The organism is Spirosoma migulaei (assembly GCF_054776855.1).
Window position 1 is genome coordinate 514161 of record NZ_BAAHBG010000002.1, and the last position, 55832, is coordinate 569992.

Genomic DNA, 55832 nt, shown 5'->3' on the forward strand with positions numbered 1-55832 from the left:
ACATGCCTGGACAGAACGGGTTAGCTTTGCTTCATTCACAAACGCAGATTTAGGCAAAGTGGATCAAATTATTGCCCGTTGGGCTCAACTGCGCGAGCATACTAACCTGCAAACAGCGCAGTTGGTAGGCCAGGCATTTTCAGTAGCTGAATTGGCCGATTGGCAAGCTCATGATTGGGAACTAACGGCTTTGCTGAATTTGCTGGATTCGCCAGACGCTGCTGAGCTTTGGGGCGTGGTCAATCAGTTACGAAACTCAACCAATCACCTTGCACTTGCGACTGACGAAGCGAAGTTTGAGCAAATTGCCCGCGCCTGGGAGGAGTCTTTGGAGTCGCCCGGTCCGGAGATTTCATTACCTACAGCTGAGTTAAGATCGTTTCGATCCTTACTGGAGAACGCACTTACGGCTCGCTCCTCATGGGTTAGCTGGAACTGGTGGCAATTAACTAATGCTGGAAAAACACAACTACAAGCGGTAGCTTCTGCAAATTCGCTGACAGTATCAGAAGTAGATTTACAGATACTCGCCACAAAAATTGATAAACGTATCCGGCTGGAAGCTACCCGCTATGAAGCAACTACGCTATTAGCTGAATTGTCGCTTCCCGAAATGCCAGACAGTATGCGGCTCTTACGTCGGGCGCGGCATATAACCGAACGCGTTCAGGCTATTGTGCCATTACATAAGTTAGCAGAGCCCTCCTGGCAAACTCGGGAGCAATTTATAGGTGACGTGAAGGCGCTACTGAGTTTGGCTATCGCTGTAGAGCAAGAACGAACGGCTGGACAACCCTACCTAACCACTAATCAGCTCAATAGAATTTGGGAAGACAACCCGTTTGCTATAACTCTACGGCAGATTCTCCGTAGTGATTTTGATCTGCTGGTCGAAGCCGACCGGTTACAGGAGGGTTTTTCGGAGAGTGAGCAAACGGTTATTGATCGCCTGAGAAACCAGGAAGCAACCCAGTGGGTCGAGATCTTCCAAACGAGCTTGGCGCAGGCCTGGCTTGACCACCTTGAACGAATATACCCGGAACTTCGGAGTGTATCGTCGCTTAAAATGAGCCAGTGGGAGCAATCGCTTCAGGAAAGTGTCCTTCGCAAACAAACGCTAAGCCGGGACATTCTTCTCGTCAAACTCCGCGAACAAACCTATCGAAATTTGACGCTTAACCGCCTGAATAATGTGGTCACCTATCGTGATTTATTGCATCAGACAACCAAAAAACGGAACGTGTGGCCAGTTCGGAAACTGATGGAGTCGTTTGCCGATGAAGTGTTCAAGTTAGTACCCTGCTGGTTGGCTTCTCCTGAATCTGTTTCAGCCATGTTTCCCCTAACAGAGGGCTTATTCGACCTGGTTATATTTGATGAGGCTTCACAGTGTTTTGCTGAGAATGGTGTTCCGGCTGTAATGCGCGGTAAGCAGGTGGTGGTGACGGGCGACAATCAACAGCTTCGCCCCAGCGACCTGTACCGCACACGCTTGGATGAATCTGAATTGGATGAAGAAATACCCGTAGCGCTGGAAGTTGAGTCGTTACTCGAATTGGCTGCCCAGCAATTGCCGCAAGTTTCACTGACAGAACACTACCGTAGTCATTCACTGGATCTTATTACCTTTTCGAATGAGCATTTTTATCAAAATAGACTGTCGCTGTTGCCCCATTTCGATGAGATTAACCGACAGGAACCCGCTATCCGTTATTTAAACGTAAAAGGAACTTGGCAACAGAATACAAATCCAACAGAGGCAGAAGCCGTTTTGCAACTTGTTGATCAATTGGTGACTGAGTTGCCCGGTCGTTCAGTCGGTATCGTGACATTTAACTTTCCACAACAGCAGTTGATTCAGGATATGCTGGAAAGCAGGTTGGAAGAATCAGTCGCAGGAGAAAATACGTTTAAACTACCGCCAGACTTATTCGTAAAAAACATTGAAAATGTGCAGGGCGATGAGCGGGATATCGTTATTTTCTCCATTGGCTACGCACCCGATGAGCGTGGGCGTTTGTCGATGCAGTTTGGTAGCCTGAATGCACGTGGAGGAGAGAATCGGCTTAATGTAGCTGTTACACGCGCGCGCGCGCGTGTATATGTGGTCACCAGTCTATGGCCTGAACAATTAACTATTGCTGACACGGCCAATGATGGTCCAAAACTGCTGAAAGCCTATCTTGAGTATGCGCTGAATGTAGCTCAGGAACGTTTTCAACCCATACCGAAAACTCAACAACTAGTGCCTTCCAGTGCTCTATTGAAAGATAAACTAGCCGATAAGCACCCGAATTGGCAACCTGAACTCCCCTTCGCCGATCTGACTGTTAAGTCTGGGGAAGCCTACGAATCGCTCGTGCTAACAGACGATGATGCGTATTTCCAGCAGACATCCAAGCAAGCACATGCGTATTTACCCATTGCGCTACTGGCTCGTAAATGGCCCTTTCAACGGGTTTGGAGTCGGGAGTTTTGGCGGAGTCAGTAACGCAGGTGATGTTAAGTAACGTGGGTGGAAACTCGCGCCACAAATGCAAAAGCCTGAGTTTCCTCAGGCTTTTGCATTTATTCGTTCATCATGCCGATAAACTGATCAAACAGATAATGCGAATCGTGCGGTCCGGGTGACGATTCCGGGTGGTATTGTACCGAAAACGCAGGCTTATCTTTCCGACGAATCCCTTCGATAGTTTTATCGTTGAGGTTGATGTGCGTCAATTCAACGTTTGCCGTGTCCATTACTTCATCTGCCTTTACCGCAAAGCCGTGGTTTTGCGAAGTGACTTCACAATGGCCGGTAATCAGATTTTTTACCGGATGGTTCAACCCACGGTGGCCGTTATGCATTTTATAGGTTGAAATACCACTGGCTAACGAGAGAATCTGGTGGCCTAAGCAAATACCAAATAAGGGTGTTTCGGTAGCTAATGCCTGCTTAACCGTTTCAACAGCGTAGGGCATAGCTGCCGGATCGCCGGGGCCATTGGCGATGAAGTAGCCGTTGGGTTTCCAGGCCGCTAGTTCAGTATAAGGCGTTTTCGCAGGGAATACCTTACAGAATACCCCCCGCTGATTAAAGTTGCTCAGGATACTTTTCTTGACTCCCAGATCCAGTACGGCTACCCGGAGTTTTGATTCAGGATCACCCTGCTCATAAGCTTCTTGTGTACAAACTTCCGACGACAGCTCAAGTCCGGCCATGTCTGGTACTTTCTGAAGTTCAGCCAATAGCACGGCTGGATCAAGAATTTCGGATGAGATGATGCAGTTCATCACACCTTTTGAGCGGATATAACGTACCAATTGCCGCGTATCTACTCCATGAATCCCAACAATACCAGCCTTTTCGAAATAATCCTGCAATGAGCCGTCAGCCGTGTAACGAGAGTGAATATTGGAGAAAAAATTGCAGACCATTGCCCGAATTTTAACACCACCTGACTCTTGTTCCGCGTTATTCAGCACACCGTAATTTCCAATGTGCGACGTTGTGTTAATAATTACCTGTCCATAATAGGAGGGATCAGTATAAATTTCCTGGTAGCCGGTCATTCCGGTGTTAAAACAGATTTCACCGCCGGCGGTTCCGATCTTGCCGAGAGCCAGCCCCCGGTATACGGTTCCATCCTGTAAAACCAACAGTGCTTCAGGTTGCTGCGTATGTTTCATCTATGCGTTTTGGCTTTAAAGACTAAAAAAAAGGGCTAACCGTTGCGGTTAACCCATTTCTATATGATGTGTTTGTAAGTCACTCCGCTATGCTTCTTCTTTACCACCTTTTAAACGATCCTGTAACTCGGTCAGTTCATCCCATTTGCCATCACGGGCCAGGGCTGCCTGTTCGTTCCAGGTTGTTGCATCGTGTACATTGAACCGAGGGCCTGCATCGACTAAAACCTGTTGTACAGTTTCGTCTTGTGCATCGGCCAACTGTGCAAAGGTAGTAATACCAGCGTTGTTGAGCAACTCAGCGATTTTTGGACCGACACCCTCAATTTTAGTTAGGTCATCACCACTGGTAGCAGCAGCTGGAGTTTCTTCAACAGCGGCAGCAGGTGTTGCTTCTGTTTCAACGGCTGTTGCAGCAGGGGCTTCAGTCGTTTCAGCAGCACGTGATCCACTTCCCCGACGGCTACGACGAGTTTTGGTCGTTGCCGTTGCTTTTTCAGCAGCAGCAGCTAACAGGGTTTCGTTGAAGTCAACCAATTCAATTAGGCAGGTTTCTGCGTTATCACCCAGGCGATTGCCCAATTTGATGATACGTGTGTAACCGCCTGGACGGCTGGCGATTTTGTCAGCCACCGTGCCAAACAATTCTTTCATCGTTTCCTTGTCATTCAATGACTGGAATACGACGCGACGATTCTGGTAGGTGTCATCTTTAGCCCGGGTCAGAATAGGCTCCACGAATTTGCGGAGTTCTTTTGCCTTCGCTACCGTCGTCTCAATGCGCTTGTGCAGGATGAGCGACGAGGCCATGTTCTGCAACATCGCTTCGCGGTGCGAGTGCGTCCGGCTTAGGTGATTATGTTTTTTACCGTGTCTCATTATTTTGTGAGGTTTACGGTTTTCGGTTTACAGTTTACGGTCGGCTGACGCGAGTATCGACTGCTTTGCGCCACCGTAAACCAAATACCGTAAACCGGCTTAATCTTCGTCTAATCTGTACTTAGCGACGTCCATACCGAACGTCAGGTTTTTCTCAGCAACTAATTGCTCAAGCTCCGTCAGAGACTTCTTACCGAAGTTGCGAAACTTCATCATGTCCGAAATCTCTAAGCGAACGAGGTCTCCCAACGTCCGTACATCAGCCGACTTAAGACAGTTGTAGGCACGTACCGACAGATCAAGGTCAGCCAGTGACGTTTTCAGAAGTTTCCGCATATGCAGTACTTCTTCGTCTACTACATTTTCCTCTTCTGGTTTGGCCGTTTCAAACGTCATTGTTTGGTCTGAGAACAGCATAAAGTGCTGAATCAGGATATAAGCTGCACCTTTCAGAGCTTCTTCTGGGTGGATAGATCCATCCGTTTCGATATCTAACAGTAGCCGCTCATAGTCCGTTTTCTGCTCAACCCGCGTGTTTTCAACGCTATATTTCACGTTTTTAATTGGCGTGTAAATAGCATCGATCGGGATATGACCAAACGGAAGTTCGTTTGCCCGTGGTTCATCAGCCGGAACATAGCCACGACCTTTTTCCACGAAAATTTCCATTTCCAAATCCCGCGTATCGTCGATATGACAGATTTCCAGTTCGGGGTTCAACACCTCGAACGATGGCGAGAATTTAGATATATCACCGGCTTTAAGAACCGATTGTTTCTTTATGTTGACGGTGATCTTGTTGTCGACCATGTCATTGATCTTCTTGAAACGAACCATTTTCAGGTTCAGAATGATCTCTGTCACGTCTTCAACAACGCCCTCGATAGAAGAAAACTCGTGCAACACACCAGGAAATTTTACGCTTGTGATGGCGTATCCTTCCAGCGATGACAGTAAGATGCGACGGAGCGCATTACCGATTGTTACACCGTATCCTTTTTCAAGGGGTTTGAATTCAAACACCCCGTGAAAGTCGTCAGCTTTCTCCACTACGACTTTGTCGGGCATTTGGAACGCTAATATTGACATACGTTTCGTATTTTACAGCAGTTCTCTGCCTTGGCGTGAAGACTCAAAAGGAGTTTTCAGTTTTCTGTTTTAAGTTCTCAGGTCAATCGACTACGTATCGGATCAATCAACTGAAAACCGAAAACTGATTAACTGTAAACTTTTTATATAAATCCAGCAGAACCCAGGCTATGAGTTCTGCCAGTAAGCTTACTTCGAATACAATTCGACGATGGCCTGCTCGTTGAAGTTTTCAGGAATTTGATCACGCTCAGGGTAGCTAATAAACTTACCCGTTAGTTGCTGAGCATCCCATTCAACCCAGTTATACCGCTTTGTATTGCGCGCAGCAACACTTGCTGAAACAGCTTCCAGTGATTTCGACTTCTCACGAACACCGATCAGTTGACCTGGTTTCAGCGAGTAAGAAGGAATGTTAACCACTTCGCCATCAACAATAATGTGTTTGTGCGATACCAACTGGCGGGCAGCCCGGCGTGAAGTAGCGATACCCAGACGATAAACGGTGTTATCTAAGCGGGCTTCGCATAATTTGAGCAGGTTTTCACCCGTGATACCTTCGCGAACCTGTGCTCGGTGGAACAGCGCACGGAACTGACGTTCCAGGATACCATAGGTATATTTTACTTTCTGTTTTTCCAGAAGTTGAAGCGCATATTCGGATTGTTTCCGTTTGCGACCGCGACCGTGCATACCCGGTCCGTAATTCTTCTTTTGAAGCGCTTTGCTCGGACCCATAACGGGTTCACCGAACTTGCGCGAAATTTTGGCTTTTGGCCCAATGTAACGTGCCATTCTACAATGAATGAATAATTGTGAAACATTGGACAGACACAACCAAATGTCGCCTGTCCCTATTCATGCCATCCGTAATTATACGCGACGACGTTTTGGCGGCCGACACCCATTGTGCGGCAGCGGGGTAATATCACGAATCGTTGTTACTTCGATACCTGAGTTCTGAATGGTACGGATAGCCGACTCGCGACCTGATCCTGGACCTTTCACGAAAACTTCTGCTTTACGCATACCCAGATCGTGGGCAACGGTCGCACAGTTTTGAGCGGCAGTCTGTGCTGCATAGGGGGTATTTTTCTTTGAGCCACGGAAGCCCATTTTACCGGCCGATGCCCAGGAGATAACCTGGCCGTTCATGTTGGTAATCGAAATGATGATGTTGTTAAACGTAGCCCGGATGTGTACCTGGCCAACGGGTTCAACAACTACCACCCGCTTTTTCGCTTTGTCTTTGCGTTTTGCTTGAGCCATTGTTTGTAGGTAATCGTCAATGTGTCACCGGTAATCATTACTTGCCATTCAACAAAGGATGACCTCAAATGCTCCGTATGACGATGAGCGACCGATTAATTATTTCGTTACTTTCTTCTTGTTAGCAACAGTCTTCCGCTTCCCTTTCCGGGTACGCGAGTTGTTTTTCGTGTGCTGGCCACGAACTGGTAACCCTTTCCGGTGACGCAAGCCCCGGTAGCAGCCGATGTCCATCAATCGCTTGATGCTCAACTGAACTTCCGAACGTAACTGACCTTCTACTTTGTACTCGTTCGAAATCGCGTTACGAACTGCACTCGCTTCTTCGTCCGACCACTCGTTGGCTTTCTTATCAACGCTGATACCAGCGTCGGTCAGGATTTTCTTAGCCCGGCTACGACCAATGCCGTAGATGTAAGTCAGCGCGATTTCGCCACGCTTCTTGTCTGGAATATCAACACCTGCAATACGTGCCATGCTTAGCCTTGTCTTTGTTTGTAACGGGGATTCTTTTTGTTGATCACGTACAGCTTCCCTTTCCGCCGGATCACTTTGCAATCTTCACTGCGCTTTTTGATGGACGCTTTAACTTTCATAATTGAAAAGTTTGTAGTTCGTAGTTTGAAGTTTGTAGTTATTAGAGGGTAAACCTCAAACTACGAACCACAAACTTCAAACGATTATTTATACCGGTACACAATCCTTGCCTTACTCAAATCATAAGGCGACATTTCCAATTTTACGCGATCTCCAGGCAAAATCTTGATGTAGTTCATCCGCATTTTGCCAGAGATGTGAGCAATTACCTCATGCTTGTTGGCCAATTCGACTCGAAACATTGCATTCGATAATGCCTCCAAAATCACACCGTCTTGTTCTATTGAATTCTGCTTTGCCATGTTGCTTTAAGCCGCCATCAGTTCCTGTGTATCGACCATCAGGCTAGTATTCGCGGTGACTGCTTCTATGTATTCAAAGGTGGTTAGAATCTCAGGTTTCCCTTTTCGTACGGCCACTGTGTGTTCAAAGTGAGCCGATGGCTTACGGTCAACTGTCCGAATCGTCCAACCATCACGTTCCTGTACTACACCCTTCTTACCAAAGTTGATCATTGGCTCAATCGCCAGAATCATACCTTCCCGTAACTTAGGGCCTTGACCTCGTTTTCCGTAATTCGGCACTTCAGGGGCTTCGTGCAGGTTCTGACCAACGCCATGACCAACTAACTCCCGAACTACCGAATAACCGAACTTCTCGGTGTAAGTCTGAATAGCATAACCTATATCACCAACTCGATTTCCTTCTACCGCTTGTCCTAATCCAAGATAAAGCGACTCTTTTGTACGAACCAGCAGCCGACGAACGGCTGGACTAACTTCGCCAACAGGATATGTGTAGGCGCTATCGCTATGATAGCCATTCAATTTTACACCGCAGTCAATCGAGATAATATCACCATCGCGGAGTTCGTAGCGGCTTGGAAATCCATGAACCACTACATCATTGACAGAGATACAGAGTGAAGCTGGAAACTTGTTATAACCTAAGAATGATGGAATGCCACCATTATCCTTTATAAACGTTTCTGCAACGGTGTCCAGTTCCTTTGTGGTAACACCAGGCCGGATAAGCTTTGCCACTTCGGCGTGGGCTTTCCCGAGAACCTGAGCACTGATTTTTATCAAAGCAATTTCGTCATCGCTTCTATAAAAAATCATTTTATCCTTTTTGTCAGAACCAGCCATTTCAATTAAGCAGCTACAGTCTCACTGTTCGTCCGTCCCTGTACCCGGCCTGATTTCATCAGACCTTCATACCGACGCATGAGCAGATAACTTTCTACTTGCTGAAGCGTATCCAATACCACACCAACCATGATTAGCAGCGATGTACCACCAAAGAATTGCGCGAATCCACTCGTCATTCCTAATAGATTAGCAATAGCTGGTAAAATAGCGACAATTGCCAGCATTATAGCACCAGGCAATGTGATCCGGTCAAGCACTGTACCAATGTATTCAGATGTCTGAAGACCTGGTTTTACACCTGGAATAAAGCCACCGCTACGTTTCATGTCATCGGCAATCTGTACCGGGTTAACGGAAATAGCCGTGTAGAAGAACGTAAAGATGATAATCAGTAATGCAAAGAGAACATTATACTGCCAGGTTGTATAACTCTGGAACGCATTCTGCACACCTGCTGCAAAATCACTTTTCTCAGCGAATAGCCCTGCTACGTACGTTGGAATGAACATTAACGCCTGAGCGAAAATGATAGGCATTACGCCTGCTGCATTCAACTTTAGGGGCAGGTACTGTCTTTGCCCACCTACAACCTTATTGCCAATAACCTGCTTGGCATACTGAATCGGAATCCGACGAACGGCCTGAGTCAGTACAACAGCACCCATAACAACAAAGTACAGCGCAACAATCTCCAGAACGAAAATCAGAATACCACCCGATCCACGCGATTGTTGTTCACCGATAATGGCACCTGGAAGCCGTGATACAATTCCAATCATGATAATCATGGAAATCCCGTTACCAATTCCTTTATCTGTAATCCGTTCGCCCAGCCACATGCAGAAAATCGTACCTGCTGTTAGAACGAATAACGATGAAATCGTGAACAAACCCCGATCAATTAGCAGTGCTTCCTGTGGGATCGTAGTCCGAACGTAGGTGATAGCCTGAACAGCCGTTACACCAATCGTTAGTACGCGTGTGATTTGGTTCAACCGCTTACGACCTGATTCCCCTTCCTTCTGCATTTTCTGGAAGTAAGGAAGCGCCAGCGTAAGCAACTGAATCGCAATCGATGCCGAGATGTACGGCATGATGCCCAATGCAAAAATCGAAGCCTTACTGAACGCACCACCTAAAAAGGTGTCCAATAAACCGAGCAATCCCTGAGGATTAAGGTTCAGTTTTTGCGGGTCAACGCCTGGTAGCACAATAGCTGAACCGAGACGAAACGCCGTAATGAACAACAGCGTGTTGAGGATTCGACTCCGCAACTCGTCAATTGCAAAAATATTCTTAAACGTGGTGATGAGTCGGTTCATAAAAGTAGTTCGGTCGTTGCCGTGCTCACAACTTATTTAGCTGCTTCTTCTTTCGCTTCTCTTGTAGGCACAATTGCCTTACCGCCTGCTTTTTCAATCGCGTCTTTCGCGCTGGCCGAAAAAGCGTGGGCGTGAATTTCAATAGCGGTAGTCAATTCACCACGGCTTAAAACCTTCACAAGATCTTTCTTGCTTACCAGACCATGCTGTAGCAGGAAATCCATGTCAACAATTGTTGCCTTGGTTTCATCAACCAGTGCCTGAATGGCATCCAGATTGAGGGGTTTGTACTCGACGCGGTTAATATTTTTAAAGCCAAACTTCGGTACACGACGTTGAAGAGGCATCTGACCACCTTCAAAGTGTACTTTTCGACTGTAACCTGAACGCGATTGCGCTCCTTTGTGGCCACGCGTGGACGTTCCGCCCATGCCTGATCCCTGCCCGCGTCCGACTCGCTTGCGCTCTCTGACGGAACCTTTTGCCGGTCTAAGGTTGCTTAAATTCATTGCTATAGTAGTAAAAAATGATTCTTTTGGCTCTTCGACACGGCTCTAACACCCGGTTACAGCGGCCTGAAAACCAAAAGAATCGCAAAGATACTTAAATTTCTTCAACTTTCACCAGGTGCTGCACCTTATTGATTGCACCCTTCAGCGCGTCGTTGTATTCCAGTTCGACGCTGCGGTTGATTTTGCCCAAGCCTAACGACTTGATAGCGTTCTTTTGAGATAGCGGTCGTTTAATGGTGCTGCTGACCTGCGTAATGCGTACTCGTGCCATGTCTGTTGCTCCTTTTAAATTAACCGTTAAATACTTTTGCCAAACTTACCTGACGTTGGAAAGCAACCTGATGGGGTAACCGCATTTTTAGCAGGGCATCAAGCGTAGCTTTTACCACGTTGTGTGGGTTCGATGATCCTTTCGATTTCGCCAGGATGTCATGGATACCAGCCGATTCAAGAACGGCCCGCATAGCACCACCGGCGATTACGCCAGTACCCGGAGAAGCTGGCTTCAGCAGGACAAAGCCACCGCTGAATTTACCTTCCATTTCATGAGGAATCGTACGCTTCAGAAGTGGAACCTGTACCAGGTTTTTCTTAGCGTCTTCTACTCCTTTGGCAATCGCGTCCGTTACTTCATTGGCTTTGCCCAATCCGTAACCAACGACACCGTTACCATCGCCGACGACGACAATCGCCGAGAAACTGAATCGGCGACCACCTTTTACCACCTTCGCTACGCGGTTGATGGCTACAACCTTTTCTTTCAGGTCGGCTTCGTTAAATTTTGTCGGTCTTGCTGAATTGATGTTCATTGCTTAGAACTTAAGGCCACCCTCGCGGGCTGCGTCGGCCAGTGCTTTTACTTTACCGTGATATAAGTAGCCATTGCGATCAAACACCGCTGCGCTGATGTTCTGAGCAACTGCTTTTTCAGCCAATCGCTGACCTACTTTCTTCGCTGTTTCGAGGGTGTTACCTTCGATTTCGCTTTTCAACTCAACAGACGATGCCGCTGCCAGCGTGTGGCCCGTTACGTCGTCGATAAGTTGTGCGTAAATACCCGTGTTAGAGCGGAAAACTGATAGACGGGGACGCTCGGCTGTGCCGGAAACCTTCGCCCGGATACCAAACTTAATCCGCTGCCTTCTTTCTTGTTTTGTAGTTGCCATGTTATTTGATTCCGACCAAATAGGCGTTTTAAAAGTTTGAAGTTTGGAGTCTGAAGTTTAATGTTACCTGTTAAAAAACGTCGAACATCAAACTTCAAACGGCAAACCTTATTTTTTAGACGAAGATTTACCAGCTTTCCGGCGAACTTGCTCACCAATAAAGCGGATACCTTTGCCTTTGTAAGGCTCAACTTTGCGGAGCGAACGGATTTTAGCCGCTACATCACCTAGAAGTTGTTTGTCTGAACCTTCCAGATATACTTTCGGGTTCTGACCTTTTTCTGTAACAGCCGTTACCTTAATTTCTTCTGGAACTGCTAGGTACACATTGTGTGAGTAGCCAAGTTGCAATTCAAGAACATTATTGGCGACCGATGCTTTGTAACCTACTCCAATAACTTCGAGGTTAAGTTTAAAGCCTTCACTTACGCCTTGTACCATGTTGCTAACCAGCGAACGATACAGACCGTGCAGTGCTTTATGGCGTTTCTGCTCCGTTGGACGGGATACTTGGATATGACCGTCTTCGATTGCCACCGAAATGTCCGGGTCAACCGTTTGGTACAGGGTGCCTTTAGGCCCTTTTACCGTTACGACGTTTTGGTCGTCGACAGACAACGTTACATTGCTGGGTAGGGCGATGGGTTTCTTACCTATGCGTGACATCGTTCAGTTCGGATTAATATACGTAACACAATACCTCTCCACCAACGTTCAGCGTCTTGGCTTCTTTATCGGTCATCACACCCTTAGAGGTCGAGATGATAGCAACACCCAGGCCATTTAAAATACGTGGCAGGTTATCGGCTCCCCGATACTGACGTAAGCCTGGCCGGCTGATCCGTTGCAGGTCAACGATCGCATTTTGCTTCGTTGTTGGATTGTACTTCAGGGCTATTTTGATGATGCCCTGAGGAGTGCTATCGTCGAACTTATAGTTCTGGATGAACCCTTTGTCGTACAAAACTTTGGTAATTTCTTTTTTTATGTTGGAAGCAGGTATTTCCACAACCCGGTGCTTAGCCCGGATGGCATTTCTAACGCGGGTTAGAAAGTCTGCTATTGGATCTGTATTCATTCTTAGCGTTGCGTTACTTGCAAACCTCTGTTTTTGAGAAAGTTCGCAAAATTACGGAAACTGAATTACAAAGAGAAATGGAATCTGGAATTACCAGCTTGCTTTTGTTACACCTGGAATTTTACCCGCCGATGCCATTTCCCGGAAGGTTACCCGCGAAATACCAAATTTGCGCATATAGCCCCGTGGACGACCGGTTAGTTTGCAACGATTGTGCAGCCGAACGGGCGATGCGTTTTTAGGGAGCTTATCCAGACCTATGTAATCACCGGCAGCTTTCAGAGCGGCCCGTTTCGTAGCATATTTGGCAACTAACGCTTCGCGTTTCCGTTCCCGTGCTTTGATTGATTCTTTTGCCATTGTTTTAGCCTTTGTGTCGGTTATTATTTACCACTCTTAGCAAACGGCATGCCCATTGCTTTCAGCAGCTCGTAGCTTTCAGTATCCGTGTTGGCAGATGTCACAAACGTGATATCCATCCCCGAAATACGGGCTACTTTGTCGATGCTGATCTCTGGGAAGATAATCTGCTCCTGCACGCCGAACGTGTAGTTACCACGACCGTCGAACCCTTTGTCGCTAATGCCTTTGAAGTCACGAACGCGGGGCAACGAAACCGTTGTCAGGCGATCCATAAATTCATACATTTTCTCACCACGTAGTGTCACTTTCGCACCGATGGGCATTTTCTCCCGCAGTTTGAAGTTAGATACAGCCTTTTTCGACATAGTCGCAACGGCTTTCTGACCCGTGATGGTCGTTAGTTCTTCGACGCCTACATCAACCAACTTCTTGTCGGCGACAGCGGCTCCGATACCTTTATTGATGACAATTTTGCTCAGACGCGGCACTTGCATGATCGACTTATACTGGAACTTGTCTTTCAATTGAGGTACGACCTCATTTAAATATTTTTCTTTCAGTCTTGGCGTTGCCATTTTCTTAGACCTGCTTAAGGTTATTTACGAACATCTGGGATGAAGTTGCCCGTCTTCTTAGAGAAGCGTTGCAGCTTGCCCTTGTCGTTCAACTTACGACCCGTGCGGGTAGGTTCGCCGGTGGCGGGATCAACTAATTTCAGGTTACTGATGTGGATTGATCCTTCCGTTTTTTCCAGGCTTCCCTGCGGGTTAGAAGCCGTTGGCTTCAAGTGCTTGGTAATCATAGCCACACCCTCAACACGGGCACGATCTTTCTCTACAATTACTTCTTTCACTACTCCGCGCTGCCCTTTCGAGTTTCCACCAATCACAACGACCGTATCGCCCGTCTTGATGTGGAATTTGTGTGTCGGTAGCGTTATTTTCTTCTCCATTGCTTACAATACCTCTGGGGCTAACGATACGATTTTCATAAACTGCTTCTCGCGCAATTCGCGGGCTACAGGACCGAAAATCCGAGTGCCACGCGGCTCATCGTTGTTGTTGAGCAACACAGCTGCGTTGTCTTCGAAACGGATGTACGAACCATCTTTCCGGCGTACTTCCTTTTTTGTCCGAACAACCACGGCTTTCGAAACCGTACCTTTTTTCATACTGCTGGACGACAGGGCTTGCTTCACTGTCACGACAATCTTGTCACCGACCGATGCATACCGTTTGCCCGTACCGCCCAGGACTCGGATAACCAGCACTTCTTTTGCGCCACTGTTATCGGCTACTCCTAATCTTGATTCTTGCTGTACCATGGCTTACTTCGCTTTTTCGATGATTTCGACTAACCGCCAACGTTTATTTTTGCTCAATGGGCGGGTTTCCATAACACGAACTGTGTCGCCGATACCACACTCATTTTTCTCGTCATGAACCGTCAATTTTTTGGTCTTGTTCATGAACTTGCCATACATCGGGTGTTTCACTTTGCGATCAATCGCAACTGTAATGGTTTTCTGCATTTTATTGCTGGTCACCCGCCCGATACGCTCTTTACGTGCGTTACGCTCCGATGCCGATTTCGCTTCGCTCGTTGCTGGAGCGGCTGCTTTCGGCTGTTCTGTTGCTGCTGCCGCTGGGGTTGATACTTCCTCCTGCGGTGCTGGTGCTTGTTGCTCTTCCATCGTCGTGTCTTATTAGGCTTGCCGCGATTTAACTGTCAGTTCTGTATGCAGGCGAGCAATCCGTTTGCGGCTCTCGCGGATGCGCATGGGGTTCTCAATTGGAGATACGGCATGTGCAAACTTCAGTTTCAGCAGGCGATCCTGTTCCGCACCGATTTCAGTACGCAAGGCATCCGCCGACAATCCTTTCAAATCTTCTTTTTTCATCTTGTTCGTCGCTTAGGGATCTACTCTGCGCCTTGCTCCTGATAATCGCGCCGGACTACAAACTTCGTCCGAACGGGCAACTTCTGAGCCGCTAAGCGAAGGGCTTCCATACCCGTTGCTAAATCAACACCTGTTGTTTCGAACATAATCGTGCCGGGTTTCACTACGGCTACCCAATATTCGGGAGCACCTTTACCTTTACCCATCCGTACTTCAGCCGGCTTTTTAGTGATCGGCTTGTCTGGGAAAATACGAATCCAAACCTGGCCTTCACGTTTCATGGCCCGGGTTACGGAAATACGAGCGGCTTCAATCTGGCGGGCAGTGATCCGACCCGGCTCCAATGATTTAATCGCGAACGTACCGAAAGAAATCTCATGACCGCGCGATGCGATACCTGGAATCCTTCCTTTATGCTGTTTACGGAATTTAGTTCTTTTTGGCTGTAACATAGCTCTTTAATCAGTTTGCCGTTTGCAGTTTGACGTTTGTAGTTAATGTCAGGAAATCTTGTTGAACACCGAACTTCAAACCTCAAACGTCAAACTAACTTTTCAAGTTTATCGTCTTGGTCCACCTGGTCCACCACCACGGTTGCCACCTTGGCCACCGCCCCGGTTACCGCCCTGGCCGCCACCACGATTGGCACCTGGAGCGCCACCGCGATTGCCACCCTGACCTCCCCGATCGTTACCACCGCGGTCTCCACGACCACGACCACCACGGTCGTTGCCATCACGGTCGCCACGAGGGCCCCGACGATCGCCACGGTCGTTAGCAGATGCTGTACGTTCTCCGGCTTGTGCCTGGCTCATCATAGCTGATGGCGATAGATCGCGCTTGCCATAAACTTCACCTTTGAAAATCCACACTTTGATGCCGATTTTGCCGTAAACGGTTTGGGCTTCAGAGATAGCATAGTCGATGTCGGCACGGAGTGTATGAAGAGGCACGCGACCTTCTTTGTACTGCTCTGAGCGGGCAATTTCAGCACCACCTAAACGACCCGATACTTTTACTTTAATACCTTGTGCACCAACCCGAAGAGCCGACTGGATAGCCTGCTTCATGGCACGACGGAACGAAATACGAGCCTGTAACTGCTGGGCGATAGCTTCGCCAACCAATTTAGCATCGATTTCTGGCCGTTTGATTTCGAAGATATTGATCTGAACATCTTTGCCCGTGATCTTTTTCAGCTCTTCTTTGATCTTGTCGACCTCGCCACCGCCTTTACCGATTACAATACCCGGACGGGCTGTGTGAATCGTAAGGGTTACCCGCTTCAGGGTACGCTCGATAACTACCCGAGCAATGGCTCCTTTCGGAATACGGGCTGCTACGTATTTGCGGATTTTCTCGTCTTCAACAAGTTTATCTGCAAACTCTTTGCCGCCGTACCAGCTCGATTCCCAGCCCCGAACAATACCAAGTCGCAGGCCAATTGGATTTATTTTTTGTCCCATTTCCTAATTATTGTTCGTTTTCAGGGGTTTCTGCTGATTCCAGTACAGATTGCGCTGCGCTGTCAACTACAATAGTAATGTGGTTGGACCGTTTCCGAATCCGGTGACCACGACCTTGTGGAGCTGGACGCAGACGCTTCAACATCGGACCTCCGTCAACAAAAATCGTTTTTACATAAAGATCAGCGTCTTCTATGCGCTCATCTACATTTTTCTGTTGCCAGTTGGCAACGGCCGATAAAAGCACTTTCTGCAATACATCGGCACCAGCCTGTGGCTGATATTTTAATAGACCCAACGCCCGGCTAACGCGCTGACCACGAATCAGGTCGGCGATTAACCGCATCTTACGGGGCGACGTGGGCACATCTTTAAGTCTCGCTACTGCTTCCATTTTTTTTATGGCTCGGTGCTCGGTGCTCAGCGCTCGGTTTTTTTACAATACCCTGCTCCTTGCTCTCTGCCCCATGCTGGATTTATCGTTTGCCCTTGTCTTTCTTTGCGGTGTGTCCCCGGAAGTTACGCGTTGGTGAAAATTCACCGAGCTTGTGACCTACCATGTTCTCCGTTACATAAACCGGGATAAACTTGTTACCGTTGTGAACGGCGAAGGTATGGCCTACGAAATCCGGCGAAATCATCGAACGACGCGACCAGGTTTTGATGACCGATTTCTTGCCCGAATCATTCTGGGTCTGAACTTTATTGTCCAGACGGAAATCAATATATGGGCCTTTTTTGAGTGAACGTGCCATTGTTATCTGTTACTTTTTGCGTCGGCTAATAATCATGCTTTCAGATGCCTTGTTCTTGTTGCGGGTCTTCTGACCTTTGGCGAACTGGCCATTGCGTGAACGTGGGTGACCACCGGATGCCCGGCCTTCACCACCACCCATTGGGTGATCGACAGGGTTCATAACAACGGCACGAACACGTGGGCGACGGCCTAACCAACGGCTACGGCCTGCTTTCCCTACGACAACGTTCATATGGTCGGGGTTTGATACCGAACCAACCGTTGCCATACCAGCACTTAATACCCGGCGGGTTTCGCCCGAAGGAAGACGCAGGATAGCGTACTTATCTTCACGACCAACCAATTGTGCGTAGGTACCAGCTGAGCGAGCCATTGCGCCACCTTTACCAGGTGTCAACTCGATATTGTGAACGATTGTACCGATTGGCATCAGAGCCAGTGGTAATGCGTTACCAACATCTGGTGTCGACCCTTCGCCTGACTGAATCGTCTGACCGACAACAATGCCTTGAGGGGCGATGATGTAGCGTTTCTCACCGTCAGCGTATTGCACCAGAGCGATGCGTGCCGTGCGGTTTGGATCGTATTCTACAGTCAAAACTTCGGCAGGTTGGCCGACTTTGTCGCGCTTGAAATCAATAATACGGTATTTCCGCTTATGACCTCCTCCAATGTAGCGCATAGTGCGGTGACCTTCGTTATTGCGGCCGCCGGTTCTCTTGATGGGCTCCAGCAGACTTTTCTCTGGCTTGGAGGCTGTTATTTCCGCAAAGTCGGGTGCCACGCGAAAACGTGTACTCGGCGTTATTGGTCTTAGTTTTTTAACTCCCATGACTGATTAATTGGTAGAGCAAGGCTCGGTTTACAGGTCAGCGTAGATATCAATTACTTCGCCTTCTGCCACCGTAACAATTGCTTTCTTAGTGGTTGGGGTCTTGCCCGATACAACACGTCCGTTGATGTTCTTGCTGCGTTTTTTTCCGTAAACCCGGAAAGTATTGACAGCCTCAACGTTTACGCCGTACATTTTCTCGATGGCTTTGCCGATCTCGAGTTTGTTGGCTTTTAGTTCAACCTCAAAAGCATACTTCCCTTGCTTGTTAAGGCCCGTCATTTTTTCAGTGACGATTGGTCGTTTCAGTACGCTCATGATTATTTTTCGAACAACGTTTGGATGGTTGACAGCGCTTCTTCGCTGATGAGCAGTTGATCGGCATTCATCAGATCGTAGGTATTCACCTGCGAAGCTGTGGTCACCTTCGCTTTCTGCACGTTCCGGCTCGACAATACAACATTTGTATTTACGTCGGGCAGAATGAGCAGCGTTTTACGACCCGTTAGGTTCAGATCATTCAGGAATTGAATGTAATCTTTGGTGCGGGGAGCTTCCAGCGTGATGCTGTCGATAACTGAAATCTTCTCAGCTTTTGCTTTTACAGCGTAAGCCGACTGGCGAGCCAGTGATTTCACTTTTTTGTTCAGTTTGAAGCTATAATCCCGGGGGCGAGGTCCGAAAATTGTACCACCACCTACGAACACGGGTGATTTGGCACTACCAGCGCGAGCACCGCCCGTACCTTTTTGCTTCTTCAGTTTGCGAGTCGAGTGTGCATTTTCAGCGCGCTCTTTCACTTTGTGCGTTCCCTGACGTTGATTAGCCAGGTATTGTTTCACGTCGAGGTAAATCGCGTGTTGGTTCGGTTCAATTCCGAAAACCTCCTCCGGAAGGGTGACCTTTTTGCCTGTGTCTACGCCCTTGCTGTTATATACGATTACTTCCATGGCCTATTTCTCAATAATAACGTATGAATTTTTGGCTCCGGGAATCGAACCGCTAACAACGAGCAGGTTTTGCTCAGGCAGAACACGCAATACGCGCAGGTTTTGCACCTTTACGCGGTTACCGCCCATCCGGCCAGCCATACGAAGACCTTTGAACACGCGCGATGGGAACGAACAGGCACCGATCGAACCTGGGTGACGACCCCGGTTATGCTGACCGTGCGTTTGACCGCCAACCCCAGCGAATCCGTGACGTTTCACAACGCCCTGGAAACCACGACCTTTTGCTGTTCCAACTACGTCAACGAAGTCAGCTTCTGCAAATACGTCGGCTACCGTGAGGGTTTCACCTAAATTCAGCTCTTTCTCGAATTCTTTGAACTCAACCAGTTTGCGCTTAGGTGTAGTGCCAGCTTTTTTAAAGTGGCCCAACTCCGGCTTGTTACTGTGCTTTTCTTTTTTGTCGCCATAACCCAGCTGCACAGCTGTGTAGCCATCTTTCTCAACGCTACGAACTTGGGTTACAACACAGGGACCCGTCTCAATCACTGTACATGCCAGAGCCTGCCCGTCCGCATTGTACACGCTGGTCATCCCGATTTTCTTGCCAATTAAACCAGACATTTGTGTTTGTTTAAAGTAAGCAGGTAAAAAATAGGTACTCATTTTCCGTATCGGACCTTCCGAATCGGGCCGCAAAATTAGACAAATATTTGAATGAATCCTATATCTGCTTAACAATCAGCCCAAAAACAACATAAAAAAAGGTCGGGTGCGCTGCACCTGACCTTCAGAGGCATACAAAGCCATGCAATGCAAGGATTGTTTGCCAAAAAGTCAGATGTGGTTTCCTTGCGGACCTTCACCCTCGTATGTCGTTAGACTCGATGTTCCGAGTTTGGGACTGCAAAAGTAGAGAATAATTAGCAGAAATGGAAAATTTATTTTAAAGAAAGTTTTGTGGAGATGTTGATGTGTGTTTCGGAAAGCCTTGGGCAATAAATTGTTTGGTCGCTTTGGGACTAAACAATTATGATATGTTTATGATTTTCCACAAACATGCTGTCGCTAACGCGACTAAGCTAGCTCATTTCTATAGCCTGAATAATGAGCGACGGAATGATGACTTATTCTATCTGATTGAATTTGTTTAAAAAATGCCGTATATTCTTCTAGGAACGTTCGCTTTCTATGATGTTCTTTCTGGTTGCTAATGTATTGGACGACTTCATCAATTTGAGAGTGGCTATAAGAGAAAGCTCCATAGCCCATTTGCCATTCGAAATGCCTTTTTACTAATCGCTTGTCATTAATCCATTTCGATGAATCACCTTTTAAATCCTGCATCAAGTCAGAAATGGATTGTTTGGGATTAATGCCAATAAAAGCGTGGATATGATCGGGCATTCCGTCAATGGCAAGGAGCTTATGCCCTTGATTCTGAATAATGCCAGTCATGTAGCGGTATAAATCTTCTTTCCAGGCTGATTGAATAAGTCCGTAGCTGTGTTTGATCGCAAAAACGGTGTGTAAGTAGATTTAGGTGTAGGTGTTTGGCATACGGATTAGACGGTGAGTTATTGGTTCGGTCGCTATGCGACTTTGGGACGAATTAACGCTTGAAATGAAGGATTTTTAAAATTGCCCTATACAGTAGGTTTACCCATTTTCTTCATTTAACTAGTATTATCGCAAAACGCTCGAATTCTTTACCGTTCATGTCTCAATCTGTAACTCGTCGTCAAACGCTGGCAGCCCTGACTGCCTCTGTAGGCGCAACCCTCTCGACTAATGCGCTGCAAGCCATGCCTGCGCCAACCGCTCAGTCTCCTTTTACGATTTGCCTGAACATGAGTACGATTCGAGGGCATAAGCTTGGATTTGTTAAGGAACTGGAAGCTGCTTCCAAGGCGGGATTTCGGTCCGTCGAAATATGGATTGAGACACTACAGACCTATCTTAAAAACGGTGGAACAACGGCTGAAGCCCGAAAGGTCCTGGCAGATAACGGTATAAAAGTTGAAAATGCGATTGGTTTTGCGCCCTGGATCATTGACGATGAAGCGGCTCGCGCCAAAGGGCTCGCTCAATTGAAGAGTGAGATGGAAATGCTGGCCGAAGTAGGATGCAAACGAGTGGCAACTCCGCCAATTGGGGCGCAGTCGCCAGGTAGCCCTAAAGTTGATTTATATAAAGCGGCCGAACGATATCGTGCGATTCTGGAAATAGGCGATAAAAAGGGTGTTGTTCCTCAATTGGAGCTATGGGGTTTTTCGCCTAATCTAAGCCGGTTGAGTGAGGTTATGTTCGTGGCAATTGAGAGTGGTCACCCCTCTGCCAGGGTGTTGCTGGATATTTATCACCTCTACAAAGGTGGTTCAGGTAATACGATGCTTCCGCTGGTGGGAAAATCGGCTATTGAAGTATTTCACGTGAATGACTATACGGCCAATTTCACCCGTGAAAAAATAGTTGATGCGGATCGTGTATTTCCGGGTGATGGTGTTGCGCCTATTCGGGAGACATTGAAACTCATTAAACGAACTGATCAACCTATCGTTGTCTCGCTGGAGGTTTTCAATAAAGACTATTATGCACAGGATGCGCTGACCGTCACAAAAACGGCAATGGCGAAGATGAAAGCTATGGTGGCTGGGCTTTAATAAGCCCAGGCCATTAGGCCACCATCTGCAGCAATAGTTTGTCCACTGACATAGCCAGAGGCAGGCATACATAAAAACGACACTACAGAAGCTACTTCTTCCGGCTCGCCGACGCGGTTCATGGGTGTGCGTTTCAGAATGCCAGCTAGTTTTTCTGGATTAGTGAGTACAGGTGTTGCCAGGGGTGTTTTTATGTACCAGGGTGCAACCGCATTTACCCGAATGCCATCAGGGGCCCACTCCACAGCCAGATTGCGGGTTAGCTGGAGCATGGCCGCTTTAGTCATACCATATAATGATCCGCTACTGGTATGGGCTAAACCCGATACGGATGAGACCATCACAAGTTTGCCGCCCTTGCTGGATGCCTTAAGCAATAGATAGGCCGCCTGACTCATTTCGTAGGCCGACCGCAAGTTGGTATTCAGTATGTAGTCGTACTCGGCAGGGCTATACTCAGCTGTAGGCTTACGGATATTCGTTCCGGCGTTGTTGATCAGAATATCCAAATGCCCCCACTTTTTCTGGACAATCTCCATAATTTGAACTGCGGTGCCCGGCTGGCTCACATCGGCGGCTAGGCCATCAACTGTGTGGCCTTGTTGCTGGTAATCAGTCAACTGTTGTTGAAGCAACTCATTATCTCGTGCGATAATAAAAACAGATGCGCCGAGGTCCAGAAATTGCCGAACAATGGCTTCGCCAATTCCTTTGGTTCCGCCCGTTACAAGAGCACGTTGGCCACTGAGCGACCAGAGTGATGGGGTCATATAGATTTGTAGTTCTAGGTTGGGCTATAAAACTACAAATCATGCGTTATAAACCATAACGTTCACTCGCCTTGCGGTTGGGCACGGGCTCCCATCGTTCCTGTTGTAGGAAATACATGACTACGGCTATTGTGACGGCTCCAACACCAACTATCCAGACCATTCCCCATGGACTCCAATAGGACCAGGTTCGCTGGCTGATCAAATGCAGTAAGGCCACCATCATAAGGCCAAGCCCTAAGGCTCCGAAAAGTGCATATACTAACGTTTTCTGATAGGATTGTCGCAATGAATAGGCTCCGTATGATTTATTGCGAAACTGAAATAGAATATCATCTAAACTGGCTTCTGCAAGCTGGGCATCTGAAAAGGCTAACTCTCGCTGATAGAGTTTACGAAGTTTTTGAACCGAGTCGGCATTGGCATCCATCAGGGTTTTTTCGAGGGCTGACTCAAACGGGAGGCCGATCCACAGATAGTGTTCAATTTCGCACACAAGATGGTCGAGAAGTTCAGTAAGCAGTTCGTCAGAGAGACCACTTTGGAGCAGGTACTTGTGGATATGGTCTATTTGTTGGGGAGTTAGCTTTTCCATAAACGTACAGGATTAAGTTAATTGCCAAAAGCCAGATTCGGAGGTGTTTGAAATAACTGCTGCATGTAGTCGACAAAGCGCTCAAATTCAGAGATCTTCTGAATGGCCATTTGTGTGCCGCTGTCTGTTAAGGAGTAATATTTACGTAGGCGGCCGTCCACCTCAATGGACTCGTTTATCAATAAGCCTTCCTGCTCCAGCTTATGAAGAACTGGATAGAGCGCCCCGAAGGTCAGCGTCAGTTCACCATGAGTGCGCTCTTTAACGGCCTGTGTAATCTGGTAACCGTACATTTTATCTTGTTCGGAGAGCAGTTTTAATACAATCGTCTTCAACGTTCCCCGTAAAAACTCACTACTGACTGGTTCCATAAATGCCGAAAGCTTATCGCCCAATTTTGTAGTACGAATATATGTAAGAAAATTAAATATGCAAGCAACTCGAATTTTATTTTTTTAATCCGTTTCATCGAGTAGAAAGCAACACAGAGAGTTTATGACGTGTCTGTTAACCAACTACCATTGCATCATTTTTGGCAATACCCTATTTCGCCAGTAATTTTAGATTTCCCATTTAAAACTCTACTCATGAACAAACGAATCGGGCTGCTGGTCGGGTTAACGTTTGCGGCTGGCATTGGGCTGGCGCAGAATAAACCCAAGCCGGAAGACGTGCAGACGTTTACGCTCAAAAATGGCATGAAATTCATGGTCCTCGAAGACCATTCGATCCCTAATGCCAATTTCTACTCATTCTGGAAAGTGGGTTCGCGTAATGAAGTCCACGGTATCACGGGACTCTCTCATTTCTTTGAGCACATGATGTTCAATGGCGCAAAAAAATACGGGCCTAAGCAGTTTGACCGTGTTATAGAAGCCAACGGGGGGTCGAACAATGCCTACACCACCGAAAACACAACAGTGTACACAGACTGGTTTCAGAGCGGAGCCCTCGAAACAATTTTTGACCTCGAAGGCGATCGTATCCGGGATTTAGCCATTGATCCCAAAATGGTTGAAAGCGAACGAGGGGTTGTCTTATCGGAGCGGAGTACTGGTCTGGAAAACAGTAATTATCGGGTTATTAACGAATTGGTGCAATCCGTAGCTTTTGTGGAGCATCCATACATGTTCCCGGTGATTGGCTTTGAATCGGATATCAAAAAATGGACGCAGGCAGATCTGGAAAAATATTTCAAGACCTATTACTCGCCCAATAATGCCGTTGCAGTGGTGGTTGGCGACGTAACAGCAGCTCAGGTGAAGAAACTAGCCGAACAGTACCTCGAATCGATTCCAGCCCAGAAACTGCCGGATAGCTTACGCACAGTCGAGCCTCCCCAAAACGGAGAACGGCGTGCAACGACCTATAAAGATGTGGCGACACCCAATATTCTGCTGGCTTATCATACCCCCGCCACGCGCCACCCCGATTACTATGCTCTCGATTTGCTCAGTGGCGTATTGAGTTCGGGGAATTCGTCGCGTTTAGTGAAGTCATTAGTGCTGGACTCGACTGTTGCATCGCGGGTGTTCACTAGTATGGATCAGTCGTTCGATCCAAGTTTGTTTTCGATCTATGCCATTGCCGCCAGTAGTATTTCGGCGGAGCAGTTAGAACGGTCGGTACTTCATCAGATTGATAAGGTAATTAATGAGGGAATTACGGATGTAGAACTGCAAAAGCTGAAGAATCAGAAATTGATGGAGTTTTATCGTACCATGGAAACCATCAATGGGAAGGCAAATTCGCTGGGCACATATGAACTGTTTTTCGGCGACTATAAAAAACTATACGAAGCGCCCGCCCTGTATGAAAAAGTAACTAAAGAAGACGTACAGCGGGTAGCTAAAACGTATCTGACAGCCCGCAATCGAACTGTTGGGTATCTACTGCCAGAGCCTAAGAACAACCCTGCTAAAAACAATTAATTATAAACAGCTAACCCAAACCTATAAGCTGGGCCGCCGTTGCGGTTGTTTAAGCCTTATAGGTTTCGCTATATGAAATCTATACTTACTCTTATCACCGCTCTACTTATCGTGAGCGCGTCGTTGGCACAAACCTTCAAGGTGCCGCCCTATCAGAAATTTAAGCTTAAGAATGGCCTGACGGTTTATTTGATGGAGCAGCATGAAGTGCCGCTGATCAATATTTCGGCGGTATTCGATGCAGGTGCTGTGCAGGATGGAACCCGCTATGGCGTAGCCAATATGACGGCTGAGGCTCTCTTATTTGGGAGCTCGAAATACACGAAAGCCCAATTGGAAGAAAAGACTGAATATGTTGGGGCCAGCGTCGATACTTATGCAGGAAAAGAAGTTGCTAAACTGACGGCCTCTTTTGCCGTAAAAGATCAGGATTTACTGTTCGATATTATCCAGGATGTTATTACCAAGCCAACCTTCGATCAGGCTGAATTCGATAAATATAAACAACGGCAACTGCTTCAGTTAACGCAACAGAAAGAAAGCCCGCGTGGAGTGATTAACTCCTATTTCAATCGGTTTGTGTACGAGGGGCACCCCTATGCCAATCCACTCACAGGTACACCAAGCTCAGTGTCGGTCGTATCGGCATCCGATGCCCGGCAGTTCTACCAGAAAAACTACACCACCGACCGGGCTGCGATCGCTATCGTGGGCGATTTTACGACGGCGGAAATGAAAAAACGGATCACCGACTTGTTTGGAAACTGGAAAACGGCAGCCGCAACATCACCTGCCCTGACAGAGCCAACGTTCTCATTCGATAAGAATCGGGTTTTATTAGTGAACAAGGATGATGCCCGTGAAACAACCTTTTTGATTGGGGGTAAAGGCATCACGCAGAGTAATCCAGATTTTATTCCAGTAACCGTTGTTAATACAATTTTGGGTGGACGATTTACCTCCTGGCTGAACGATGCTTTGCGCGTAAATTCAGGTCTGACCTATGGTGCAGGCAGCCGTTTCGGTACGTATCGTAAGAGCGGTACTTTTGCCATTTCGACATTTACTAAAGTCAGTACCACCACGCAGGCCATTGATATGGCGTTGCAGGTGCTTGATAGCCTGCATAAAACGGGCATCGACGAAAAGACGCTTGCATCGGCTAAAAACTACGTTAAAGCAGACTTTCCACCGAAATACGAATCCGCTAGTGAGCTATCAAATCTGCTGACGGATATGTTCAGCCTGGGCTTTGATGAATCGTTTATCAATAACTTTCAGAAGAATGTTGATGGGTTAACCGTGGCTAAAACGCGCCAGATCATTGATCAATATTTCCCGAAAAATAACCTCCAATTCGTGCTGGTCGGTAAGGCTGAAACCATTCGGGATAAAGTGAAAAAATACGGAACCGTTACCGAGAAAGAAATAAAAGCCGACGGGTTTTAAACGTACTTGAGCACAGAGGAGCGGAGTACACTGAGAGGGTTTGCCTGACAGATTTCTTTTTGTACTCTGTGTCTCTGTGTTTAAATTCCTCTACCTTTGCCCTGAGTTTTTGGTGCCTGATGTCGCTTCATAGCGACTTTCAAGGCTTAAAAGGGAAGTTGGTGCAACGCCAACACTGTCCCCGCAACTGTAAGTCTTATTGAATGTATAATTTATAATGTAGAGTGAATAATGGTGTTACAACCATTTTACATTGATCATTATTCATTGTCCATTAAAAATCGGTTCATTCTTCGTAGCCACTGTGCTGATTATCAGTATGGGAAGGCCAGAGCCGACGAGACGAGTCAGGAGACCTGCCAAAGACCATCCGTTGTTCTGGTGTTCGGAGGAAACGCCCCAACCGCGTGCTGTTGACGCACAATTTGTTCAGAAGTTATAGTGGTAAAACAAGCCCTTCATTGGTGGGTACTGATTCTGGTTACTGGCCTGTTAATAGGTCATACCGGTTTCGCACAAACTGATTCCTCCAGGGTCACGTCTAGGAATCAGTTGGAAACAGTTGTGTCGCTATCGGCAGTAACTGTGCGTGCTATTGCACCCGAACGGTTCCTGGCGGGCCAGAAACTTCAGCGTATTGATTCAATAACGCTAGTTCAATTTCGATTTGGCTCATTAACCGATCTATTAGCGCTTAATACACCTTTGGCCTTTAAAAACTATGGGCCCGGACAATTGGCTACGGTTGCCTTTCGCGGTACATCGGCCAATCATACCGCCGTACTTTGGAATGGGATCAATATCAACCAGCCTAATCTTGGCCAGACGGATTTCTCTACCCTACCCGTTGCCGGTTTCGATCGGTTAGCCGTTCAATATGGTTCCTCGGCCAGCACAGTTGGTTCCGATGCGGTAGGAGGGAGCATACTACTCGGTAGCAGTCCCGGCTGGCAGCCGGGTGTATGCGTAACGATTGGGCAGCAGTTTGCCAGTTTTCGGAATAGCCAGACACAAATAGGCGTTCGTTACGCATCAGCATTGGGTCAGAACTGGAAACTGTCGGGTAAGACATTTGCTTACCGAAATCAGTTTAATAACAATTATCCATACACCGAACGGCAGCATTATTTTCTGGAACCCTCGACAACGGCGCAACGTGGATTCATACAGGATCTTTATTTTCTCCATAAAAGTGGTCGGCAAATTTCAGTCAATGCCTGGTTGACCGACAATGACCTGATTATTACTCCCCAGGATACCATAGCCCGGGAACGTACCCGAACGAAATCGGCGCGACTGCTGGCTACTTATGAAGCAAATCGCATGACTTTCCGGGTAGGCTGGATTCGCGATGTGCTGGACTATGCGAAAGGCAACTTCGATACGCCAAGCCATACCGAAACGGAGCGGCTTATTAGTCGGGCCGAGCGTGAGTTTTCGCTCGTATCAACGAATACCAAACAACTGAACCTACGGATTGGGGGCGAGTGGTCGCATTACCGTACCCGAACGGATGGCTATGGTGGACAGTTGATTCAGGAGGATCGGGGTGATATATATGCGTTACTTCGTTTCCAAACACCACGCTGGCTCGTGTCGGCTACTATTCGACAAGCGTTCGTAACGCGGTTTAATCCACCCATCACGCCATCGCTCGGGGCTGAATATCAGGTCGTTCAGGGAAATCGTTTTAATCTGACCGCCAAAGGGTCGGTTAGTCGCAACTACCGGGTGCCGACACTCAATGAACGTTATTGGGTGGAGCTAGGCAATCCGAATCTGTTGCCCGAAAGTGGCCTGAATGTCGAGGCCGGTTTGGCCTCGAATACGAAATTGTCGGATTATACCAACCTGACGGCTGACTTAACAGCCTACCATAACCGGGTGGATAACTGGACGTACTGGAATCCTACTACTAATTACCATGTCGAAAATTTGCAGTTGGTGGTAGCGCGCGGAGTTGAATTCACTACTGGTTTGGTCTATGCACGCACTACCTGGCGGGCGGGTTTTCGGATGGGTTACGCACTAACGCGCTCGTCGCAGGAGCGTGCCTATGATGCTTATTCGCAGGATGTTATTGGTAAGCAATTGGTATATGTGCCAATTCATACCGGAACACTTAATGCGTATCTGCAATACAATAAAACACGTCTCAGTATACAAACGCAAGCCAACTCGCGCCGGTACATTACGTTCGACAATAGCCAGTTTTTTAAAGGATCTATGATTGCCAATGTGATTTTAGAGCAAACCACCAAGCTAGGACCGGTACCGATTCGGGTACAGGGACAAGTCAATAATGTATTCGACGCACTGCTGATAGGCGTGAAGCGAAACGCGCTTCCGGGCCGAAACTGGGCAATAAATTTACTTATCAATTTTCCTCAATAATTCATGAAAATCCAATTGACCAAATCAATTGCAGTTGGGCTGGTAGCCCTGAGTGTCTGGAACTGTAAAACGTCCGATCCAGAATTAACACCCTATGAATCAGGTGTATTTATTCTGAATGCAGGTAATTTCTCCAGTAATAATGGAACGGTTTCGTTTTTACCGCGTAACAGTAATACGGTTGCTACTAATATTTTTCAAACGGCCAATCCTTCCTTAGCCTTAAGCGGAGGAGTACAGGGTTATACGGAAGTAAACGGTAAAGGGCTGATTCTGGTGGATAACAGCACAACCGGGCAGGATAAAATTGAGATTGTTGAGGCTGGCACATTTGTATCTCGCGCAACGCTAAAAGCACCAGATATCGAAAACCCCCGTCAGGTAATTCAGGCCGGTCCGAACAAAGCCTACATCAGCTGCTGGGATGTCTCGGGCGATTTCTCTAATGGAACCTTCTATAAGGACCCAGGCTATATCGCTGTAGTCGATTTGAACACCGGCACCGTTTCCAAAAAGATACCAGCGGTAAAAGGTGTCGAGCGGATGGTTTTGGTTGGAACCGAAGTATTTGTGGGTAGTACGGGGTATAGTGGCGACAAAACCCTGATGATTATCGATGCCAATACGGATGCAGTAAAAGAGAAAATAGATTTCGGTACTACACCCGAGCCGATTGCTCTTGATGGAGATAGCAGACTGTGGATTCTTGCCGGTAAGGATATGGTTCGGATTAATCCACAAAGTCGTTTGGTCGAGAAACGCCTGACCTTCTCAGCTGCGCCTGGCTCGGTAACGCTTGGTGCAGATAAGCGGACGTTTTATTACATATTGAGTGGCAAAACATACCGGTTCACTGTGGATGCAAATACATCGGCGGGCAGCGTGTTTGTTAATCGTTCGTTTAGCGCACTGGGGGTCGATCCACAAACCAAGCGAGTCTATGGCAGCGTAATTCCGTCCTATGCCCAGGCTGGCTATGTGTTGCGTTACGAAGATGGTGGTTCACTGGTTGATTCCGTTAAGGCTGAAATTGCTCCTTCTGGATTTTATTTCCGATGAGCCATCAACGGGCAATCATGAACTGGAGCGGAGGAAAGGACTCCGCGCTGGCGTTGTATCATAGCCTTCGGTCGGAGCGGTGGGCTATACAAAGCCTACTGACATCGGTGAATGATCAACATGAACGGGTGAGTATGCATGGCGTTCGTGTCGATCTACTGGAAGCTCAGGCTAGTCGTTTAGGATTGCCCTTGCAGCTCTTACGGTTACCCGGCAATGTTTCGATGGAAGCCTACGATACTCGCATGCATCAGGCGTTACAACTAGTTCGGCAGCAGGACGTAACTCACTCTATTTTTGGCGATATTTCCCTGGAAGATCTGCGGCAGTATCGCGAAACCCAGTTGAGTCGGGTAAATCTAATCGGCGAATTCCCCCTCTGGCAGCGAAACACGACTGAGTTGATTCATGAATTTGTTGACCTGGGTTTCCGGGCGGTACTTGTCTGCGTGAATGAAAAGCAACTGAATGCCGAATTTGTAGGCCGTGAACTGGATCTGGATTTATTGAAAGACCTGCCTAAATCTGTTGATCCTTGTGGCGAAAATGGGGAGTACCATTCGTTTGTGTACGATGGACCTATCTTTTCGAATCCTGTTGGGTTTTCCAGGGGCGAAATTGTCCGGCGAACCTACACCCTATCGGGCGGAACAGATTGCCATACCGATGATGCTGACCGTAGTTGGGACACGGGCTTCTGGTATCAGGATCTGATCTTTCAGGAATGAGATAAGTTGTTTAGATTTTAGCGGGAATATTGTGTGGCAAAAAGGCGTAAAGCAGGGCCGAAATTTAAATTTCGGCCCTGCTTTACGCCTTTTTGCCACACATATTATTTATCTGAAAAGTAACTCGTATTTTAGCCTTCTGACGTTTAATGTCCATCGCATAAGGATATTTTATTCCTCTACCCCTTTTACATTTAAACATAATACTCACATACCTATGAAACGTAGAGAAGCCTTGCAACAAGCGGCTCTAATGATGGGCGGCATCTTGTCGGCGCCCACACTGGCAGGCGCTATGGGGCGTATTACCAACACCGGGCCAAGCATGGCTGTTTCGGCTGAACAGGAGACACTACTTGCTGAAGTGGCTGATGTGATTATCCCAACCACCAGCACTCCGGGAGCAAAGGCCGCTGGTGCCGAGAAGTTCATTGTGCGTGTCATGCGCGATTGCTACCCGAAAGCCGATCAGGAGAAATTTTATGCCGGATTGGCCAAACTGGATGCTGATAGTAAAACCAAATTCGGCAAAGGGTTTGTGGAATTAGATACGGCGCAGAAAAACGAAATGGTAAAGCAGACCATGACCGATGATAAGCCTTTCTTCCTCCGTATGAAAGAGCTGACTACAACGGGCTATTTTACATCGGAAATTGGAACCACAAAAGCGCTTGAATACTTACCTGTACCGGGCCAGTTCAATGGCTGCATGACCCTTAAACCCGGCCAGAAAACGTGGGCGCTCTAATGTATAATGAATAATGCACAATGAATAATTGAATTGAGATGTGTGCTATTGCATAGCCATTATCAATTTTCCATTATTCATTATCCATTCAAAAGATCATGAACCTTAACATAGATTCCATAAAAGAACAAACCTACGATGCCATTGTCATCGGGTCGGGTATATCGGGTGGCTGGGCTTCCAAAGAGCTGACCGAAAAAGGATTACGGGTACTGATGCTGGAAAAAGGCCATCAGCTCGAACACGTAACGGGCTACGAAAACGCCACAAAAGATCCCTGGCAGACCAAATACAATGGTCGGTTGACGATGGCGCAAAAGGAATCGCACCCGAAGCTGGCCCGTGATTACCCGTACAATGAAATGACCGAAACCTATTGGATGAAAGACACCGACTCGCTGTATAAAGAAGACAAGCGATTCGACTGGTATCGTCCTAATATAGTTGGCGGTAAATCCATTATGTGGGGACGACAGTCGTACCGACTGAGCGACATCGACTTTGAGGCCAATTTGAAAGATGGCATCGCAATTGACTGGCCAATTCGATATAAAGACGTTGCGCCCTGGTACTCGTACGTGGAGAAATTTGTCGGGATTTCAGGCGAGAAACTGAACCTGCCCCAACTGCCAGACAGTGAATTTTTGCCACCAATGGAAATGTATTGTGTGGAAAAAGAGGTTCGGAAGCGAATTGAAAAGAATTTTCCGGGCCGGGTTATGACAATAGGTCGCGTTGCTAACCTCTCAAAAGCAGGGGAGGCTCAACTAGGCGTTGGCCGTGCTCCTTGCCAATACCGTAATAAATGCTCACTCGGATGTCCCTATGGCGCCTACTTCAGTACCCAATCGTGTACATTACCTCCGGCTGCTAAAACAGGTCGGTTAACGCTTCGGCCCGATTCGGTTGTAACGGAGATCCTATACGACGAGAATAAAAAACGGGCAACGGGCGTCCGTATTGTTGATGCAGTTACACTCCAGAGTAAGGAGTATTATGCTAAAGTAGTTTTCGTATGTGGCAGTACGCTGGGCTCAACATCCGTTCTGCTCAATTCAAAATCGAACCGTTTTCCAAATGGTTTTGGTAATGACTCAGGCGAACTAGGTCATAACTTAATGGATCACCACTTCCGTACTGGTGCATCGGGACTTTGGGAGGGCGATCTGGATAAATATTACATCGGCCGACGGGCTAATGGGATTTATGTGCCGCGCTACCGGAATATAGGAACCGACAAACGTGATTATATACGTGGGTTTGGGTATCAGGGCGGAGGCAGCCGAACTGGCTGGCAGCGTAATATTGCCGAAATGAGTTTCGGTGCCGACTATAAAGAAGAGCTGACTAAACCCGGTCCATGGACGATGGGCCTGGGTGGGTTTGGCGAAACGTTACCTTACCACGAAAATCGCATGTATCTCGACAAAAACGAAAAAGACAAGTGGGGTATGCCGCTTGTTGTGTTCGATGCTGAACTGAAAGAAAACGAGAAGAAAATGCGTGTGGATATGATGAACGATGCCAAAGAAATGCTGGAAGCGTCGGGATTGAAAAATGTTAAGTCCTATGACAACGGTTCCTACTTAGGTATGGCGATTCATGAGATGGGAACTGCCCGGATGGGTCGTGACCCTAAAACATCAGTCCTGAATGCAAATAATCAGGTTCATGGCGTTAAGAACGTGTTCGTGACAGATGGTGCCTGCATGGTTTCGGCTTCGTGCGTAAACCCCTCGCTGACGTATATGGCCCTGACCGCCAGAGCTGCGGACTTTGCTGTAAAAGAAATGAAGAGACAGAATATATAAAGTCGATTGACTGATAAGTAGAAGCCCCGATGTGCCGAGAGATCGAGCACGTCGGGGCTTCTACTTATATAGTTATTAACCACAGAGGCACGGAGAACGAAAAGGAGCTGGTTAGTTGAAACCTATAACTCTTTCGCTATCTCTGTGCTAATAATATATTAGATTGAATACTGTTGCAGGCAAAAGTGGTGTACTTTCTCTCGCCCACGCTTAAGGCGCATTTTTACCGCACTAGTCTTTAGGCTATACAATTGAGCAATTTCGTCAATACTTTTCCCTTCTTCATATTTGAGCTTCAGTATTGTCCGCTCATTGGCAGACAGAATACTGAGTGCTTGTTTGACTAATTGGAGCGTCTCTTCATGTAAATAGGCTTCTTTCGACTCTGATATAGATTGCTCAAGGGTTGAGTTAATCGCAATCGTGTTGAATCGTTTAGACAACCGAAGCTGATCTGAACAGTAGTTGAAAGCAATCGAATACAGCCAGGTTGAAAAGCTGGATCGCTCCTGAAAAGCATTCAACTTATCGAACATTTTTAGAAAAATATCGTGCGTAAAGTCTTCGGCTGTGTCAGAATCTTTCGTCATTGACAAACATTGACGATAAATCTTGTTAACGTATCGATTATAAAGTGTTTCGAAACATTGGTTTGGTTTACTAAATAGATACTCTCGGATTGTTTCTTCGTCGGTTAAGGTAGTATTCATGGTGAAGGTAGTGAATTAAATGGCGGTATTGTGTACTAAAGTAAGGGTATTGTTGTTTTTTGTTGTCGATACATGCAATGTAGTAAATTATCGCATCGAAAATATATTTAACGGTATTTTATGTTGGTAAATAGGGGTTTACGATGTTAAGAAGTACTTCTTTTGCGCATTGTCAGTAAAAAAGTGACCTATTTGGTTGAGTCAAGGCTCATGTATTTAGCAATCATCTGCAATGACTGAGCCTGTTTATCGGGGGTTCTGACATCAAAAGCTAACTTTTCGATGGCTGAAAGCGGGAATATCCAGCCTTGCTTTTGGGAATCCCACTCATTGGAACAATGGATAACTTCTTCAAATTCAGGTTCCGTCCACTTATCAAGTGCATTCAATTCGCGGAGTCGCTTTTTTTGCCGATGTAAGATCTGGGAAACCTCTGTGGGTATTGGCTGTTTCGTTCTCATGAGGTTTGCCTAGGTTGTTTCAGGCAAACGCTAGCAAAACCAGAGCCAAACTGTTTCTGATTAATCCGCCTAATTATCAAATGCTTAGTCCTTCGTTTTAGCGTATACTGTAGATAGCAAAAAGCCCGAGCAGCGAGCCTTAATGAATGGGTTAGACTAGAGACCCGAAAAAAGTAACAGCTATATTTTCGGCTGGGAGCTGCTTACTTAGTTACCAGTTTTATTGGTATTTCCTCCGCTTTTAAAGTCAGACCTACCTGCTATATAGTCTCTTTGTTAGTGCTTAGGGGCTCTATTAGTTTTGACTTGCTATTGAAAAACAAGCCCTTCTGTAGCGGTATACCTTCTGTGCCTCACCAGTATACACTTGTTTGTTTAAAACAACTTCTAGTTTAATCGTATGATTGCTTTTAAGGAAGGATACGGGAATTGGAATGCTTTTACTAGCTGATTGCTTACCTACGGGAAACAGCTACTGGCTGACTGTGTATAGGTAAAATCTATGAACAACAACTGGCAATTTTTGAAAGAAGAGAGCTACTTAGTTATGGTAAATAAAATCTATATACGCTTGTTATATCCTCAATCCTGCTAAGTATTCATTTAGGATAGCTTTCTGAGGACTGAAAAGGCAATTTAGTAGCGTAAACACATGATTAATTTTGAACAATGGTATTGGAACGACTACATAGACTCTGTATTTCTTTACTCGTTATAGCGGGTTTCTTACTTGGCTTTACAAGTTATTGCGCAGCTCTTATTCACTGGGTGAAAACGATTTCGAGTAGTACGCTACGCGATCACCCTGTGCAGATCATTTTAGAAACTGTTATTCTGTTACTTTATACATACCTGGGCATTCGCTTTTGTCGTAAAAAGATTAATTTCTTTTAGGCATTGCCTGTCAAGTCAAGATGTTGCCAGTTGCCGGCTTCTAGTAAGGGCTTGATGGGCTCCTATACATAGTTAGTAGAGTTGCCAAACTGCTCTTCAATATCTTGTACCGTCTTTAGTGCATCCACCACGGAAATCGACTGATTCTGAGCAACCCATAACACGGTGTCAACAATTGAGTAAACATCTGGATACGCGCGGTATAGTTCCCAAACAGTATAAGCATCCGCATAAGGATGCCCCGTTTGGCTAGCGATCTGAACTAACAACTCAATATTGGCAACAGGTGGATTCATATTTTGTACGCAACGAGTATAAGCCTGTTTTTTAGGCATAACTGCTTAATGTATACTAATCAGTAAGTTACAGGCGCAACTAAGATACCAGTTTAGGTTGCTACCAGTTCCCGTCAATTGTTTTTTCGAATCAGTACAGATAGATACTATTAGTGGTTAACCACCAATCTGAAATACCACTTAATATATTTTTAGTATCTTATTTGGGGGGTGTCCGTCCTAGGCTCATTACTAACCTGAACCACGTTCAGCTTGACCGGATTTATAGGCAAGACAAGCTGATTTTTACTTATGGATGCTTCATTAACTGACGAAGAAATGATTCGGCAATACCTAACCAGCCGTCCCAACCAATGCTTTGAGACACTTTATAACCGATATGTAAATAAGGTCTATCGGCGCTGCTTATCCATGACGAAAGACACCGATAAAGCAGAGGACTTTACACAGGATATCTTTCTGAAAGTGTTTGATAAGTTAGACGGTTTTCAGGAGCGGTCCAGCTTTTCGACCTGGCTGTATTCGATTGCCTTTAACTACTGTTCAGATCAGCTGCGGAAGGCGAAGCGATTTCATTTCGCTCCTATTGAAGACGGTCTGCAGCAAGATATTCCCGATACTGAAGATTCCCAATATCATGAGGAAACACTCTTGTTAGTCAAACAGGTTATGGCCTCTCTATCCGAGAGTGAACAGACTTTACTTCAGCTAAAGTATGAACAGGAACTAAGTATTGATGAAATCGCTAAGGTGTATAAAATTAATCCTAGTGCCGTTAAAATGCGCCTGAAACGAAGCCGTGACAAAATCCACCGATTATACCTAAAACAATATACTGTCGGACGCCAATAATGAGCCTAATACACTATAAATGATTGGAATCCTGACTGTGATTTAGCGTGAAGTGGTTTGCTCTTCTACCTGCTCCTGTTGCTGACGGACTTGCTGACCAATAGGAACATACTCAACTTCGCAGGGGTAACCAAACAGACAATTTGCCTTGATCTGTTCGGCCACACGAGCTGGTACCATATTCTCCCAGCCCTCTTCACCTAGTTGAATCATTTCCAGTACGTGGTCGGTTGATATGTGCAGATTCTGTTCGTTGTAATCGGTAATGTCCTCAATTTTGTCGTTTCGCACCAGGTACTGGAACAGAGGCTCCAGGGTTGCGGGCAATTTGAATTCATTACAGGTATAAATAGCCCCTTCCTTCAGCGTCGGGTACACAAACAGCTTGACCTTCCGGCTGAATAAGGTTGCGAACGATTCCAGAATACCACCCGGTAAAAATTCATAGTGACCTTCTTCAAAGATGTATTCCAGGTTCGGAATACCCACAATCAGGCCAATCTTGAGTCGCGTTAGACGAGCCAGATAAGCTACCAGTTTATAGTATTCCAGGTAGTTGGAGATCATTACCGTTTGACCCATAGAGCACAGAATATCTACCCGATCCAGAAAATCTTTCTCGTCGATACCCTGCTCATTGGCTTTCAGATTATGGAGCGTCAACTCCGCCATCGAAATTACCCGACTCGGATCTACATCGGGTTCATCCTTGAACTGCTTCAGGCCATTTTCAATCATATCCATCTGGACATTCGTAACGGGACGTAGCCGCCCGCGCATGACCAGAATATGTTTTTTATAAAGCGCTTCAGAAGGTTGCAGCACCTGGCCATCAGCGCCAAATAAGGCGGCATCCGTAAAGCCATTTTTAACTAAATGCAGGCTCATGAGCCGGTTATCTACATCCGAGAAGTCAGGTCCGTTAAACCGGATCATGTCAATCTGGATACGCTCGGGAGCCAGATCGTCCATGAGTGACAACACCAGCGTTTCGGGCGATTTAGCGTAGTAATAACAGCCATAAATCAGATTAACCCCAATAATGCCTAAGGCCTGCTGCTGGAGAATATTCTCGTTATCGATCATTCGAACGTGGATGATCACGTCATTGTAGCCGGATTGTGGGTTTAGCTGAAACCGGCACCCCAACCAGCCATGCGCTTCATTGGTTTTCTGGTAATTGAGGGCAACTACTGTATTGGCAAACGCAAAAAACGTGGTGTCTGGGCCACGTTTTTCAGCTAATCGTTTCTCTAACAGGCTATATTCCTTACTCAGCATTTTTACGAGACGAGACTCGACCACATATCGGCCGCTTTCTTCAACGCCGTAAATAGAATCACTGAATGTCATGTCATACGCAGACATTGTTTTGGCAATTGTGCCAGATGAGCCACCTGCTTTAAAAAACATGGCAGCTGTTTCCTGACCTGCACCAATTTCTGCAAAGGAGCCATAAATACGTCGGTCCAGATTAATACGCAATGCTTTTTGCTTCGTACCAATATTCTTTTCGTACATAGTGATGGGAGCTTGTTACTGCTAAGTTACAATATAAAACAGCAAAAGCAGCCTTTAGAGCCGCTTTTGTGTCAAAATAATGCAATCTTAATGTTGTATATTAGAAAGTTTATCCGTGAAGAACATGTTACCTCCACCAGCCTTGCCGTCGAGAGATGAGCTAAGGATCGGCAGTGTAACCTCTGTAGAAGCTGCACGGCGTGCCGTACGGGTTCCAGAAATCTGGAAAATAGCCTCGCTCAACATCGGTTCGGTTATGTCGCCAAAAGCTTTCATGCCGTAGCTTGGTTCTTTTACCTCTACGGATGGCGTAAATCCACCTGCATAATCAGTAAAACCCTGTGCATTTGCTGATTTAAACGTAATCGGTTGAATACCCCATTTGATACGGCCTGTCTCATCCGAAATCGTAATTGAGCCAACATTCTTGCCAACTGTAGTTGTACCAATGGTAGTTACAGCCATGAAAGGGCGTAAGCCATTAATAACCAGTTCACTGGCCGAAGCCGTGCTGCCTGTTGTCAGGACAAATACACGACTTAAATTAGTCCCAATATTCGCGGCTTTCACCAGAAAATTCTGGGTGTTCCATCCTACACCACGGCTCTTGTCATTCGCAGCCATAACAATGCTGTTCCATTTCTGCGTATAGAATACTTTAGAGGCATCGATATTTTTACCAATCAAACTGGCAAGATTGGTGGATGAACTCACATAGCCACCCCGGTTATACCGTAAATCAAGAACCAGTTCGTTAACGCCCTTCTGTTTGAACTTGACAAAAATATTGTCCAATTTCAAATCATAGGTATTGTCTAACGTTGAGCTACCTGCTTTATACAGGCCCGGAATAAACTGATTGTAGATCACGTAGCCTATCGTTTTTCCGCCAATGGTATAAGTTGTATCCAACAGAACAGGGTCTTCCTGAAAAACGATTGCCGTAACCTGTTTGGTTTGAGCATTGTCTGTTAGTGCGCCATTGCTGACCGTAGCAAACCCGTATGTATATATGTCGCTACTACCAGCCAGCAGAGTCTGATAATTAGTACCCGTTAAGGCTTCTCCGTTGACTTTTGAGATGATATCTCCCCGCTTAATACCTGCTTTAGCCGCCGGGGATCCAGGTAATACGTAAATAATCGACGCAACGACACTCGTCCGTGTCTGATCTCGATAGTAGAGATTATACTCGATACCCGTTGTCTTCGATTGGCCACTTAGCGAAGCCTTAAGCTCGTCGGCACTGGCCTGAATCCAGGAGAAACGATCACGATCTGTATTTGCCGTGTTTGTACGATCGTAAAGCAATGACAAAAAGAATTGATCGGGCGTTAGGGAGGTATCTGGATTAGCTGGTAGTTTGTCGTTCCAGAAGTAATAGTTCTTCATATTCTCCAGAACCCAATTATTCACTTCTCCGTTACTGGTAGGCCCCGAGGGCACCACGTCTTCCTTTTTACAAGAAGTCATCAGGAAAGAGCTGGAAATTACTAGAGAAAGGGCCATTCGCCAGGCAAAAGATGTGTTCATTCGTGTTTGTTGAGGTGAAGTATTTGTCCTGATAGATAACGGATTAATGACGCAAATTAGTTGCCAAAGAGGGTTAACTCTACGTAAATTTTAGACTTATCAGCTGGGTTAGCAAAAGGCATCTTCAATGTGTTTTACCCGGAGCTCGTTTCCCGAAATAGTTACGGCAATAATGTCAAATCGGATGTCATGCAGCCAGTCGTTGGCGAAAATATACTGTTCTGCGGCCTTCATGACCAATTTCGCTTTCGTATAGGAGACAAACTCCTCGGGGTTACCGTAACTGAGGTTCGTTCGCGTTTTTACTTCCACAAATACCAACAGTTTTCCTCTTTTGGCGATCAGGTCAACCTCAGCATGTTGGTATCGATAGTTTCGGAACATGATTTCGTACCCTTGCTCTCGGAGGTAGCGGCATGCTTCAGCTTCGCCCTGCTTACCTGTTTCATTGTGTTGTGCCATTTGTTTTCAATAAGGTCACAAATAACGACAATCGAACGAAACTTACCGACCTCATTGTTAGCAAACTAGCGGAAGACTTTTCCGTCCAGGATGAAATGAATAGTCGCGTTAATAAACAAGTTGAAGTTCGGGCATTAGGGCTGATAGAGTATCAGGCTGCCTGGGATGAGCAGGAACGCCTGTTTTCCACGATTGTTAGCCAGAAACTACTAAATCGAACCTGCCCTGCCGACGAGCAGCAACCGACCCCAAATTATTTGCTGTTCTGCGAACATCCGCCTGTATATACGCTCGGTACCAGTGGGCATGCCGAAAACTTGCTGGTTGATGAAACCCGGTTAGCCACTGAGCTTGGTGCGGCGTTCTTTAAAATCCGCCGGGGTGGCGATATTACGTTCCATGGTCCTGGTCAACTGGTGGGTTATCCAATTCTGGATCTGGATAACTTCTTCACCGATATACATCGGTACATGCGTCTGCTCGAAGAGAGTATCATTCTGACGCTTGCCGAGTATGGGCTGGATGCCGGACGAATTGACGGGTTAACAGGTGTTTGGCTTGATTATGGTATGGGTGCTAATCAGCGGCCCCGAAAAATTTGTGCAATGGGTGTAAAAGCCAGCCGTTGGGTAACGATGCACGGATTTGCGCTGAATGTGAATACAGATTTAGGTTATTTTAACCATATTGTCCCCTGCGGCATTACTGATAAGGCAGTTACGTCACTGGCGGCTGAGTTAGGGCATGATGTATCACTGGATGAAGTGGCCAATCATGTTCAACGCCACCTGGCCGCTTTGTTTGAGATGGAATTAATAGAGGGCCGGGCTGGCGTACCCGTAGATGCCCGTAGTTGAATGGCGGTGGAAATCCGTGCTATATTGAATGAAAAAAGACATTAATTTTTTGCCGGTTGAGGGCGTACAGATCGTTATCGCCCGGAAAGAGAATATCGTTAGTGGTTACGATTGGCAGGTATTTTTGATCAACCAGAACGATGTACCCATCAAAACTGTGTTTGTTACGTCGAAAGGGTACGGATTGAAAAATGACGAAGAGCAGAAAACATCCGTATTGCGGCATTTCTTTGTCGAGGTTCAACCGGGCGCCTACGAGGTTGTTGAAAGTATCATGCCCGATGTATTTCACCTAAACAATGAGTATTGGGTAAGTTATTTCATCGGCGACCAGATTTTCGATAAGAAGTTTATCTTCGTGCCAGACAGCATCGTAGAAGAAAATCTGGTACCTGTACCTGCATTAGGGCTAGAGGGAATTTTACACGCATGATTTCTTGACCCCTAAATCGTATGGCCCAGCCCACTTCCTGGAAACGTCGGCTTAAAAACCTTCTGTTTATTGACCTTAAAACGGTGGCAGGCGAGCCGTCGCTGCTGTCCGTTGAGCCGAGGTTGCAGCGGCAATGGGAAGAGAAAAGTCGGTATTTCAAAAACGATGATGAGATGTCGGCGGCTGGCTGGTATGACCGACGAGCCTCGTATTTCGCTGAATTTGGTAAGATTATCTGTATCGGCGTGGGCGGTTTGTTTTTCGATGACGACGACAAGCCGCATCTGAAGGTCAAGCTAATCAGCAATGATGATGAGTTAGCTCTCTTGCAGGAGTTTCTGGTTATTGTGAACCGCTATCCGCCCGGAGAGCTAACCTTATGCGCACACAACGGCAAGGAGTTTGACTTCCCCTATCTGTGTCGCCGATTAATGGTAAATGGCCTGCCACTTCCGCCTGCTTTACAGATTTCAGGCAAGAAACCCTGGGAAATTCCGCATCGGGATACGCTCGAACACTGGCAGTTTGGCGACAAACGGCATTTTGTGCCGCTCGATCTGCTGGCCGCTGTCCTAAATATTCCAACCCGCCCACTCGAATGGACCGGCGACCGTACCAGTGAAGTGTATTACCGCGAACACGACTGGCCCCGAATTGAGCAGTACGCCCGCGATTCGATGGTGATGCTCGTACAGGTCTATTTGAAAATGGTGGGTGCCCCGCTCGTGGCCGACGAGCATATTGTATTAAGTGATTGAGGTTTTAGAAATGAATAATATTTAATGGATAATGTAAAATGAATAATGGACAATGCGTTAAGCTACCTATGCACATTATCCATTATTCATTTTACATTACTCATTAAACAACCTCTATCCACACTGTATTTAAACATTTTAGCCTGACGAATGAGTTAGGCAAACAACATGAGAGGAAAACCAAAACAAGATAAATATTCTAAGCCCTCATCTGGTAAACCCAGTACGGGGCAGTCGCCAACGACTCGCCCGCGTGAGAAAGGCTTTGAGAAATCAACGAAGGTAAGGCCCGGTCAGGTAAGGCCTATTCAACAGGCCGACTCCTTTTTAGATGAAATGAAAAACGACCTGCTGGCGTTTTTTCAGATTAACGATGAACAATCCTTTACGCAGGAGCAGGTACTCGACCATTTCGGTACGGGCGACCGACGCATGAAACTTATCATGCACGGTCTGATCGGTGAATTGACCGAAGAAGGCGCTTTAGTGCGACAATCCGACGGTAGCTACCGGGCAGATGCCAATGCAAACCTGATTGACGGGGTTGTTGATCACGTAAATTCACGCTTTGCATTCGTTATCCCCACTACGGCCAGTGGTATTCGGGGAGATCGGGATAATGATATCTGGGTTTCGACCGATGACCTCGCCGGAGCGGTTGATGGCGATCGGGTTCAGGTAGTTCGCTTTTCGGACTCCCGTAATCGCGCCCGCCGGGTTGAAGGGAAAGTGGCCCGTGTCGTTGAACGAGGTCGTGCTGAGTTAGTTGGCCGTATTGAAGTCTGGCCAACTTATGGCTTTGTTGTTCCTGACAGCAAGAAGATTTACGACGACATTTTCATTCCTAAAGAGAAACTTGGCGGGGCTGCCGATGGCGAAAAGGTTATTGTTCGGCTTACGAAATTCCCTGATCCCGACAGCCACAAACAACGTTTTGCGGGCGAAGTGATTACGGTGTTGGGAATGGCCGGGCAGAACAATACCGAGATGCACGCCATTCTGGCGGAATTCGGGCTGCCTATTGTATTCCCGCAGGATGTGGAACAGGAGGCCGAGACGATCCCAACCCAAATTCTGGATAAGGATATTGCCAATCGCCGTGACATGCGTGAGGTAACCACCTTTACCATTGACCCCGTTGACGCTAAGGATTTCGATGATGCCTTGTCTGTACAAGTGCTTGAGAACGGCAACTATGAAATTGGCGTACACATCGCCGATGTAACGCATTACGTGTTGCCTGGTTCGAAGCTGGAAGCAGAAGCTTACAAACGGGCCACCTCCGTTTATTTGGTAGATCGGGTTGTACCGATGCTTCCCGAAAAACTGTCGAACGGTCTTTGCTCGCTCCGGCCTAACGAAGATAAACTGACGTTCTCGTCTGTATTTGAGCTGACACCGAATGCCCAGATCGTGAAGGAGTGGTTTGGTCGGACTATTATTCATTCAAATCGGCGGTTTGCCTACGAGGAGGCCCAGGACATTCTGAATAACAGTAATGGCGATTACCTGGAAGAACTCCGATTGCTGAATGAACTAGCCTACAAACTCCGCGACGAACGGTTTAAAAACGGAGCTATTAACTTCGAAACGGTTGAAGTGCGGTTCCGATTAGATGAAAACGGAGTCCCGTTGGCTGTATACCCTAAAATCCGGCAGGACACGAACAAGCTGATCGAAGAGTTTATGCTGCTGGCCAACAAGCGAGTAGCTGAATTTGTGCATTCGCTGTCAAAGCGCAACAAGAATGGCGAAGAGAATACGATGGTGTATCGCGTTCATGAAGGCCCAGCCGAAGACAAGCTCCGCAGCTTTTCAGATTTCGCTCGTAAACTAGGGTACAAACTTAATGTAGACGACGAGCATTTATCCAGTTCGATGAACCGCTTTATGGCGAGTATTGAGGGCAAACCGGAAGCGGGTATGCTCCAGCAACTGGCCGTTAGAACGATGTCGAAAGCCCGGTATAGTACGGAAGATTTAGGCCACTTTGGTCTGGCATTTAAGCGCTACTCGCACTTTACCTCGCCCATTCGTCGCTACCCCGATATGATGGCGCACCGGTTGCTTCAACATTACCTGGATAAGGGCAAACCGGTTGATCGCGAAGAGTATGAAGACAAGTGTCGTCATTCATCGGAGCGGGAACGCATGGCTGCCGAAGCCGAGCGGGCCAGCATCAAATACAAACAGGTTGAGTTCATGAGCCGAATGGCTCCCGATCAGGTATTTGAGGGCGTTATTTCGGGCGTTACGGAGTTCGGTATTTTTGTTGAGATCACGGAGAATAGTTGCGAGGGTCTGGTTCGGATGCAGGACCTTAGTGACGATTACTACGAGTTCGATAAAGACAATTATCGGATAATTGGTCAGCGCCATAAGAAAATGTACACTTTTGGCGACCCCGTTGTTGTCAAAGTAAAAGATACCAATCTGGCGCGCCGGAGCATGGACTTTGCCCTGGTGAGCGACAAAGCAGGTCGTGCAACGGATGCAGACACGCGGGGGTTGGGCTCAGACAAAGGCAAGGACAGTCGCAGCTCACGTTCCGGTAGTTCCAAAGGAACATCTGCGTCGTCTTCCCGTCGGTCTGGCAATGCAAGCTCCAAACAAGGTGTTGCGGCAAAAGGTGAAAACCGGCGTGGTGGACGCGGGAGACGGTAAAAAGTAAAGACTTGTTTAGTAACGGGCTTGCGTTTTAGTGCAGCAATCTGCTATATTTGCACTCCCAAACGGGAAACGTCTGCTTCCGTAGTTCAATGGATAGAATTTCGGTTTCCGGTACCGACGATAGGGGTTCGAATCCCTTCGGGAGCACAAAAAAGTAGAAAAATGGCCTATACGCAGTGTATAGGCCATTTTTTGTTTTATTCGTATTTTCCCTGGCTGATCGCTCCCGAACATTCTTAAATGAGATTATGTGAAATAGGGCGGTACCGATCCTCCTGTATAACTACGTTGCAATTGATGGAAATAGGGTTCGGATACCCGTGACGTTATCCTGGCCACCTGATTTTTCAGCCATTTATTGACCACCTTCTCAGAACACCATACGAATAGGGTGCTGGTGTAGACTTCAACTAAGGATACATACGGCCAGGTATAACTTCGTATCCTGTTATCGAACCTCATGGCGACACATTAATCTTGAAGGATTATATAGGTCATAGGGATATTGGTACTATAATAACGTCTATATCAGCGAAGGGTGAAAAAGAAAAAATAAATGGGTTTGATAAGCTACTCCCGCAGTAAAAAGAAGAACTTAAGCCGATCAGAACACCTAAGTATATAGCTGTACTGATCATCTAGGAATGTACTTTTATGAACGCCTTCTCGCGTCGATTTATATTAAGGATGGATGGTAAAAAAGCCTGGCAGTTGCTAGGCTTTTTCCTTTCAAGCAGATTTCATTTTATATAATTATTCTATACTCATGCAATCTAAATTTATAAAATATCAAAGGCAAATTTATAACCTGTCAAATTAAATCAATAATAGAAGATTCAGATTGAATAATATTATCAATATACTGTTCTGCTTCAGACAGTTGTCCCTTTAGTTGAGTTAAGAAATTATTAATAAGGTTAAGAAAAGCATCTAACTCCGGTTTTGGTATCCACTCTATATTAATATTTTGATCGCTAAAGTCAATATGAAAATCTGTATCTAAAACAGGGTCATCATCTAAGTCAGTATGTTGTAAGTCCACTTTCTTTAACATATCACTCGGAACTCTATAACCCTTTTGGTTGAAAATTTCCCAAAAATTTTCATAATTTTGATTTGTTATTAAATCGTATTTATTTGTATCCTTGCTTATCAAATTTATAAAATAAATTTTACCATTATCATCTGTACGTGCTCTTCCCCATAGTGTATAAATAGGGATAATTTTAAAATATGCATTAATTTTTTTTGAATTATTGTTAGCGTTCTCTAAAAGATTAATTGCTTCTTTTAATAAGGGTATATAGACATAGTTATAATAAGAAAAGTAATCTAGTTCCTTGCATAGACCTAAAAGACTTTGAACATAATAGAATTGAAATATTTTTTCACCTCTCGAAGAATTGAGGTTTGAAATATATCCTATCTTGGAAATAATTTTCCTATATATTTCCTCTTTATTAATATTGGCGGTTTGAATAAGTGATGCCGTAAAATATTCCTGCATGGTTCGGTGAATGAAAGAGTAAACTCCTTCGTCCTCTACCAAAATGCCTATCGATACCTTTAAATCATCAACAAAGTCGGAAATGTCGAACTCAGGAAAATCATTGAATTTATCTTTTATTTTTTTCCTTGCCTTTGATAAAGTCTTATTTAGATAATCTCTATTAAAAGAATATTCATTTTCAAAAAAACTTAGAAAAGAAAACAATTTAAGAATTTCTTCAAATTGTTGTTGCGATAGGTTTGTCGCAAAATCTCTTTCAAAACCAATTTTCGTTGCTGAATCGTGCTCTCTGAATAATACCTCAAAAACGCGACGATAAAAGGTTGATCTTTTATCCGGAATTGTAGAGTTAACTGAATAAGTGACAAGATAAAGAGTGAGTAATAATGGATTTGATAAATATGTTTCCAAATACACTGTGTTATTATTTTTTAGAAATTCAATAACACTTTCTATGGATTTTTGAGATAATTTTTGTTTTTTTATAAATTCAAATACGTCGTCTCCTATAAGCTCATTTACTGTATAGTTATAAAATCTAGGTAATAATTCTAGGTTTGCACCAGGCCTAGAGGTAATCAGAAATTTATTAGTACTATATTTTTCTACAAATTCATTTATTGAATTAATTACTTTAGACCTTATGTCTCTTTTGATTTCATCAAATCCATCAATCAAAAATATAAATTTGCCGCCATTTAATAATTTTTTAAATATATTTTCATTTTTGAGCTATTTCATTTTCAATAATTTTTCCTTTTACATAACCTTCTAGGTTAAAATTTTCACTAGATATATTTCGCAGTTCTACTAGGATAGGTATACCATATTTTTCCTGTATGGTGCTTAAAAATACATGTTTAATGAGAGTGCTTTTTCCAGATCCTGCGGTGCCAATTACAGTAATAAAATTGCTGCTCAAAAAAAGATCATAAGGTGTGTCGATTAAAATAGGATCAACATTTGTTTGTGTTATTTTCTTTATTTTAACCGGATAGTATATGTCGTAGAATGGAACCGGCTCATGTCTGTGTAAAATATTTTTAATGTATAAAAAATTATTTTCATTTCTCGATAAATAAGCTTCTAAATCATTTCCGAATAATTGCAATGCCTCGCTTTTAATATTACTAAAAGCTCCTTTTGAATTATCAAGAAAATATTTAACAACTACGGGAGATAATAATTTTCCTGTTCCAATTAATAGTGGTATCATAGCTTAGGCTCTATTGTGATTTTATTTAATTTATTAATTGTAAATCTTTCTTTTTATTAATCATAAAAGGTTTTAAAACATTTTTCGAAATTTCATTTTCCTTGTGCAAAAAAACAAAATTAGCTTTCTTTAGAGTCTAAAGATAACAGTTTCTTGTTTTATATGAAACTCGTTTTAGCGGCATTTGAACGAATTTCATATAAAACGTACTTATGTAAACTACGCCCGATACAATTCCACTTCCGTAGGTATCACCTTCTGATCTTTCATCAGCGCCATCTTCATCGATCCCACCACATAATTCATACCCTTAACGTGAACTGAGATAAGAATAATGATTTTGCACTGGGTGATGTAACGTTTGAACCCGGTGCCAGAGCCAGCTGGCATACCCACCCGAAAGGACAGGTAGTACTGGTGGCATAGCGTATTGGCTACCTATAAACTGATTCATATCGCCATTACCAATTACCAGGGAGAGACCAGCGTAGTTTGGGGTAAATCTGTTTCGGATGAAGAATAGACAGAAGCCAGTACATCCTACTAAATAATAACGATCAACAATGAGCAAAAACAAATTACTGTCAGGAATACTTCTTTTTGTTCTCCTAGCATCGACAACGGCCATGAATGCACAGCAGACAACAGCCATTAATCAGGAACTAAACGCGCAGCAGCAACGCATTGTGGCTATATCTGCTCTTGCTGCCACCGGCGATCTGGATGGATTGAAAGCACAATTGGGCGCAGGACTTGATGCCGGTCTTACGATCAATGAAATCAAGGAATTACTGGTGCAACTATATGCCTATTGTGGTTTCCCGAGAAGTTTGAATGGCATCAGTACATTTATGAAGGTGTTGGAAGAACGAAAAGCAAACGGCATTCAGGACCCGATCGGAAAGGAAATCAGATTGACCAACGACCTTTCTGACAACTATGAACGAGGCAGAAAGCTGTTGGAAGTATTGACTAAAACACCGCAGCCAAAGCCCGCACCTGGCTTTGGGGAATTCGCTCCGCGGATAGATGCTTTTTTGAAGGAGCATCTTTTTGCCGACGTATTCGACAGTGATGTGCTTAGCTATCAGCAACGGGAATTGATAACTATAGCTGCCTTAGCCGCCATGCCGGGCGTCGCATCCCAATTACAGGCTCACCTGAAAATGGGGATGAATACAGGCCTTACCGAAAGCCAATTGGTTCAGGTGGCGGGGGTAATTGAAACGTTCATTAGCCGGACACAGGCAAACTCACTCAGGGAAATACTGGCAAAGCCAATCGTCTCTGTCATCGAAACGGATATGATGATACGCATCGCTGAACTTGAGATCGTGCTGGACTATCTGGGCGAATATAAAGCTATCCTGAAAGAAGAAGCGGCCAGATCTGTGCAACTTGAGCCGGGGGTAATTGCCATCTTTCCGATGTATGAGAAAGAAAAACCAACCCAAATCAGGTTAATAGAAGTATATGCTAACCAAGCGGCTTATCAATCGCATTTAAAAACACCCCATTTTCAGCATTATAAAACATCTACTCTGAAAATGGTGAAGTCATTAAAGCTGATTAATATGGCTAGCCTTGACCCTGAAACAATGTTGAACGTATTTGAAAAGTTAAAATGAGCCTTGACTGGTGCTGTGGAAAGTAGAGTCTGCTAACTTAATGGGACGATCCAGTGAGCGTACCGTGCGTTGGAATCCGTTTGCCTGTTTAATTAAACGACTGTCTGAATTCCAGGGGCGAAACATCGGTTTTTGTCTTGAATAATTTGCTGAACGACTGCGGATGCTCAAAGCCTAACTGATAGGCAATTTCACTGACGGACAGCTCCGTGGTCGATAACTTCTCTTTTGCTTTTTCAATCAATTTTTGGTGGATGTGTTGCTGGGTGTTCAAGCCAGTCAGGGCTTTAAGCAACCCACTTAAATAGTCCGATGATACATTTAGGGTTTCAGCAATGGAACTAACAGTGGGTAAGCCTTTCTGGCTAATAGACTCGCTATCAAAATAGACGGCCAATAAGTCCTCCAGCCGATCCAGAATCTGATGATTGGCTACACGCCGGGTAATAAACTGACGATGATAAAACCGGTCCGTATACTTGAGCAACAACTCCAATTGTGCAATCATAACATCCTGGCTGAATTTGTCCAGGTTGGCGTGGTATTCCTGCTCCATATGCTGCGCAATGTCGGTAATCATGGTTTCTTCTTTATCGGAAAGGTGCAGGGCTTCATGGACCGAATAGCTGAAATAATCATAGTGCCGGATGGTTTTTGCCAACGGCGTGTTCCACAAAAAATCGGGATGGAATAGTACCATCCATCCCGAAGGTTCATGGGTTGCGTCTTTGTTAAACTCGATACTTAAAACCTGACCGGGCGCCATGCAAAACAACACGCCTTCATCAAAATCATGGGACTGCTGACCGTATTTCATCTTGAGCTTAAAATTCTTCTTCATCGAGACAGAATAAAAATCAAAGATCAAACTGATCGGCCCATCAATAGACGGACGTTGAAAGGATTCCAAATTGATCACACTGATTAAGGGATGTTCCGGTTTGGGAAGCTCCAGCATCCGGTGATAGTCAGTGATCGATTTAAGCCGGTAAGGTTGCATACTTGTCATAGCTCAATATACCAATATACTGATACTTAGTTGAAATAGATTCCTTGTTCCATATCAGCAAGAAGAGTTGACTGCGTAGGATGCCAATTCAGGCGCTCCTGAGTTAGTTTGCTCGATGCCGGGCAGTCCAACCCTGCGAAACCCGTAAACCACCCAAAATTCGCTGCTGCTGCTTCAGGCGCTATGGGTACCACCGGAATATTAAGGTGTTTGCCAATAGTCTCAGCAATAGTTTTGAATGCAATTGACTCTTCGGCAACCGCATGAAACCTCGCTCCCGTTGCCGCATTCTCTAAGGCCAGCCTGTATAGATGCACAGCGTCCAACCTGTGCACAGCATTCCAGCGGTTGAGCCCATCGCCTATGTATCCCGAAACTCCCTGTTCACGGGCAATGTTAATCAGCATCGGCACAAAGCCATGATGATCACCTTCTCCGTGTACGGATGGCGAAAGACGGATCACCGAAACACGTACACCCCGCGCGGCCACAGCATCCGCTGCCTCTTCCGATAACCTGGGGTGTGCGCCAGGAGTAGGTATCATATCTTCCGTGCCTAAACGCCCCGGACTAACAAGCGCAGTGCCGGAAGTCACGATAAAAGGACGATCCGATCCAACGAGTGCCTCACCGATGGCTTCAATAGCCAGCCTGTCTAGTTCACATACTTCTTTAAACCGGGTAAAATCGTGGATAAAGCCGGCGTGAATGACGCCATCTGATCCGGTAGCTCCACTTCGTAAACTATCCAGATCCTCCAAATCACCCCAATGAACGTCAGCACCCGCTTCGATAAGCGCTTTTGCCGCTGATTCTGAGCGGGCAAGGCCTACCACCTGGTGGCCAGCACCCATTAATTCCTGAACAAGGGCAGAACCAACGAAACCGGTGGCTCCTGTAACAAATACTTTCATAACCTGACGTGTCTGTAAATTGAAATTTGATTTTTTATTGATGCCGTTTACCTGTTTTTATTGACCCAGTGCCACGGCGGCTTGCTGCTATTCCCTAATGAACCGGTGACTACAATCTTTATGTTGCTGCTTGGTTTTGATGGTACAAATATCCAGCGCGGTTAACCTTTAGATGTAGTCAAATCCGGGGTCGTTGTAGTCAAAATAGGAGTGGTTCTGATCAGGTTGTACAATATGACCTGATTGGGCTAATGCTGATTCATGTTGATCTTTTCGTACAGATTATAAGTAGGCTGATTCCAGTATAGGCCCTTCCAGTCAGTTTGCCATCTTCATTTAATCTGCATCTCCTCACTATTGTCACCTTCCTTTGGATATGTTACAATTTCGCACTTCCATAATGCCTTTGCATAGCTGGTTAATTTTCTTTTGTCAAAACACGCTCCCCACCATTCCTTTTTATGGTCATCTGGTTTTTCGTCGTATCGAACTCGATGGCTATACCTACACCTTCTATTCTAAATTTATCCTGGGCCGTCGCTTCGAGTGGAACCGCAGATTGACCGGGCGGCTGCGCGTACAGTGTAGCACCTTCTCTGCTGATCATAAATTTGGCAGGAGCTCCCGGGAATGAATAAGCACCTACGTATTTGTCCAGAATTTCTGGGCTGATAGTGAGGGATTCGAAGGTGGGAATTTGAAAGGGTTTATTGTAGTAAATGTCAATGATGCCATTCATGATATTGACCACCGGGTAAACCTTCGCATTCGTTGTATAGGCGACTGCCAGCTTTTCTTCCGGCAGATAAGCCAGCCATGCTCCGTAGTTGTCGCCCCCGCCCGTGTGCCCATAGAAGGTCTTGCCCGCGAACGTGAAGGGTTCCATGCCCAATCCGTCGCCATCCCGTATCGTTTTCATTTGATTGAGACTCTCCTGAGAAATCAGTTTTCGGTCGAATAGTGCCTGGATGAACTTGATCAGGTCGTTCGGTGTCGAAATAATCGACCCCCCACCAAAAAGGATGCTTGGATGGGTTTCGGGCACCTGTTTCCACTCTCCGAGGTGCCTATAGGTAAGCGCTTCGTTTTTGTTCACATCGATGTTTCCGGTCGCTATGTATGTATCCTTGAGCCCGATTCTTGAGGTGATTCGTTCCTTGAGTGCTTCCTCGTAGGGTTTGCCGGTTAACTTTTCAAGGATAAGGCCCAAAATGGCATAGCCAGAATTGCTGTAGGAATGCTTTGTGTCTGGCTCAAAATCAGGCGTGCCTTTGGCGATGAGGGAGAACAGTTCATCCTTCGTCAGTAGGTTCGTCTTCGACGAGGGGCGTAAATTCCTGTCTAGTAGGGAGTCATGGATACCACTGCGATGCGCGAGTATATGCGCAATGGTAATCTTACTGGCATTGGGGATTTGTGGGAAGAATTTGTCGAGCGTATCGGTTAGCTTTAGCTTTCCTTCCTCAACGAGCTGAAGGATCATTGCAGCGGTGAACATTTTTGTAATCGACCCTATCCGGTAGCGGGTTGTCATGGTCAACGGGTTCTTTCCGGTTCCGTTAATTTGGCTGTAACCGATTGAGCGGCTGTAAAGAACGTTGCCTTCCCTGGCAATGACCAGACTGCCCATTGCCTTATTCTTTTCGGCGAGCTGGTCAAAAAACTGGTCAAGTTTAGCGTTGTCCAGCGTCTGTGCGTAGCTGGCAGTAACTAAAAAAAGGGCCAGTGCGGTTGCGACTAGTAAGTTAGATTTCATGGTGTTAGAAAGGACTTTGAAATTCAAAGTTTATTGATAAAAAAATAGGGTAAACGGGGCTGGCGCTGGTCAGCGTTGATTCATCCGAAAAAGCAAGGGTTGCTGTATAACAGTATTCGTTATCTAAACCCAAATAGGAACGGAAATAGAAACGTGACAATAATTGCCCATAAGATGTAAATAGGCAGATAGAATGCCATGGTTTTTCCAACCCCAATTGGGCTAACCTTCTTTGAAACTACCTTGTAGAGCTGGGCAGTTACCAGCAAAAGATTGATAAGGATGAGCACATTGCTACCCAGAATTGCAGTCCTATTGGGCGTAAATCCCCATTCTGAGATCCTGAACAGGATAGCAGACAGCGCAATACCATTAACAAGTATCGTTACAATAGATAGCAGAAAAAGCACCCAGATTTCTGCCTGGCTTTTCGATGTCTTCGATGTTTCGGCAACAGAAAAGAAAATGATGGCCATCACGCCAATTAATAGCGCATTGAAAATCAGTAAAAACTCCCGGTCGTTGTACGGATCCTTATCTGAATAAACCATGGCTACGAGATAAATTACCAGCATTACTAGTACCAGCGGACTGAATATCCTGGCAATTACTGGGGAAACTTTACCAACTAATTGCTGATTGGTTTGGGTGAGGTAGGTGCCTACAATAGGTGCAGCGGAAAGCCCAAAAATTCCAACATAATCGAAATAGTACTTCTCAATTTTAAAACCGATTAATCCGAAAAGATTAATGGTTATGCCGGTCATGAGTGCGCCTGCTATCAGGATGAGGGTTGTCATAACGACCAGGTCGCCATTATACCTTAAATAGCTAAGCCGTTTTTCATCATTAGTTCTCGTTTCGCCAACAAAAGAAAAACCTACTATCGCCCATAGAAATAAGACTAAATGGATGCACGATAAAATTAAGGTATCGCTTTTTTTTGCGTCAGGAAGTGAATTAATAAAAATTGACCCAACGAGCATTGCGCCAGCTATAAACGTGATTTTACCTATTGATAATTGATTCTTCCAGGCGAAGTACGTTGCCAACGCGGGGAAAACGATAAAGCCGATGTTTCTGGGATAGAAAAATTCCTGGCTTATCGATAAAATTACCGGCAGCTTTGCAATGAAACCTGCCACCAGCGAAGCGATTAGTACAAATACTAATTCCCCGCCTGTACCCCAGTTAAGCTCATCGGGTTCATAATTGAGTCGTTCATGCCAGCAATCAGCAAGGGCATTGCCTTTAAGCTCTGGATAGAGTGTACTGAACGCTCGCCTAAACGGCACTTTGTTCGCTCGGTACATCTTTTCAAGTTGTCCGGGGTTGTTCAGATAATGGAGTATTTGCTCTTTCATGAGTGTATAGATGGTTACTTTTTAGTCAAAATTCTCAAGCAGTTAGCGCCGTTTTAATGCCACAGCGTGCCAGCTAATCCCAAAACAATTCCAAGCCATAAGCCGATACTACCTACCAGTACACTGACGATCACAGCAATTGACTTATTTACCCCGATCTGGTTGTGAAAATGAAGAATGACGTAATTGCATAAGCCTCCTACGGCTCCGGCTAAGGGAACGATAAGCAGGGGTCTAATCATCCAAAGCGTTCCCCAAGCTGGATTAGGCTCACGAACGCCAAGCAGAAAAATTGAGATCAGTACTAAACCAATGCCTGCACCTACTACCATTCGTTTACCTACTGAAACTGGATGAATTGGCGGTGTAGTTAACTTGTTGCTCTGTGTCATAATCAGTTAGTTTTAAGCGTTATAACTAGTTTTTAGGTAATCCATTTAGGTACTTTGAATTTCAAAGTGTACATGTAAAAAAATAGCCGTTGTCACCTGACTATTCAGCAACCCCCTTAATTAGTTTTTCCAAAGCGTTAAGATGGTCGCTAAATGCTTTCCGGCCAAGCTCGGTAGCGGCATAACTGGTGTTCGATTTTTTGTCAACAAATGATTTTTCCACCCGAATAAACTCGTCTTTCTCCAGGGCTTTCAGGTGGCTTGCCAGATTACCATCCGTCACATCCAGAAATTCCTTCAGCGAATTGAAATCAAGCGTCTGATTAACAGCCAGGGCCGCCATAATGCCAAGCTTGATCCTGCTTTCAAATGCTTTATCTAAACCATTGATCGATATTTTCACCTTTCGTACCGGTAATGCATATAAATGCCATACATAATATGGGCTACGCCAAACCCTAACGCCCAACACACTAACCCGTATTCAACGAAGTAGGCACTCAGTAAGCCTAGCCCTATCTGGATAAGTCCTAAACTTTTCACTTCTTCATAAGTGAACTGGCTGGCATTATATAAGGCCAGACCATAAAATACTAACGTAAACGGGGCTAGTAAGCCAATCAATCCTTTAGTGATCAAAACAAGGATTAGAAGGCCACCCACAAGTAACGGAACTGCCATATTGATCAGTAATCGCTTTACAATGGCATTCCAGAGTTTTTCTCCCCGTTTAGTCGCCTTGTTGTAGGAAAGAAGAATAGCCGTACCCATAGCCAGTACCAAAATGGCGCTAGCTAAAGCAATGACTTGTACTAGACTAAAAGATGATCCGCTTGAATTAGTGCTACTATACACCAGTTCATCAGGATTAAAGCCAAGAACTTCATAGGCAATGTAAGCCCCTGCCAATGCATACAGACCTGCCATGATGCCTGCCCAACCGGCCAGCGACAGAAACTTGGAAGAACGCTCCATGATGGCGCGTATCTGGGCTATATCCCGAATATAATCCTGCTCTTCGTTCATTTAAAAGCACTTTGAATTTCAAAGTAACAGCAGGAATCACAGTTATGCAAGCGTTTTTAGATTTTTTATAATTGTTCAGGTAAATACGGCGCATACATCCATTGAGCCATCCTATAAATCCCTACCAGGAAAAAGCTTATTTCCTCAACGATTGCTCAATGAGTAGTGAGAGGTGTACGCTTCGGACGCTCTGCTTAATAACTACTGGAAGGCGGGTCAAACCCGTAGGGTAGTCTCGTATGTTTAGGTTGGTCAGAAGCAACCTGAGTTTACTGGTAGATATGGCTCGTCCAATACGTAGGGGTCCTTACGTCAACTGGTTTATGTGAACAACTTTGGGGTTTCGGGTTAGCAAATGGATAATTCCATACGCAATTAGGTAGGTGCATCCACAAACAGTGAACAGTACGTTATAGCCA

65 protein-coding genes, 1 tRNA gene and 1 riboswitch (1 of these 67 only partly in view) are annotated in these 55832 nt (G+C 45.7%); of the genes, 16 read left to right on the forward strand and 50 right to left on the reverse strand.

Annotation, left to right across the window (positions count from 1 at the left end):
- Positions 1–2491, forward strand: a 2491-nt coding sequence (locus ACYVGO_RS03300) for a DEAD/DEAH box helicase (RefSeq protein WP_460967532.1), incomplete at its 5' end; no start/stop codon positions are given.
- A 77-nt stretch (positions 2492–2568) separates the two neighbouring features.
- Here the strand turns inward: ACYVGO_RS03300 and carA are convergent.
- The 31 genes from carA to tnpA form a co-directional block, all read right to left on the reverse strand.
- Positions 2569–3672 (reverse strand): glutamine-hydrolyzing carbamoyl-phosphate synthase small subunit, encoded by a 1104-nt coding sequence (gene carA, locus ACYVGO_RS03305; protein WP_460967533.1) that lies wholly within the window; start codon positions 3670–3672, stop codon positions 2569–2571.
- 87 nt (positions 3673–3759) lie between these two features.
- Positions 3760–4551, reverse strand: coding sequence for a 50S ribosomal protein L17 (rplQ, locus tag ACYVGO_RS03310; RefSeq protein WP_460967535.1), 792 nt, complete (start codon positions 4549–4551; stop codon positions 3760–3762).
- 99 nt (positions 4552–4650) lie between these two features.
- Positions 4651–5640 (reverse strand): DNA-directed RNA polymerase subunit alpha, encoded by a 990-nt coding sequence (locus ACYVGO_RS03315; RefSeq protein ID WP_046577854.1) that lies wholly within the window; start codon positions 5638–5640, stop codon positions 4651–4653.
- A gap of 189 nt (positions 5641–5829) precedes the next feature.
- Entirely contained in the window at positions 5830–6435 is a 606-nt protein-coding gene (rpsD, locus tag ACYVGO_RS03320; RefSeq protein WP_142770417.1) for a 30S ribosomal protein S4, read from the reverse strand.
- Positions 6436–6513: 78 nt separating this feature from the next.
- Complete coding sequence (gene rpsK / locus ACYVGO_RS03325; RefSeq protein ID WP_111350591.1) at positions 6514–6909, reverse strand: 30S ribosomal protein S11; 396 nt, start codon at positions 6907–6909, stop codon at positions 6514–6516.
- A gap of 99 nt (positions 6910–7008) precedes the next feature.
- Entirely contained in the window at positions 7009–7386 is a 378-nt protein-coding gene (gene rpsM, locus ACYVGO_RS03330) for a 30S ribosomal protein S13 (RefSeq protein WP_111346576.1), read from the reverse strand.
- 2 nt (positions 7387–7388) lie between these two features.
- A complete protein-coding gene (gene ykgO / locus ACYVGO_RS03335; RefSeq protein WP_018618719.1) occupies positions 7389–7505 on the reverse strand; it encodes a type B 50S ribosomal protein L36 in 117 nt (38 codons plus the stop codon).
- Positions 7506–7589: 84 nt separating this feature from the next.
- The gene (gene infA, locus ACYVGO_RS03340) at positions 7590–7808 is read right to left on the reverse strand and encodes a translation initiation factor IF-1 (RefSeq protein ID WP_009284801.1); all 219 of its coding nucleotides are present in this window, start codon (positions 7806–7808) and stop codon (positions 7590–7592) included.
- Between the two features lie 6 nt (positions 7809–7814).
- The gene (map, locus tag ACYVGO_RS03345; RefSeq protein WP_142770418.1) at positions 7815–8627 is read right to left on the reverse strand and encodes a type I methionyl aminopeptidase; all 813 of its coding nucleotides are present in this window, start codon (positions 8625–8627) and stop codon (positions 7815–7817) included.
- A 32-nt stretch (positions 8628–8659) separates the two neighbouring features.
- On the reverse strand, positions 8660–9979 hold the full coding sequence (gene secY / locus ACYVGO_RS03350; RefSeq protein WP_142770419.1) for a preprotein translocase subunit SecY: 1320 nt from the start codon (positions 9977–9979) through the stop codon (positions 8660–8662).
- A 32-nt stretch (positions 9980–10011) separates the two neighbouring features.
- On the reverse strand, positions 10012–10488 hold the full coding sequence (gene rplO, locus ACYVGO_RS03355) for a 50S ribosomal protein L15 (RefSeq protein WP_460967538.1): 477 nt from the start codon (positions 10486–10488) through the stop codon (positions 10012–10014).
- Positions 10489–10582: 94 nt separating this feature from the next.
- The gene (gene rpmD, locus ACYVGO_RS03360; protein WP_046577840.1) at positions 10583–10762 is read right to left on the reverse strand and encodes a 50S ribosomal protein L30; all 180 of its coding nucleotides are present in this window, start codon (positions 10760–10762) and stop codon (positions 10583–10585) included.
- 19 nt (positions 10763–10781) lie between these two features.
- A complete protein-coding gene (rpsE, locus tag ACYVGO_RS03365) occupies positions 10782–11300 on the reverse strand; it encodes a 30S ribosomal protein S5 (RefSeq protein WP_111346582.1) in 519 nt (172 codons plus the stop codon).
- 3 nt (positions 11301–11303) lie between these two features.
- The gene (gene rplR, locus ACYVGO_RS03370) at positions 11304–11657 is read right to left on the reverse strand and encodes a 50S ribosomal protein L18 (RefSeq protein ID WP_182459889.1); all 354 of its coding nucleotides are present in this window, start codon (positions 11655–11657) and stop codon (positions 11304–11306) included.
- A 108-nt stretch (positions 11658–11765) separates the two neighbouring features.
- Positions 11766–12323: a 50S ribosomal protein L6 gene (rplF, locus tag ACYVGO_RS03375; RefSeq protein WP_142770422.1), complete on the reverse strand. Its 558-nt coding sequence runs from the start codon at positions 12321–12323 to the stop codon at positions 11766–11768.
- Between the two features lie 13 nt (positions 12324–12336).
- Positions 12337–12735: a 30S ribosomal protein S8 gene (rpsH, locus tag ACYVGO_RS03380; RefSeq protein ID WP_142770423.1), complete on the reverse strand. Its 399-nt coding sequence runs from the start codon at positions 12733–12735 to the stop codon at positions 12337–12339.
- 90 nt (positions 12736–12825) lie between these two features.
- Entirely contained in the window at positions 12826–13095 is a 270-nt protein-coding gene (gene rpsN / locus ACYVGO_RS03385; protein ID WP_106137346.1) for a 30S ribosomal protein S14, read from the reverse strand.
- A gap of 23 nt (positions 13096–13118) precedes the next feature.
- Positions 13119–13673: a 50S ribosomal protein L5 gene (gene rplE, locus ACYVGO_RS03390; protein WP_142770424.1), complete on the reverse strand. Its 555-nt coding sequence runs from the start codon at positions 13671–13673 to the stop codon at positions 13119–13121.
- A gap of 20 nt (positions 13674–13693) precedes the next feature.
- Positions 13694–14050, reverse strand: a complete 357-nt coding sequence (gene rplX, locus ACYVGO_RS03395) for a 50S ribosomal protein L24 (protein ID WP_111346588.1) — start codon at positions 14048–14050, stop codon at positions 13694–13696.
- 3 nt (positions 14051–14053) lie between these two features.
- Positions 14054–14422: a 50S ribosomal protein L14 gene (gene rplN / locus ACYVGO_RS03400; protein ID WP_018618706.1), complete on the reverse strand. Its 369-nt coding sequence runs from the start codon at positions 14420–14422 to the stop codon at positions 14054–14056.
- A 3-nt stretch (positions 14423–14425) separates the two neighbouring features.
- Positions 14426–14791 (reverse strand): 30S ribosomal protein S17, encoded by a 366-nt coding sequence (gene rpsQ / locus ACYVGO_RS03405; protein WP_142770425.1) that lies wholly within the window; start codon positions 14789–14791, stop codon positions 14426–14428.
- Between the two features lie 12 nt (positions 14792–14803).
- Positions 14804–14998: a 50S ribosomal protein L29 gene (rpmC, locus tag ACYVGO_RS03410; protein ID WP_111346592.1), complete on the reverse strand. Its 195-nt coding sequence runs from the start codon at positions 14996–14998 to the stop codon at positions 14804–14806.
- Positions 14999–15018: 20 nt separating this feature from the next.
- Positions 15019–15450: a 50S ribosomal protein L16 gene (gene rplP / locus ACYVGO_RS03415; protein ID WP_142770426.1), complete on the reverse strand. Its 432-nt coding sequence runs from the start codon at positions 15448–15450 to the stop codon at positions 15019–15021.
- Positions 15451–15558: 108 nt separating this feature from the next.
- The gene (gene rpsC / locus ACYVGO_RS03420; RefSeq protein ID WP_142770427.1) at positions 15559–16464 is read right to left on the reverse strand and encodes a 30S ribosomal protein S3; all 906 of its coding nucleotides are present in this window, start codon (positions 16462–16464) and stop codon (positions 15559–15561) included.
- Between the two features lie 7 nt (positions 16465–16471).
- Positions 16472–16858, reverse strand: a complete 387-nt coding sequence (rplV, locus tag ACYVGO_RS03425) for a 50S ribosomal protein L22 (RefSeq protein ID WP_142770428.1) — start codon at positions 16856–16858, stop codon at positions 16472–16474.
- 82 nt (positions 16859–16940) lie between these two features.
- Positions 16941–17219, reverse strand: coding sequence for a 30S ribosomal protein S19 (rpsS, locus tag ACYVGO_RS03430; protein WP_018618700.1), 279 nt, complete (start codon positions 17217–17219; stop codon positions 16941–16943).
- Positions 17220–17228: 9 nt separating this feature from the next.
- A complete protein-coding gene (rplB, locus tag ACYVGO_RS03435) occupies positions 17229–18053 on the reverse strand; it encodes a 50S ribosomal protein L2 (protein WP_460967542.1) in 825 nt (274 codons plus the stop codon).
- A 30-nt stretch (positions 18054–18083) separates the two neighbouring features.
- Positions 18084–18371, reverse strand: a complete 288-nt coding sequence (gene rplW, locus ACYVGO_RS03440; RefSeq protein WP_012930240.1) for a 50S ribosomal protein L23 — start codon at positions 18369–18371, stop codon at positions 18084–18086.
- 2 nt (positions 18372–18373) lie between these two features.
- Positions 18374–19003 carry a 50S ribosomal protein L4 gene (rplD, locus tag ACYVGO_RS03445; protein ID WP_142770430.1) on the reverse strand — a complete coding sequence of 210 codons (630 nt, stop codon included), beginning with the start codon at positions 19001–19003 and terminating at the stop codon, positions 18374–18376.
- A 3-nt stretch (positions 19004–19006) separates the two neighbouring features.
- The gene (rplC, locus tag ACYVGO_RS03450; RefSeq protein ID WP_142770431.1) at positions 19007–19627 is read right to left on the reverse strand and encodes a 50S ribosomal protein L3; all 621 of its coding nucleotides are present in this window, start codon (positions 19625–19627) and stop codon (positions 19007–19009) included.
- 453 nt (positions 19628–20080) lie between these two features.
- Positions 20081–20542: an IS200/IS605 family transposase gene (gene tnpA, locus ACYVGO_RS03455; RefSeq protein WP_460967793.1), complete on the reverse strand. Its 462-nt coding sequence runs from the start codon at positions 20540–20542 to the stop codon at positions 20081–20083.
- A 179-nt stretch (positions 20543–20721) separates the two neighbouring features.
- Between tnpA and ACYVGO_RS03460 the strand changes: the two genes are divergently transcribed.
- Complete coding sequence (locus ACYVGO_RS03460) at positions 20722–21666, forward strand: sugar phosphate isomerase/epimerase family protein (RefSeq protein ID WP_460967545.1); 945 nt, start codon at positions 20722–20724, stop codon at positions 21664–21666.
- Here the strand turns inward: ACYVGO_RS03460 and ACYVGO_RS03465 are convergent.
- From ACYVGO_RS03465 to ACYVGO_RS03475, 3 genes are read right to left on the reverse strand one after another with little or no spacing between them, the layout of a single operon-like run.
- A complete protein-coding gene (locus ACYVGO_RS03465) occupies positions 21663–22436 on the reverse strand; it encodes an SDR family oxidoreductase (protein ID WP_142770434.1) in 774 nt (257 codons plus the stop codon). The two genes, ACYVGO_RS03460 and ACYVGO_RS03465, sit on opposite strands and share 4 nt — an antisense overlap.
- 46 nt (positions 22437–22482) lie before the next feature.
- Positions 22483–23031: a hypothetical protein gene (locus tag ACYVGO_RS03470; protein WP_142770435.1), complete on the reverse strand. Its 549-nt coding sequence runs from the start codon at positions 23029–23031 to the stop codon at positions 22483–22485.
- A 17-nt stretch (positions 23032–23048) separates the two neighbouring features.
- Entirely contained in the window at positions 23049–23402 is a 354-nt protein-coding gene (locus tag ACYVGO_RS03475; RefSeq protein WP_142770436.1) for a PadR family transcriptional regulator, read from the reverse strand.
- Positions 23403–23618: 216 nt separating this feature from the next.
- Between ACYVGO_RS03475 and ACYVGO_RS03480 the strand changes: the two genes are divergently transcribed.
- The 7 genes from ACYVGO_RS03480 (at position 23619) to ACYVGO_RS03510 (ending at position 33151) form a co-directional block, all read left to right on the forward strand.
- The gene (locus ACYVGO_RS03480; protein ID WP_460967549.1) at positions 23619–24962 is read left to right on the forward strand and encodes a M16 family metallopeptidase; all 1344 of its coding nucleotides are present in this window, start codon (positions 23619–23621) and stop codon (positions 24960–24962) included.
- 72 nt (positions 24963–25034) lie between these two features.
- Entirely contained in the window at positions 25035–26411 is a 1377-nt protein-coding gene (locus ACYVGO_RS03485; RefSeq protein WP_460967550.1) for a M16 family metallopeptidase, read from the forward strand.
- Between the two features lie 93 nt (positions 26412–26504).
- A riboswitch (cobalamin riboswitch) is annotated at positions 26505–26789 on the forward strand.
- A 207-nt stretch (positions 26790–26996) separates the two neighbouring features.
- The gene (locus tag ACYVGO_RS03490; protein WP_460967552.1) at positions 26997–28805 is read left to right on the forward strand and encodes a TonB-dependent receptor plug domain-containing protein; all 1809 of its coding nucleotides are present in this window, start codon (positions 26997–26999) and stop codon (positions 28803–28805) included.
- A 3-nt stretch (positions 28806–28808) separates the two neighbouring features.
- Positions 28809–29864, forward strand: coding sequence for a YncE family protein (locus tag ACYVGO_RS03495; protein ID WP_460967554.1), 1056 nt, complete (start codon positions 28809–28811; stop codon positions 29862–29864).
- Positions 29861–30592 (forward strand): Dph6-related ATP pyrophosphatase, encoded by a 732-nt coding sequence (locus tag ACYVGO_RS03500; RefSeq protein ID WP_460967556.1) that lies wholly within the window; start codon positions 29861–29863, stop codon positions 30590–30592. Before ACYVGO_RS03495 ends, ACYVGO_RS03500 begins: the two co-directional genes overlap by 4 nt.
- 217 nt (positions 30593–30809) lie before the next feature.
- Complete coding sequence (locus tag ACYVGO_RS03505; protein WP_460967558.1) at positions 30810–31340, forward strand: gluconate 2-dehydrogenase subunit 3 family protein; 531 nt, start codon at positions 30810–30812, stop codon at positions 31338–31340.
- A gap of 98 nt (positions 31341–31438) precedes the next feature.
- Entirely contained in the window at positions 31439–33151 is a 1713-nt protein-coding gene (locus ACYVGO_RS03510; protein WP_460967559.1) for a GMC oxidoreductase, read from the forward strand.
- A 158-nt stretch (positions 33152–33309) separates the two neighbouring features.
- Here ACYVGO_RS03510 and ACYVGO_RS03515 read toward each other — a convergent pair whose 3' ends face one another.
- The 3 genes from ACYVGO_RS03515 to ACYVGO_RS03525 all read right to left on the reverse strand — a co-directional run bounded on the left by ACYVGO_RS03515 (position 33310) and on the right by ACYVGO_RS03525 (position 35551).
- The gene (locus tag ACYVGO_RS03515; RefSeq protein WP_460967561.1) at positions 33310–33861 is read right to left on the reverse strand and encodes an RNA polymerase sigma factor; all 552 of its coding nucleotides are present in this window, start codon (positions 33859–33861) and stop codon (positions 33310–33312) included.
- 188 nt (positions 33862–34049) lie between these two features.
- On the reverse strand, positions 34050–34322 hold the full coding sequence (locus ACYVGO_RS03520) for a hypothetical protein (RefSeq protein ID WP_460967563.1): 273 nt from the start codon (positions 34320–34322) through the stop codon (positions 34050–34052).
- A 956-nt stretch (positions 34323–35278) separates the two neighbouring features.
- Complete coding sequence (locus ACYVGO_RS03525) at positions 35279–35551, reverse strand: hypothetical protein (RefSeq protein WP_460967564.1); 273 nt, start codon at positions 35549–35551, stop codon at positions 35279–35281.
- Positions 35552–35803: 252 nt separating this feature from the next.
- Here ACYVGO_RS03525 and ACYVGO_RS03530 point away from each other — a divergent pair, with 252 nt between their 5' ends.
- Positions 35804–36364, forward strand: coding sequence for an RNA polymerase sigma factor (locus ACYVGO_RS03530; RefSeq protein WP_460967566.1), 561 nt, complete (start codon positions 35804–35806; stop codon positions 36362–36364).
- Between the two features lie 42 nt (positions 36365–36406).
- Here ACYVGO_RS03530 and ACYVGO_RS03535 read toward each other — a convergent pair whose 3' ends face one another.
- The 3 genes from ACYVGO_RS03535 to ACYVGO_RS03545 form a co-directional block, all read right to left on the reverse strand.
- Entirely contained in the window at positions 36407–37885 is a 1479-nt protein-coding gene (locus tag ACYVGO_RS03535; protein ID WP_460967568.1) for a TonB-dependent receptor, read from the reverse strand.
- Positions 37886–37972: 87 nt separating this feature from the next.
- Positions 37973–39418, reverse strand: coding sequence for a S41 family peptidase (locus ACYVGO_RS03540; protein WP_460967570.1), 1446 nt, complete (start codon positions 39416–39418; stop codon positions 37973–37975).
- Between the two features lie 108 nt (positions 39419–39526).
- Entirely contained in the window at positions 39527–39880 is a 354-nt protein-coding gene (locus ACYVGO_RS03545) for a YraN family protein (RefSeq protein ID WP_460967572.1), read from the reverse strand.
- A gap of 95 nt (positions 39881–39975) precedes the next feature.
- Between ACYVGO_RS03545 and lipB the strand changes: the two genes are divergently transcribed.
- From lipB to ACYVGO_RS03570, 5 genes are all read left to right on the forward strand, one after another.
- Positions 39976–40737 (forward strand): lipoyl(octanoyl) transferase LipB, encoded by a 762-nt coding sequence (gene lipB, locus ACYVGO_RS03550; protein WP_460967795.1) that lies wholly within the window; start codon positions 39976–39978, stop codon positions 40735–40737.
- 28 nt (positions 40738–40765) lie between these two features.
- On the forward strand, positions 40766–41170 hold the full coding sequence (locus ACYVGO_RS03555) for a hypothetical protein (protein WP_142770452.1): 405 nt from the start codon (positions 40766–40768) through the stop codon (positions 41168–41170).
- A gap of 20 nt (positions 41171–41190) precedes the next feature.
- The gene (locus ACYVGO_RS03560) at positions 41191–41928 is read left to right on the forward strand and encodes a 3'-5' exonuclease (RefSeq protein WP_142770453.1); all 738 of its coding nucleotides are present in this window, start codon (positions 41191–41193) and stop codon (positions 41926–41928) included.
- A gap of 168 nt (positions 41929–42096) precedes the next feature.
- On the forward strand, positions 42097–44592 hold the full coding sequence (gene rnr, locus ACYVGO_RS03565; RefSeq protein WP_460967574.1) for a ribonuclease R: 2496 nt from the start codon (positions 42097–42099) through the stop codon (positions 44590–44592).
- Between the two features lie 81 nt (positions 44593–44673).
- Positions 44674–44745 (forward strand) — tRNA-Arg (locus tag ACYVGO_RS03570).
- Positions 44746–45409: 664 nt separating this feature from the next.
- Here the strand turns inward: ACYVGO_RS03570 and ACYVGO_RS03575 are convergent.
- Together ACYVGO_RS03575 and ACYVGO_RS03580 are read right to left on the reverse strand one after the other, a co-directional pair.
- Positions 45410–46786: an NACHT domain-containing protein gene (locus ACYVGO_RS03575; RefSeq protein WP_460967576.1), complete on the reverse strand. Its 1377-nt coding sequence runs from the start codon at positions 46784–46786 to the stop codon at positions 45410–45412.
- A 43-nt stretch (positions 46787–46829) separates the two neighbouring features.
- Positions 46830–47324 (reverse strand): hypothetical protein, encoded by a 495-nt coding sequence (locus ACYVGO_RS03580; RefSeq protein WP_460967578.1) that lies wholly within the window; start codon positions 47322–47324, stop codon positions 46830–46832.
- 563 nt (positions 47325–47887) lie between these two features.
- Here ACYVGO_RS03580 and ACYVGO_RS03585 point away from each other — a divergent pair.
- Positions 47888–48952, forward strand: a complete 1065-nt coding sequence (locus ACYVGO_RS03585; RefSeq protein ID WP_460967580.1) for a carboxymuconolactone decarboxylase family protein — start codon at positions 47888–47890, stop codon at positions 48950–48952.
- A gap of 88 nt (positions 48953–49040) precedes the next feature.
- On the opposite strand, the gene ACYVGO_RS03590 is transcribed toward ACYVGO_RS03585, so the two are convergent.
- From ACYVGO_RS03590 to ACYVGO_RS03625, 8 genes are all read right to left on the reverse strand, one after another.
- Complete coding sequence (locus tag ACYVGO_RS03590; protein WP_460967582.1) at positions 49041–49961, reverse strand: helix-turn-helix domain-containing protein; 921 nt, start codon at positions 49959–49961, stop codon at positions 49041–49043.
- A 26-nt stretch (positions 49962–49987) separates the two neighbouring features.
- A complete protein-coding gene (locus ACYVGO_RS03595) occupies positions 49988–50875 on the reverse strand; it encodes an SDR family oxidoreductase (RefSeq protein WP_460967584.1) in 888 nt (295 codons plus the stop codon).
- Positions 50876–51293: 418 nt separating this feature from the next.
- Positions 51294–52631, reverse strand: coding sequence for a serine hydrolase domain-containing protein (locus ACYVGO_RS03600; protein WP_460967586.1), 1338 nt, complete (start codon positions 52629–52631; stop codon positions 51294–51296).
- 119 nt (positions 52632–52750) lie between these two features.
- On the reverse strand, positions 52751–53995 hold the full coding sequence (locus tag ACYVGO_RS03605) for a hypothetical protein (RefSeq protein ID WP_460967588.1): 1245 nt from the start codon (positions 53993–53995) through the stop codon (positions 52751–52753).
- 53 nt (positions 53996–54048) lie between these two features.
- A complete protein-coding gene (locus tag ACYVGO_RS03610) occupies positions 54049–54387 on the reverse strand; it encodes a potassium transporter KefB (protein WP_142770461.1) in 339 nt (112 codons plus the stop codon).
- A 100-nt stretch (positions 54388–54487) separates the two neighbouring features.
- A complete protein-coding gene (locus tag ACYVGO_RS03615; protein WP_142770462.1) occupies positions 54488–54790 on the reverse strand; it encodes a winged helix-turn-helix domain-containing protein in 303 nt (100 codons plus the stop codon).
- Positions 54787–55413, reverse strand: coding sequence for a hypothetical protein (locus ACYVGO_RS03620; RefSeq protein ID WP_460967590.1), 627 nt, complete (start codon positions 55411–55413; stop codon positions 54787–54789). The genes ACYVGO_RS03615 and ACYVGO_RS03620 overlap by 4 nt, the downstream gene beginning before the upstream one ends.
- Before the next feature lie 307 nt (positions 55414–55720).
- Positions 55721–55832, reverse strand: the 3' portion of a protein-coding gene (locus ACYVGO_RS03625; protein WP_460967591.1) for an MFS transporter. Its footprint extends 1184 nt past the window's final position; 112 of the gene's 1296 nt are visible here — the last part of the coding sequence; its start codon lies off the right edge, out of view; the stop codon is at positions 55721–55723.

Excerpts from the sequence above, each read along its gene's own strand:
- carA (WP_460967533.1), bottom strand. The coding sequence starts at position 3,672 with ATGAAACATACGCAGCAACCTGAAGCACTGTTGGTTTTACAGGATGGA.
- rplQ (WP_460967535.1), bottom strand. The coding sequence starts at position 4,551 with ATGAGACACGGTAAAAAACATAATCACCTAAGCCGGACGCACTCGCAC.
- ACYVGO_RS03315 (WP_046577854.1), bottom strand. The coding sequence starts at position 5,640 with ATGTCAATATTAGCGTTCCAAATGCCCGACAAAGTCGTAGTGGAGAAA.
- rpsD (WP_142770417.1), bottom strand. The coding sequence starts at position 6,435 with ATGGCACGTTACATTGGGCCAAAAGCCAAAATTTCGCGCAAGTTCGGT.
- rpsK (WP_111350591.1), bottom strand. The coding sequence starts at position 6,909 with ATGGCTCAAGCAAAACGCAAAGACAAAGCGAAAAAGCGGGTGGTAGTT.
- rpsM (WP_111346576.1), bottom strand. The coding sequence starts at position 7,386 with ATGGCACGTATTGCAGGTGTTGATATTCCAGACAAGAAGCGTGGCGAA.
- ykgO (WP_018618719.1), bottom strand. The coding sequence starts at position 7,505 with ATGAAAGTTAAAGCGTCCATCAAAAAGCGCAGTGAAGATTGCAAAGTG.
- infA (WP_009284801.1), bottom strand. The coding sequence starts at position 7,808 with ATGGCAAAGCAGAATTCAATAGAACAAGACGGTGTGATTTTGGAGGCA.
- map (WP_142770418.1), bottom strand. The coding sequence starts at position 8,627 with ATGATTTTTTATAGAAGCGATGACGAAATTGCTTTGATAAAAATCAGT.
- secY (WP_142770419.1), bottom strand. The coding sequence starts at position 9,979 with ATGAACCGACTCATCACCACGTTTAAGAATATTTTTGCAATTGACGAG.
- rplO (WP_460967538.1), bottom strand. The coding sequence starts at position 10,488 with ATGAATTTAAGCAACCTTAGACCGGCAAAAGGTTCCGTCAGAGAGCGC.
- rpmD (WP_046577840.1), bottom strand. The coding sequence starts at position 10,762 with ATGGCACGAGTACGCATTACGCAGGTCAGCAGCACCATTAAACGACCG.
- rpsE (WP_111346582.1), bottom strand. The coding sequence starts at position 11,300 with ATGAACATCAATTCAGCAAGACCGACAAAATTTAACGAAGCCGACCTG.
- rplR (WP_182459889.1), bottom strand. The coding sequence starts at position 11,657 with ATGGCAACTACAAAACAAGAAAGAAGGCAGCGGATTAAGTTTGGTATC.
- rplF (WP_142770422.1), bottom strand. The coding sequence starts at position 12,323 with ATGTCACGCATAGGTAAGAAACCCATCGCCCTACCCAGCAATGTAACG.
- rpsH (WP_142770423.1), bottom strand. The coding sequence starts at position 12,735 with ATGAATACAGATCCAATAGCAGACTTTCTAACCCGCGTTAGAAATGCC.
- rpsN (WP_106137346.1), bottom strand. The coding sequence starts at position 13,095 with ATGGCAAAAGAATCAATCAAAGCACGGGAACGGAAACGCGAAGCGTTA.
- rplE (WP_142770424.1), bottom strand. The coding sequence starts at position 13,673 with ATGGCAACGCCAAGACTGAAAGAAAAATATTTAAATGAGGTCGTACCT.
- rplX (WP_111346588.1), bottom strand. The coding sequence starts at position 14,050 with ATGGAGAAGAAAATAACGCTACCGACACACAAATTCCACATCAAGACG.
- rplN (WP_018618706.1), bottom strand. The coding sequence starts at position 14,422 with ATGGTACAGCAAGAATCAAGATTAGGAGTAGCCGATAACAGTGGCGCA.
- rpsQ (WP_142770425.1), bottom strand. The coding sequence starts at position 14,791 with ATGGAAGAGCAACAAGCACCAGCACCGCAGGAGGAAGTATCAACCCCA.
- rpmC (WP_111346592.1), bottom strand. The coding sequence starts at position 14,998 with ATGAAAAAAGAAGATTTGAAAGGATTGTCGGCGGATGCCTTGCGTACT.
- rplP (WP_142770426.1), bottom strand. The coding sequence starts at position 15,450 with ATGTTACAGCCAAAAAGAACTAAATTCCGTAAACAGCATAAAGGAAGG.
- rpsC (WP_142770427.1), bottom strand. The coding sequence starts at position 16,464 with ATGGGACAAAAAATAAATCCAATTGGCCTGCGACTTGGTATTGTTCGG.
- rplV (WP_142770428.1), bottom strand. The coding sequence starts at position 16,858 with ATGGAAGCAGTAGCGAGACTTAAAGATGTGCCCACGTCGCCCCGTAAG.
- rpsS (WP_018618700.1), bottom strand. The coding sequence starts at position 17,219 with ATGGCACGTTCACTCAAAAAAGGCCCATATATTGATTTCCGTCTGGAC.
- rplB (WP_460967542.1), bottom strand. The coding sequence starts at position 18,053 with ATGGGAGTTAAAAAACTAAGACCAATAACGCCGAGTACACGTTTTCGC.
- rplW (WP_012930240.1), bottom strand. The coding sequence starts at position 18,371 with ATGAGCGTACTGAAACGACCAATCGTCACTGAAAAAATGACGGGCCTT.
- rplD (WP_142770430.1), bottom strand. The coding sequence starts at position 19,003 with ATGGAAGTAATCGTATATAACAGCAAGGGCGTAGACACAGGCAAAAAG.
- rplC (WP_142770431.1), bottom strand. The coding sequence starts at position 19,627 with ATGTCTGGTTTAATTGGCAAGAAAATCGGGATGACCAGCGTGTACAAT.
- ACYVGO_RS03460 (WP_460967545.1), top strand. The coding sequence starts at position 20,722 with ATGTCTCAATCTGTAACTCGTCGTCAAACGCTGGCAGCCCTGACTGCC.
- ACYVGO_RS03465 (WP_142770434.1), bottom strand. The coding sequence starts at position 22,436 with ATGACCCCATCACTCTGGTCGCTCAGTGGCCAACGTGCTCTTGTAACG.
- ACYVGO_RS03470 (WP_142770435.1), bottom strand. The coding sequence starts at position 23,031 with ATGGAAAAGCTAACTCCCCAACAAATAGACCATATCCACAAGTACCTG.
- ACYVGO_RS03475 (WP_142770436.1), bottom strand. The coding sequence starts at position 23,402 with ATGGAACCAGTCAGTAGTGAGTTTTTACGGGGAACGTTGAAGACGATT.
- ACYVGO_RS03480 (WP_460967549.1), top strand. The coding sequence starts at position 23,619 with ATGAACAAACGAATCGGGCTGCTGGTCGGGTTAACGTTTGCGGCTGGC.
- ACYVGO_RS03485 (WP_460967550.1), top strand. The coding sequence starts at position 25,035 with ATGAAATCTATACTTACTCTTATCACCGCTCTACTTATCGTGAGCGCG.
- ACYVGO_RS03495 (WP_460967554.1), top strand. The coding sequence starts at position 28,809 with ATGAAAATCCAATTGACCAAATCAATTGCAGTTGGGCTGGTAGCCCTG.
- ACYVGO_RS03500 (WP_460967556.1), top strand. The coding sequence starts at position 29,861 with ATGAGCCATCAACGGGCAATCATGAACTGGAGCGGAGGAAAGGACTCC.
- ACYVGO_RS03505 (WP_460967558.1), top strand. The coding sequence starts at position 30,810 with ATGAAACGTAGAGAAGCCTTGCAACAAGCGGCTCTAATGATGGGCGGC.
- ACYVGO_RS03510 (WP_460967559.1), top strand. The coding sequence starts at position 31,439 with ATGAACCTTAACATAGATTCCATAAAAGAACAAACCTACGATGCCATT.
- ACYVGO_RS03515 (WP_460967561.1), bottom strand. The coding sequence starts at position 33,861 with ATGAATACTACCTTAACCGACGAAGAAACAATCCGAGAGTATCTATTT.
- ACYVGO_RS03520 (WP_460967563.1), bottom strand. The coding sequence starts at position 34,322 with ATGAGAACGAAACAGCCAATACCCACAGAGGTTTCCCAGATCTTACAT.
- ACYVGO_RS03525 (WP_460967564.1), bottom strand. The coding sequence starts at position 35,551 with ATGCCTAAAAAACAGGCTTATACTCGTTGCGTACAAAATATGAATCCA.
- ACYVGO_RS03530 (WP_460967566.1), top strand. The coding sequence starts at position 35,804 with ATGGATGCTTCATTAACTGACGAAGAAATGATTCGGCAATACCTAACC.
- ACYVGO_RS03535 (WP_460967568.1), bottom strand. The coding sequence starts at position 37,885 with ATGTACGAAAAGAATATTGGTACGAAGCAAAAAGCATTGCGTATTAAT.
- ACYVGO_RS03540 (WP_460967570.1), bottom strand. The coding sequence starts at position 39,418 with ATGAACACATCTTTTGCCTGGCGAATGGCCCTTTCTCTAGTAATTTCC.
- ACYVGO_RS03545 (WP_460967572.1), bottom strand. The coding sequence starts at position 39,880 with ATGGCACAACACAATGAAACAGGTAAGCAGGGCGAAGCTGAAGCATGC.
- lipB (WP_460967795.1), top strand. The coding sequence starts at position 39,976 with ATGAATAGTCGCGTTAATAAACAAGTTGAAGTTCGGGCATTAGGGCTG.
- ACYVGO_RS03555 (WP_142770452.1), top strand. The coding sequence starts at position 40,766 with ATGAAAAAAGACATTAATTTTTTGCCGGTTGAGGGCGTACAGATCGTT.
- ACYVGO_RS03560 (WP_142770453.1), top strand. The coding sequence starts at position 41,191 with ATGGCCCAGCCCACTTCCTGGAAACGTCGGCTTAAAAACCTTCTGTTT.
- rnr (WP_460967574.1), top strand. The coding sequence starts at position 42,097 with ATGAGAGGAAAACCAAAACAAGATAAATATTCTAAGCCCTCATCTGGT.
- ACYVGO_RS03580 (WP_460967578.1), bottom strand. The coding sequence starts at position 47,324 with ATGATACCACTATTAATTGGAACAGGAAAATTATTATCTCCCGTAGTT.
- ACYVGO_RS03585 (WP_460967580.1), top strand. The coding sequence starts at position 47,888 with ATGAGCAAAAACAAATTACTGTCAGGAATACTTCTTTTTGTTCTCCTA.
- ACYVGO_RS03590 (WP_460967582.1), bottom strand. The coding sequence starts at position 49,961 with ATGACAAGTATGCAACCTTACCGGCTTAAATCGATCACTGACTATCAC.
- ACYVGO_RS03595 (WP_460967584.1), bottom strand. The coding sequence starts at position 50,875 with ATGAAAGTATTTGTTACAGGAGCCACCGGTTTCGTTGGTTCTGCCCTT.
- ACYVGO_RS03600 (WP_460967586.1), bottom strand. The coding sequence starts at position 52,631 with ATGAAATCTAACTTACTAGTCGCAACCGCACTGGCCCTTTTTTTAGTT.
- ACYVGO_RS03605 (WP_460967588.1), bottom strand. The coding sequence starts at position 53,995 with ATGAAAGAGCAAATACTCCATTATCTGAACAACCCCGGACAACTTGAA.
- ACYVGO_RS03610 (WP_142770461.1), bottom strand. The coding sequence starts at position 54,387 with ATGACACAGAGCAACAAGTTAACTACACCGCCAATTCATCCAGTTTCA.
- ACYVGO_RS03620 (WP_460967590.1), bottom strand. The coding sequence starts at position 55,413 with ATGAACGAAGAGCAGGATTATATTCGGGATATAGCCCAGATACGCGCC.